Raw genomic sequence first — 57258 nt, forward strand, 5'->3', positions numbered from 1 at the left:
GTGGGGTCGGGTGGTTCGGGGGGTGGCGTTGTTGTCCACACCCACCCCCCCCCCCCACGACCCACTGGACCCACCCCTCACCGGAAGCCTCAAGACGCCACGTTTGCCTTACCCCCGATAACCCTCATCAGAAAGACTCCAGGCAGCACGGCTCCCGATCGGTGGCGAAGGCCGCCGTCGCCCGCGAAACCGCCCCGGCCGTCCGCTCCTTGATCCGCCCCGCCGCGGCCAGCGTGCTCGGCCGGGTCCCGCCGAGGAAGATCGCGCCGAGGTCGGTCACGTCCAGTTCGAGACCCGGCGCGTCGTCGACGCGGGTCACCTCGGCGTGGCCGTCGGTGTCGGTGACGAGCCGCCAGTTCCCGGTGTTCCACGGGCAGAACGCGTCGCGCACGCCGAGCACCAGGTCCACCGGAGCGTTGTAGCGGCGAGTGACCAGGGCGCGATCGACGTCGACGAGCCGGAACCACAGCGAGTCCCCGGCGGAGCGGGTCATGGCGCGCGGATTGGCCAGCAGATGGATGAGCGGTTCGTCGAGGGCTGCGAAGGTCTCCACCGTGACGACCAGGTCGTAGTCGAGCAGGAAGCGATAAAGCGCCGCGTACGCCTCCGGCGTGGTCGCGACCAGTTCCTGCACGGTCAGGATCCCTCGCGGGCCCTCTTCGTTCCAGTCGTTCTTCACGCGGTAAATGACGTAGCCGTCCGCCAGGACCGCGAACTTGAGCGCTGTCGCGCCGTGACGGCGGTACTCCGGGTCGTCGAGGATGAACTCCCACGTCGACTCCGGCCGGTCGAGCGCACCGACCCGCTGCGGCGCTTCCTTCTCGTAGAGCGCCTTGATCAGCGGGATCGCCTGCTCGCGCTTGATTTCGCGCACCGGTTCGGTGTCGAGTTCGACGCCGGGACGGAACACCGACTTCGCCCGCACCTTCGCCCGGTAGAACTGCGCCGCGAGACCGTAACCGAAGCGGGGGTAGATGACCGCTTCGGACGCCCACAGCGCGGCGATCGGTTCGCCGCCGTCCTCGTGCAGGCCGTGCAACTGCGCCCGCATGACGCGGGTGAGCGCGCCGCGCCTGCGGTGCCCCGGAGCGACGCCTACCGACGTGACCGCGGCGAGCGGCGTCTGCCCGGCGCCGGGAACGGTGATCTTCCGGGTGAGCAGTTCCCCGGTCCCGATGAGTTCGTCGCCGTCGAAGACGCCGTGCGCACGTTCCGGCTCGAACACCAGCGTTTCGCGGTGCTTCAACCCCTCCGTGAGATCAGTGAGAAAAGCGCCTGCGAGCAGCTCGGCGAACGCGGGCAGGTCGTCGGTGGTCAGGGTGCGGATGGTCAGGCTTTCATCGCTCACACCGTCGTCCTACGCCTGTTCACCGACGACCGCCACGCATTAAAGTGCGGATATCAGGGCCGAGGCCCGATCACCTTTCCGGCTTCCTTGACCTCGATGGCCATCGCGGGACAGGAATCGGCCGCGTCGAGCACGGTCTCGTCCGCGTCGACCTCGTCCGCGATCACCGTCGCCGTGGCGCCTTCGAGTTCGAAGACCTCCGGCATCAGCGAAGCACACATCCCCGAGCCGATGCACGTTCCGCCATCGACCTCGACTTTCCAGCTCATGGTCACCATCCGATCGGCATGGAGCGGGGCCCCCGCACCAGCATTTGCGTCTTCCACACGATATCGCCGTCGAGGCGCAATCCGGGAAGATCTCGGAGCAAGGCGCGCAGGGCTTCCTGCAGTTCCAACCGCGCCAGCGGGGCACCGAGGCAATGGTGCACGCCGTGGCCGAAACCGAGGTGGGGATTGGTTTCGCGGTCGAAGTCGAGGGTTTCCGCCGCACTGAACTGGAGTGCGTCCCGGTTGGCGGCGCCGATCGCGACCATCACCGGTTCGCCTTCCTTCACCAGCACGTCACCCACCTGGATGTTTTCGGTGGCGTAGCGAGCGAACCCGGCCCCGGCACCCAAGGGGATGAACCGGAGCAGTTCTTCCACCGCGGCCGGGATCAGGTCCAGGTCGGCGCGCAGCCGGGCCAGCTGGTCCGGCTGGTCGAGCAACGCGTAGACGAAGTTGGGGATCTGGCTCGCGGTGGTCTCGTGCCCGGCGATCAGGATGCCGATGCACATGTCGACCAGTTCCAGCTCGCTCAGCCTGTCGCGGACGTCGCGTGCCTCGATCAGCGCGGTCATCAGGTCGTCCTGAGGCTGGGCGCGGTGCTGCTCGACGAGCACGTGCATGTACGCCCGCAGCTCGTCCTGGTTGGCCATCATCTGTTCGGTGGTCAACGGGCTGGTCGACAGCGCGGCGTCACTCCAGACGCGGAACTTCGGCCGGTCTTCGACGGGGACACCGAGCAGTTCGCAGATCACCGCGACCGGGATCGGCAGCGCGTAATCCTCGACGAGGTCGGCGGGCTGCCCCTTGGCCTTCATGTCCTCGATCAGGCCAGCCGCCAGTTCCGCGACCCTCGGCCGCAGCAGTTCGACGCGGCGCATGGTGAACGCCTTCGCGACCAGCGTGCGCAGCCGCGTGTGGTCGGGCGGGTCCATGCTCAGGATCCCGCCGGGCCGCCTGCCCGGCGCCATCCGCGGCTCGTCCCTGTCGGTGGCCATCGCGCGGGAGAACCGCCGATCGCCCAGCACGAACCGCGCGTCGGCGTACCGCACGGCGAGCCAGGCGGGCTCACCGTGGGGCAGGCGGACACGGAGCATGCCTTCGGCCTCGCGGGCGGCGGCGTAGGCCTCGTTGAGTTCGAGTCCCGCGTCCTCGTTGAAGGGATAGGCGAAAATTTCGGTGTCAGTGGTGGTCATTTGTCCGGAAACCCCCCGGCTCGGCGGTTTGTAAGCAGCTGCTTACAACGCTAACCATGATCACGGACAGCGTCAATGCGCCTACCGTGCGACAGCCGGATAGCCTGTGCCCGATGACGGAAGAACCGCAGGTCCGCAAGCGTGACGCGGCCGCGACCAGGGCGGCCCTGCTCGACGCGGCAGCGGTTCTGTTCGGCGAGCGCGGTTTCGACCGGACGACGGTGCGCGACATCGCGAAGCTCGCCGGGGTCAACCAAGCTCTGCTGTTCCGCTACTTCGGTTCGAAGGATGCGCTCTTCGAAGAGGTACTGGCGCGCGGTGGCCGCGAGCAGATCGCCACCACCCCGCCGGGTGAACTCCTCGGGACGGCACTGCGCAGCATGCTGCAATCCGACACCGGCCGCGATCGCACCCTCGACGCCTATCTGCGCTCGACCGGGCACGACAGCGCCGCGGCCGCGGTCCGGCGGCAACTCGGCGAGGAATACGCGAAGGTACTGGCCACGCTGACCGACGCCGAAGACGCGGATCTGCGCGCCGACCTCATCCTGGCCTGGCTGCTCGGGATCGGGCTCGTCCGCGAGATCACCGGTAAGGAGCCTCTGGCCAGCGCGGATCCGGACGACGTCTGCCGCCTCGTGCTCGGCGCCGCGCGAACCCTGCTGGAACGCAGCGGGTAATTCGGTCGCCGCCGGAGGATCCGCTGCCCTACGGTCGCGTCCGTGACCTCGTTCCCACCTGCCGGCACCGAAGCCGAGTTCGACGCTCTGACCAGGCAGGACCTCCTTCCGGCGGTGACGTCACTGACCGGGTCCCTCGGCCTCGGCGACGTCGTCCCGTTCACCGAAGGCTCACTGCCGGTCTACGCCGTCGGCGAAGACCTGGTGCTCAAGCTGTTCCCGCCGGTGCACCGCGACGAACTCCCCACCGAACGGACGATGCTCGAGGTCCTGCACGGGAAACTGCCGATCCCGACCCCCGCGGTGCGGGACGCCGGCGAGCGGGACGGCTGGGGCTACGTGCTCATGGAGCGTCTTCGGGGCGAGACACTGAAAGACGCCTGGCCGAAACTGTCCACAGAGGACAAACACCGGCTCGCGCCCGAACTCGGCGAGGCGCTGGCCGCCCTGCATTCGCTGCACGACCCACGGCTGGACGTCCTTGCCCCGCGGGACTGGGCCGCCTTCATCGCCGAACAGCGCGCGAAGGCCGTCGAGCACCATCGCCGGACCGGCCTCGACGAGAGCTGGATCGGACAGATCCCGGCGTTCCTCGACTCCGTCGACCTGGGCAGCCCGCCCGTCGTTCCGCTGCACACCGAATTCATGCGCGACCACGTCATGGTCACCCACGACGGCGAACGCCCGAGGCTGAGCGGCCTCTTCGATTTCGAACCGGCGATGCGGGGCGCGGCCGAGTACGATTTCGTCGCCGTCGGCCTGTTCGTTTCCGGCGGGGACAAGAATTTCCTGCGGCGACTGCTCGCCGGGTACGGCGCCGACCCGGACGAGGACTTCGCGCGACGTTGCCTGGCGTACGCGCTTTTGCACGTCTACAGCAATTTCACCTGGTACTTCAAGATTCTTCCGGCGCCGGACGAACCGACACTGGAGAGCGTCAGCCGCGCTTGGTGGTAGCCCACGTCACCGGCACCGCTTCGGGACCGCGAATGGAAAGCGGCGGCCGCCAGACGATGGCCGACGCCGGAACCGCGAGATCCAGTCCCGGCAGTCCGTCGAGCAGGGTCCGGAACGCGATCTCCCCTTCGAGCCGGGCGAGCGCGGCGCCGAGACAGAAGTGAAGTCCGTGCCCGAAGCCGAGTTGTGGCGCGTTCCGGCGCCGGATGTCGAACCGCGACGCGCCGGGAAAGGCGCTCTCGTCGCGATTCGCCGCGCCGGTGTGCGCCAGCACGGCTTCACCGCGCCGAACCAGCCCCGCGCTCAATTCGACGTCCTCCAGCGCGACTCGCAGCAGCGACGCGTCGGCCGGCCCGTCGAATCGCAGGATCTCCTCGACGGCGCCCGCGGTCAGCCCGGGATCCGAGCGCAACGCGGCGAACTGCTCCGGATTCCCGGACAGCAGGACGATCCCGGTCGCGATCAGGCTGACCGTGGTCTCGTGTCCGGCCAGGAGAAGTTGGGTGGCCAGGTCGATCAGCTCTTCCTCGGTGAGCCGGTCACCGTCCTCGTCGCGGGCGTGCACGAGCACGCTTAGCAGGTCTTCACCCGGCGTCGCCCGCTTGACGGCGACGAGGGCGGCCATGTCCTCCGCCCCGTCCCGCCGGGCCTGCGCCACTTCCTCGGGGCTGTGCGCCACCGGTGTGACGATCACCCGCGACCACTGGCGGAACCGTTCCCTGCCTGCGAACGGGACGCCGAGGATCTCGCACATGACGGCGGTGGGCAGCGGGAAGGCGAACACCTCGACGAGATCCACCGGCGGCCCGTGTTCGGCCATCGCGTGCAGGAGACCGTCGGCGATCTCCTGGATCCGTGGCCGCAGCGCGGCGATCCGGCGGACGGTGAAGGCCTGCGCCGACAGCTTCCGCAACCGCGTGTGATCCGGCGGGTCCATGTTCAGGATGCTGTGCTCACCGGTGGAGAAGTCGCCCGGCTCGATGAGGCAGGGCGCGCCCGGAGCGAGCAGGTTCCGGGAGAACCGCTTGTCCGAGAAGATCAGCCGGACGTCTTCGTACCTGGTCACCAGCCAGCCTTCACAGCCGCTCGGGAAGACGACCTTGGACATCGGCGGATGGTCGGCGTAGATCGCGCCCATCGGGGTCGCGGGGTCGTCCTTGGCCGCCGGGTACGTGGCTGTCATGGGCCGATGATGAGCGGGCGACGCCGGGATCGGAAGTCTCCGGCCGATCACCCGCCCGAAGAGCCGAAGATCCTTCTCACCACGTGATAATCCCGCGCAGGAACTCCAGGCGGCTTCGACGAGCGCGTCCGGGTTCGCGAAAGCCAGGAGAAACTGCCTTTCGTCGTCGGTCGGGTGTCGTGAGTGGTAATGACGGTTAGAACCGTCATTACCACTCACGAGGATCGGCCCTAGGGAAGCGCGCGCCGGAGTAGTTCCGCGAGGTGCACGGCCCGGCGTCCGTCCAGTTGCCCGATCTGTGTCCGGCAGCTGAACCCGTCGGCGACCACTTCGGTCCCCTCGGCCGCGGCGCGGATCGCGGGCAGCATGCGATCCTCGGCGCAGGCGACGGAAACGTCGTAGTGCCCGCGTTCGAAACCGAAGTTGCCCGCCAACCCGCAGCAGCCGGAATCCATGGTGGAATTGTGGATACCCGCGGCGCGCATCGCGGCCTCGTCGGCGTCGAAACCGAGCACGGCGTGCTGATGACAGTGGACCTGGCTGAGCGCCTCGACGTCGAGCGCGCGGAATTCGAGCGGCGAGTCCTCGACGAGTTCGGCGAACGTCCTGGTGTGCCGGGCGAGCAGTTCCGCCATCGGCTCATCGGGCAGGAGCGCCGGAAGGTCACCGCGGAAGAGCGCCGTGCAACTCGGTTCCAGCCCGGCGACCTGATACCCCGCGCGCAGATACGGTTCGAGGACGGAAAGCGTGTTGCGCAACACCTTCTTCGCCATGTCGAGTTGTCCGGTGGACACCCAGGTGAGGCCGCAGCAGACACCGCGATCCGGCAGGACGACGTCGTAGCCCGCCGCGGTGAGCACTTCGGCCGCGGCGTCGAGGACGTCCGGGGTCAGGTAGTTGTTGAAGGAGTCGGGCCACAGCACCACGGGCCTCGAACCGGTCGCCCAGCGCTTGAGATCGCCACGGCGTCGCGTGAACGGCGCCGTGGCGAAGGTCGGCAGCTCCCGTTCCGGCGCGATCCCGCCGAGCCGTTTCAGCAGGCCGGAGAACCGGCGCGACATCGTGTTCGCCAGCCGCGGCGCCAGCGCGGCGGCGCGCAGCCACACCGGGAGCCAGCCCATCGAGTAGTGCGACGCCGGGCGCAGCCGCCCCTTGTGATGCTGGTGCAGGAATTCCGCCTTGTAGGTCGCCATGTCGACATCGACCGGGCAGTCGGACAGGCAGCCCTTGCACGACAGGCACAGGTCCAGCGCCTCGGCGACCTCCTTCGACCGCCAGCCGTCGGTGATCAGTTCGCCGTTCACCATCTCGGCGAGCAGATGCGCGCGGCCCCGCGTCGAGTGTTTTTCCTCGCGAGTGGCGCGGTAGCTCGGGCACATCACGCCCGCGCCGGTGGTGTTGCGGCACTTCCCGACGCCGACACAGCGCCGCATCGCCTGACCGAAGCTGCCCTGGTCCTCCGGGTACGCGAGCGCGGTGACGTCTTCGAGTTCCAGCGGCGCGCGTCGCACCCGGAGATCCGCGTCGACCGCCCTCGGGGCGACGAGGATGCCGGGGTTCATTTTTCCGCCCGGGTCGAAAATTCCCTTGAACCGCTCGAAAAGCGCGAGGATCTCAGGGCTGTACATCCGGGGCAGCAGTTCCGAGCGGGCCTGGCCGTCGCCGTGTTCCCCGGACAGCGAGCCGCCGTGCTTCGCGACCAGGTCGGCCGCCTCTTCGAGAAAGGACCGGAACCCGGCGATCCCTTGCGGGGAAAGCAGATCGAAGTCCAGCCGCAGATGGAGGCAGCCCTCACCGTAGTGGCCGTAGACGACGCTCTTGCGGCCGTGCGCGCGCATGAGTTCCTTGAACTCGCGCAGATACGCCCCCAGCCGCTCGGGAGGGACGGCGGCGTCCTCCCAGCCGGGCCAGGCCTCCTCGCCACCGGCGAGCCGCGTCGCCAGCCCGGCGCCCTCTTCCCGGATGCGCCACAGCCGCTTCTGCGCGGCCGCGTCGTCCAGCAGGGTGGCTCCGGTCAGCGCGCCGCTCAGTGCGGCGATCAGGTCGCGCGCCTTGTCCGGATCGGCCATCTCGACGAACAACCAGGCGCCACCGGGCGGCAGGCCGTCGGCGCGGCCGGGTTCCAGCAGCGCGACGAGGTCCGCGTCGACACCTTCGACGGTCAGCGGCGACCAGGGCAGGATCGCCGGGACGGCGTCGGCCGCGGCGATGTCGGACTCGAAACCGAGTACCGCGAGCACTTTGCGCTTCGGGACCTCGGCGAGTGAGACCTTCGCCTCCAGCACGGTGACGCAGGTGCCCTCGCTGCCGACCAGCGCCTTGGCGACGTCGAAACCGTTCTCCGGCAACAGGTGTTCCAGGCCGTATCCGGACACGCGCCTGCCGAAGGTGGACAGTTCGGTGCGCAGCAACGCCAGGTTGTCCCGGACGAGTGCGCGTAGTTCGGAGAAGACCCGGCCTTCCGTACCGGGCATGGCCGCACGGGTGTCCACTTCGGACGGTGAGGTCGGCCCGACGGTCAGCCGGGTGCCGTCGTAGAGCAGTACGTCGAGTTCGCGGACGACGTCGACCGTGCGCCCATAGGCGACCGAATGCGAGCCGCAAGCGTTGTTGCCGATCATCCCGCCGATCGTGCAGCGCGAATGCGTCGACGGATCGGGCCCGAACCGGAGCCCGTGCGGCGCGGCGAGCGCCTGGAGGTCGTCGAGGACGGTTCCGGGCGCCACCCTCGCCGTCCGCGCCCCGGGATCGAGGTCGAGGACGCCGCCGAGGTGTCGCGAAGTGTCGATCACGACGCCCGGCCCGCACGAGTTGCCCGCGACGCTGGTGCCGCCGCCGCGGGCGATGACCGGCAGCCCGGCCTCGCGGCAGGCGGCGACGGCCGCGACCACCTCGTCGACGCTCCGCGGCAGCACCACACCCAGGGGCACGTGCCGGTAATTGGAGGCGTCGGTCGTGTACAGGGCGAGTGTCGCGGCGTCGGCCAGAATCTCCACGGGTCCATTCAAGACAACCGCGGCCGAGAAAGCACCGGTGTACCTCTCCGGTCGGGTGTGTCGGAAACCACGTCCGTGTGCGATCGTGATCGCGTGACGGCGAAACGCCAGGTCGCGGAGGAACTCGCCGCCGAGCACAGCGCGGTGCTCGGCGGGCTCCTTCGCGAGCGTGAAGAGTTGCTCGCCACCCTCGACCGGGTCGCGGCGCTCAACGGGACGGCGCGGCTGATCCGCGAGTCCATCGGTACGCATTCCGGCTTCGTCGCCGAGCTGGCGGGCCCCGAACAGGCGGTGATCCGCTGGACGTCGGGCACCCGCACGGACGCGCTGCAGGATCTCGCCGTGCCGATCGGCCAGGGCATCGGCGGCCGGGTGCTCGCGCTGGGCAGGCCGGTCCGGGTCACCGACTACGTCAGCTCGCCAAGTATCACCCACCAGTTCGACGCGCAGGTCCGCGGCGAGGGGTTGGCCGCGATGATCGCCGTCCCGATCCTCAGCGAGTCCGGTGGGAAGACCGAGACCGTCGCCATCGCGTACGCCGCCATGCGCGAGCCCCGTGACTTCGGTGACGACGCGGTGCAGTCCCTCGAAGACATCGCCGGTGAGGCCGGCCGGGCGCTGAAACTGGCGTCGGTCGCCGAGGCCGACCGTGAGACGGCCTTGTCCGCCGAACGGCTTCGGATGCAGAGCGCGCTGCACGATTCGGTCGGCGCGCTGCTGTTCTCCATCGGCGTCCAGGTCCGGAACCTGCATGAGGACATCAGCGACAACCCGGCGCTGGAATCGCGGCTGCGGCGGCTCGAAGGCGACGTGTCGGCCGCGTCACGGGCGCTGCGGGAGTCGCTGCTGGCGCTGTCGGAGTCGAGTCCGGAACGCGCGCTGCCGGTGGAACTGGCCGAGCACTGCCGCTCGTTCCAGGCCCGCAGCGGCGTCCCGGCTCGGTTCGTCCAGCTCGCCCCGGTGCCACGGCTGGACGCCGAGCGCACCGGCCTGCTCGTGGCGGCCGTCCGGGAAGCCCTGCTCAACGTCGAGAAACACGCCGACGCGCTGTCGGTCGTGGTCAGCCTGCTGCCCAGCGAAGACGGCGTGCAGGTGGTCGTCGCCGACGACGGCGCCGGTCATCGCGACGAGGAACCCGCTCCCGGCACCGGGATGGGCCTGCGCGCGCTGGCCGAACGCGCCGCGCGGCTCGGCGGCCGGGTCAGCCTGGTCCGCGACGATGACGACGGGTGCACACTGCGCGCTTGGGTGCCGGAACCGTGCCGTCGCCGGTGACCGTGCTCGTCGTGGACGACCATCCGGTGGTCCGTGACGGGGTGAGCCTGCTGCTGCGCTACGACCCGTCGATGAGCGTCGTCGGGTCGGCCGAGACCGGACGGGCCGCGATCCAGCGGGCGGGTGAGCTGAAACCGGTGCTGATCCTGCTGGACCTGCGGCTGCCGGACATGCTCGCGCCCGAGGTCATCGCCGAACTCCGGCGGGTGCATCCGGCCGGGCGGATCGTGGTGTTCACCGCGCACGGCGACCATCAGGGGGTGCGGGCCGCGCTGGACTCCGGCGCGCACGGTTGCCTGCTCAAGGACGTCGCGGGGACGGATCTGGTGGCCGCGTTACGGCAGGTGCTGAAGGGCGAACACGTCGTCGATCCGCGCATCTTCCCCGACGACGGCCACCGGTCCGACGCGCTGGCCCGCAGCGGTCTGACGCGGCGTGAGTACGAGGTCCTGCGGCTGGCCGCGCAGGGCCAGACGAACCCGGAGATCGCGGAGTCGACCGGGCTGGCGCGGAACACGGTGAAGACCTACCTGCAGTCCGCGCTGCACAAGCTCGGTGCCCGCAACCGCGTCGAAGCCATCGGGAAGGCTTCCGAAGCCGGCCTCCTGTAACCCTGCGTTTCGTCCTCTCAATGCGGTAGTTGCGCGTGCATGTACCGCATTGAGAGGACTAAATGCGGCTGGTCGGCACCGTGTCCGTTTTGTAGCCGCGTGGGTCTCCAGGTGGGGGTAACGCGGCGGAGGGTGCCCACGCAGGATGACCGCCACCGATCGTGACTCGCGTCACACGAACGGAGGAGGCGGCTTGCTGAGTGTCCGTGATCTTCAGGTGCGGTACGGCCGATCGGTGGCCGCACTGCACGGGGTCGACCTCGACGTTTCCCCTGATGGCGTACTGGCCGTCCTCGGCAGCAACGGCGCCGGGAAGTCGACCCTGCTGCGCACCGTCTCCGGGACGCTGCGCATGCACCGCGGCTCGGTTTCCGCCGGCGAGGTCCGCTACGACGGCAAACCGCTGACCAGGCTCGATCCGGCCCGCATCGTCGGTCTCGGCGTGGTCGGCGTCCCCGAAGGCCGTCAGGTCTTCGCGCGGATGACGGTCGAAGAGAACCTGCGCGCGGGCGGGATCGGCGCCCGCTCCCCCGGCCAACGCGCCGCCGCCCGCAAACGCGTCGACGAGCTCTTCCCCGTCCTGTCCGAACGCGCCAACCAGCGCGCCGGTCTGCTTTCCGGCGGCGAGCAGCAGATGCTCGCGATCGGCCGCGCGCTGATGTCCGGCCCGCGGTTGCTGCTGCTCGACGAACCTTCGCTCGGGCTCGCACCGAAGATCGTGGAGCGGATCGGCGCCATCGTCCGCGAGATCCACGAGCAGGGCACGGCGGTCGTCCTGGTCGAGCAGAACGCCGTGATGGCGTTGCGGGTGGCCGATCACGCGATCGTCCTCGAGGTCGGCCGGGTCGCGCTGGCCGGGACGACGGCCGAACTCGTGGCGAGCGAGGACGTCCAGCGGCTCTACCTCGGCGGTCACGCCGAATCGCAGGCCACCGCCGAAGCCGAGGCCGAAGACGCCCGCGAGCACCGCGCGGGCCGGAGCCTGTCGAGGTGGGCCGGATGACGCCGCCGGAATTGCACGTCGAGAACGTGACCCTGCGCTTCGGCGGCATCCGGGCGCTGGACGACGTCTCGTTCACCGTCGGCTCCGGTGCGCTGCACGCGCTGATCGGCCCGAACGGCGCCGGGAAGTCCAGTTGCTTCAACGTGATCAGCGGGCTCTATCGGGCGGACAGCGGCAGCGTCCGGCTCGGCGACACCGTCCTTTCCGGACTCCCGCCGCATCGGCTGGCCGGACTCGGCGTGGGCCGCTCGTTCCAGAACGCCGCGCTCTCCCCCGGCTCGACCGTGCTCGACAACGTCATGCTCGGACGGCACGCGCTGACCAAGGGCGGCTTCCTCGCCTGTGGTCTCCGGCTGCCGTGGACGATCCGGGCGGAACGACGGCATTCCGCGCGGGTCAAGGAGATCTGCGAGTTCCTCGGGATCGGCGCGCTGGTGGACCTGCCGGTCGGCGCGCTGCCCTACGGCGCGGTGAAACGCGTCGACCTCGCCCGCGCGCTCGCCGTCGAACCGGTCCTGCTGCTGCTCGACGAACCAGCGGCCGGGATGAACGCGACCGAGACGGCCGAACTGGCCGGGACGATCCGCGACATCCGCGATGAGCTCGGCATTTCGATCCTGCTCGTCGAACACGACATGGGGCTGGTGATGGGCATCGCGGACCGGGTCACCGTCCTGGACTTCGGCAAGCGCATCGCCGACGGGACACCGGCCGATGTCCAGTCGGATCCGGACGTGATCAAGGCATACCTCGGCACGGAGGCCACGGCGTGAACACTTTCCTGCAACTCGTGGTGAACGGACTCGGCAAGGGCGCGGTGTTCGCGTTGCTGGCGCTGGGTTTCGTGATCATCTTCAAGGCCACCGAGGTGGTCAACTTCGCGCACGGCTCGCTCGTGCTGTTCGGCGGCTACCTGGTCGTCGTGACCAGGGAGGCGCTCGGCTGGGCGGGCGCGTCGCTGGTCGGCATCGTGTCGGCGGGGCTGCTCGCGCTGCTGCTGGAACGGTTTCTGCTGTCCCGCTCGCGGCACGCGGACGCGAACAGCCTGGCGTTGCTGACCATCGGCGTCGACGTGATCGTCACCGAGGAGATCGTCCGGCGCCTCGGCGTCACGTTGCCGTTCCTCGGCGACGCCTGGGACGCGCAGCCGTTCCGGATCGGCGGGATCACCCTGTTCCGCACGCATCTCGTGGCGCTGGTGGTCGCCGCCGTGCTGATCACCGCGTTCACCTTGGCCTTCAAGTACTCGAACTGGGGTGTCGCGATGCGGGCGCAGGCCGAGAACCGCGAGGCCGCCGCGCTGATGGGGATCCGCAGTTCCCGGGTGACGGCGACGGCGTGGGTGGTCGCCGGGGTGCTCGCCGGGGTCGCGGTGCTGTTCATCGCCACGCAGGACTTCTCGGGCGCGGGGCTGTCTCGCGGCACGCATTCCATCGCGCTCGCGGCGTTCCCCGCGGCCATCCTCGGCGGGCTGGACTCGACGGCGGGCGCGGTGGTGGGTGGCCTGGTCGTCGGACTCGTCGAGGCGCTTTCGGCGCAGTACGTGTCGTTCGACTTCTCCAAGAGCGCGGTCTTCCTGGTGATGCTCGTGGTCCTGGTGGTGCGGCCGTCCGGATTGTTCGGGACGAGGGAGAGCACACGTGTCTGACACCGCTGTGAAGACCTCGCCCGCGGCGCCGCCGACACCGCCGGTGAAACGCGATCGGAGGCGGCTGTTCAAGGCGTTGGCCTGGGTCGCGCTGCTCGTCGTCCTGCTCGCCATCCCGCTCTATCTCGACGCCGCCTGGCTGAAGGCCGGGCAGTACATGATGATCGGCGGGGTCGGCGCGATCGGGCTGACGCTGCTGGTCGGGCAGGCCGGGCAGTTGTCGCTGGCACACGCGTTCTTCCTGCTGGCCGGCGCGACCGGGTACACCGTCCTTTCCGGACCGGCCGACGACGAGCGCGTGTTCGGGCTCGGCGTCGATCCCGGGCTGGCGCTGGTCGGCGCGGTGGTGATCGCGGCTCTGCTCGGGCTGGCTTTCGCTCCGGTTTCGGGACGGCTGCGGGGAATCTACCTCGGTGTCGCGTCTCTTTCACTGGTGTTCCTGGGTCTCTACTTAGGACAGTCGGCCGAGACGCTGACCGGCGGGACGTCGACCGGGCGCACGCCCGAGCCGTTCTCCCTGTTCGGTTTCCCGTTCACCAACGGCGGCCCCGAAATCGAGCTGATGGGCGTCCCGATCCGGCAGGCGGAACGGATCTGGTACCTGTTCCTGCTGCTGACCGTGCTCGCGTTCGTGGTCGCCAAGGCGGCGGTGCGCAGCCGGGTCGGCCGGTCGTGGCGGGCGGTGCGGGACAACGAGGCGGTCGCGTCCGTGATGGGAGTCAGCGTCACGCACGCCAAGGCGGGCGCGTTCGCGGTCTCCTCGGCGTACGCGGGGCTCGCCGGCGCGATGACCGTGCTGTGGTTCGACATCCTCAAACCCGACGAGAGCGAATTCGGGACGTACGGGATCAACATCTCCATCGCCTTCCTGGCCATGGTGATCATCGGGGGACTCGGCTCGGTGCCGGGCGCGCTGGTGGGCGCGCTGATCGTCAACGGGCTGCCGCAGGTGCTTTCGCTGTACTCCGCCGATCTCGGCTGGTTCTCCGGAACCGGGGACGGCGCCTTGACCCCGATCCTGGTCAGCTCGTTCGTCTACGGCGCCGCGATCATCCTCGTGGTGCTCTTCGAACCGGGCGGGCTCGCCGCGATCGGCCGCCGCATCACCCCCGCCAAGAAACATCGTCTCCCGGAGGAGCAAGACAAATGAAGCGCACATATCCGGCCGTCGCGCTGGCGGCGGTCCTCGCCCTTGCGGCGTGCAGCACGAAAGCGGGCGACTCGGGGTCCTCGGGGGCGGACGGTTCGGGGGTCAAGACCGACAAAGGAGTGACCGCCTCGGAGATCACCCTCGGCGTGATGACCGACAAGACCGGGGTGTTCAAGAACCTCGGGCTCGGCATCACGCAGGGGAACGAGTTGTGGGCCAAGGACTTCAACGCCGCGGGCGGGGCGTGCGGGCGCCAGGTCGAACTGGAGACCGTCGACCACGGCTACAAGGCGGACACGGCCAAGACGCTGTATCCGCAGATCGAGCCGAAGGTGCTCGGGTTCGTCCAGCTGCTCGGCTCCCCGGTGGTCGCCGCGCTGAAACAGAACATCGCCTCGGACAAGACCGTCGCCGCGCCCGCGTCGTGGTCGTCGGAACTGCTCGACAACCAGTACGTGATGATCGTCGGGACGACCTACGACCTGGAGATCATCGACGGGCTGTCGTACTTCCAGGAACAGGGCCTCGTGAAGGACGGCGACACGATCGGGCACGTCTACATCGACGGCGAATACGGCAAGAACGGTTTGCGCGGCTCGCAGTTCTACGCCAAGAAGCACAACCTGACGATCAAAGAGGTCAAGGTGACCTCGACCGACAACGACCTCACCAACATCATCACCGGACTCAAGGGCGACGGCGTGAAATCCATCGTCCTGACCACCACCCCCGCGCAGACCGGTTCGGCGCTCGCGGCGAACAAGGCGCTCGGGCTGAACGTGCCGGTGCTCGGCAACAACCCGGTATTCGATCCCGTGCTGCTGAAGAGCCCGGCGGCTAACGCGCTGGACAAGCTGACGATCGTCGCCAGCAGCGTCCCGTTCTCCGCCGACATCCCCAAGGCCAAGGACGTCGCGACGAAGTACAAGGCAGCGTACAAGGAGACCCCGAACGGCGGGATCCCTTACGGCTACGCGGTCGGCGAGGTGTGGGGCACGGTGCTCACGAAGGCGTGCGAGAACAAGGACCTCACCCGGGACGGCATCGCCGCCGCACTGAAGCAGACGACGTCGGCGAGCACCGGGGATCTGGTGGCGGCGCTGGACTTCTCGAAGGCGGGCACCCCGGCGACGCGCCAGGTGTACGCGGCGACACCGGACGCGTCGGCCGAGGGCGGGGTCCGCTACGTCAAGCCGCTGTTCGAGGCTCCTGAGGCGAAGGAGTACGTGGCGCCGCACCAGAAGTGAGACGAGCTTCAGCGAGAGCGTTCGCTTCGGCCAGCGGTGTGGTGCCGTTGGCCGAGGCGGCGTCGAGGAGCTGTCGCGTGGTCGTCTCCAGGGTTTCGACGCGGGCGATTGCCTCCGCGTGGGTCAGCGCCTTGGCTTCGCGTCCGAGGGTGTAGAGGACTCCCCCGGCGCTCGCCACGAAGTCCGGGATCCACAGGATTCCCTTGGCGGCGAGGTCGTCCGCCACCGTGTCGTCGGTCAGCTGGTTGTTGGCGGGGCCGACGACGAGCGGTGCGGTGACCTCGGTTTCCGGCCCGAAGAGCCCGCCGACGGCAGCCGGGATCAGGACGTCGGCGGGGAAACCGAGCACTTGATCCGGCCGGATCACGCCCAGCCCCTGGTCCGCCGCGAGAGCCAGCCGTCGTTCGTCCACATCGGACACGGTCACCTCGGCGCCCCGCGCGGAAAGCTCGGTGGCCAGATACGCACCGACCGAGCCGTAGCCGCTGATGACCACTTTTCGTTCCTTCATCGAGGCGTCTCCGAAGGCCGTCCGTGCCCCGGCCTTCAGTGCCGCGAGCACGCCGACGGCGGTCGGCCCGCTCGAAGAACCGGTGCCACCGTGCTCTTCGGGGAGACAGAACACGTGCGGGGTCCGTTCACGCAGCACGAGCATGTCTTCCGGGCCCGTGCCGACGTCCGGACCGGCGAGATACGCCCCGCCGAGTGACGCGATGAGGTCGGCGTGGTCGAGCAGGATGTCACGCCGCTTCGCGGGCGTCGGCGTCCTCTGCAGCGCGACGACGCTCTTGCCGCCGCCGAAGTTTAGGCCCGCGACCGCGCATTTACGGGTCATGGCCTCGGACAACCTCAAGACGTCGTCGATCGCGTCGCGGATACCGGGATAGACCTTGAACCGGCAGCCGCCGACGGCCGGGCCGAGCGTGCTCGAATGCACGGCCACCATCGTGGTCACCCCGGATCGGCGGCCCCGCCGCACGACCAACTCCTGTACGGACATTTTCGCTTCCTTCCGCGCAATTAGTCGGCTGCTCTGAAGTTAGGCTGATCACCAGGCTTGCAGAGCCTCTGGCGAACGATATTCGGCAGACTCCGGGAAGGAAGCATCGTGGACGAACTTGATTCGGCGATCATCCGGGAACTCCAGGCGGATGCGCGGCAGTCGAACCGCGACATCGCGCGCAAGGTCGGCGTCGCGCCGTCGACCTGTCTCGAACGCACGCGGCTGTTACGGGAACGCGGTGTCATCCGCGGCTACCACGCGGACATCGACCTGCGCAGCCTCAACCGCGGTGTCCAGGCGATGGTCTCGGCCCAGGTGCGGCCGCTGAGCCGGGAGGTGATCGACTCCTTCCAGCGCTCGGTCGCGGAATTGCCGGAGGTCCTTTCCGTCTTCGTCACCGCCGGCAGCGATGATTTCCTGATCCACGTCGCCGCGCAGGACGTCGATCAGCTCCACTCCTTTCTGGTGGATCGCTTGTCGAAGCGCAAGGAGATCGTCGGCTTCCGGAGTTCGATCATTTTCCGGCATCTGCGCAAGACCGAGCTGGAACCGCTTCCGCGACGAATACCGGGTGAGGGTCCCTAGGGGCGCACCCTTGATTACGCGACACACCGCCCTTGAGTACGTCCGAAATCCGAGGAATCGCATCGGAGAAGACGGAAACTGTCGGGGGTTTGGGTTTAACTGTTCATCAGCGGACCAGAAAGGAGGCACGCCATGGACGTTCGGACCGAGCTGAATCATCGTGAGCGGGCCACCCTGAGAGCCGTGGCCGATGGCCACGCCGAGATCAGCTGCAGCTGCGAGCCGGACCTGTTCGTCGACGGTCTCGCCTGCTGCGACCAGCACACCGCGCACCGCCTCGCCCGTCTCGGCCTGGTGGCTGCCGCCAGGGGCGGGAGGTGGGGCGAACGCGTCCCCGCCCTGCTCACCCAGGCGGGGGCGGCGGCACTGGGGGTCGCGACACCGGAGCTGGCCGCGTAAAACGGGTTGCCCCGGCGGTTCCCCGGCGCGACGCTTTGCCCATGCGTGTCTTTCTGGAGACCGAACGGCTCCTCCTGCGGCAGTTCACCGACGCCGACGTCGACGGTCTGTTCGCGCTCTACGACGACCCCGAAGTCATGCGGTACCTCAATGGGGGCAAACCGGCCGACCGGGCGGAGATCGAAAAGCGCGACCTTCCCGCTTTTCTCGGTTACTACGAGCGTTCCCCCGGCTACGGGTTCTGGGCGGCGATCGAGAAAGCCGGCGGGGCTTTCCTGGGGTGGTTCCATTTCCGGCCGCTGCGCGGGCATCACACGGACGATCCCGAACTGGGTTACCGGCTGAACCGGTCGTCCTGGGGCAAGGGGTACGCCACCGAGGGATCGCTCGCGCTCCTGGAGAAGGGCTTCACCGAACTGGGGGTCCAGCGGGTCTGGGCGGGAACGATGGCGGTGAACCTCGGGTCGCGGCGCGTGATGGAGAAGATCGGGATGCGCCACATCCGGACCTATCACGAGGACTTCGACGACCCGATCCCCGGCACCGAGGAGGGCGAGGTCGAGTACGCCATCACCGTCGACGAGTGGCGCGCCCGCTCCCGGGAGCGGCGCATTTAGAGGACTAAACGCGGGAGATGGTAGGTACCTACTCGTGGCCTGCGGCGTTGTCCGAGTGAAGTACATGATGGCCCCCTTCCTTGCGCCTAGCGCAAGGAAGGGGGCCATCATGTACTGGGGAGGGGTTCTTCCCACGCCGCCGTTGTGACCGGTGGTGCTGCTGAGGCTCGTGATGTCCTTCACGGCACGGCCGCTACCGGACTCGCCCCGCAGGCACCTGAAACACTTTTGGCCCTAACCCGAATCGCCACTCACGACCAACCCAACCCACACCTCACCCGCCACCTCAGCCACACCAGCACCACCACCGATAACGCACATGCGGCGCAAAATACCCAAATCAGGCACTTCGCCGTGTAGATGATCCTGTATGGATGGCCGCGAGGGCGTGGGGTCGGTTGGACGGGTCCGCACTCGCCTTCAACTTCCGCACGCCATGTTCGCCCTACCGCCACCTCAGGTTCCAGCGGCGCATTTAGTCCTCTAAATGCGGGTCGTCGGGAGCCAGGTCTCGCCGATCTCCTCGGCGAGGGCCTCCCCGCCGGTCAGGTCCGCCAGCCAGGAGTTGAAGGCGTCGCCCTGGTCCGGCGCGAGGCCGACGTCGAAATGCGCGACGTCCTCGAACCGCGTCGCGTGCAGCAGGTACGGCGACGAGCGGAGGTCGTTCTCCAGCCGTCCGGCCCGGTCGTAGTCGACGACGACCTCCACCAGCCGCAGCCGCCGGTACTCCCGCACCCCGACGACGTCGACGGCTTCCGACACGGCCTGCCCGTACGCGCGGATCAAGCCGCCCGCGCCGAGCAGCACCCCGCCGAAGTACCGGGTCACCACCGCGACCGTGTCGGTCAGCTCCCGACGGCGGAGCACCTCGAGCATCGGGGTGCCCGCCGTGCCCGCCGGTTCACCATCGTCACTCGAACGCTGGGCGCGACCGTCGGCACCTAACACGAAGGCGTGACAGTGGTGCCGGGCCGCCGGATCGGCCTTCTTGCGGGCGGCGATCACCTCGCGGGCGGCCTCTTCCGAGGTGACCGGCGCGAGGGCGCACAGGAAGCGGGAACGCCGGATTTCGATCTCGTGGACCCCGGTGCCCGCCACGGTCAGGTAACGATCCGCCATCGGCCAAGCCTCTCAAACCAGCGGGACCACTCTGCCGTTCGGGCGATCCGACGGTCACGTCAGGTGACCGCAACACCCGCGATACGCACTCCATTGCGCGATCCAGATCACACTATCGAGTGACGTGAGCGACCGTTCATGCAGGTCAGCGCGCTGATGCACCACTCAGTGGACACATTATTCCAGCCAGTGGGCAGATGACGTGTGAAGTCAACGCCCGCGTGGCATTTCCCACCCCGACCAAGCGACGTATGTCGATAACAGCGATTTCACACTATCGTCATAAGACCGGCGAACCCGGGAGTAACACGTGTACCCGTCAGCCGCCCACCACAGTGGCCGGACGGCGCCCACGTGCACAGCAGTACCGATATGCGCATCGGCCGCCCAGTGCAGTGCGGCTCAACGAGGCCTGCCCCCGTTTCCGCGGGCGGGATCGTTCCCTCTCGACTGACCATCGCGGTCCCGGACCACTCCGTTAACTGGTTCACGCACGAACCACCCGAACGGAGTGGTACCGGTCGCGCCGACGCCTTGGGAGGCGGCCAGCCGTGACCCACCATGCCAGCAACAAGGGCAGCAAGGCCCCCGAAGGCCTGTACGACCCGGAGTTCGAACATGACGCCTGCGGTGTCGCGTTCGTCGCGGACCTCTCCGGCAAACGCGATCACGGCATCGTCGCCAAAGCACTGATCGCGCTGCGGAACCTGGAACATCGCGGGGCCCGTGGCGCCGACCCGGAGACCGGCGACGGCGCCGGGATCCTCATCCAGGTCCCCGACGAGTTCTATCGCGAGGTCGTCGACTTCGACCTGCCCGAGGCCGGCGCTTACGCCGTCGGCACGGCTTTCCTTCCGCAGGACGAAAACCGCCGTGGCCGGGCGATGGCGACCATCGATCGTGTCGCCGCCGAAGAAGGCATGCGCGTCCTCGGCTGGCGCGACCTTCCCGTCCACACGGAACACGTCGGGACGGGCGCGGCCGAGACCATGCCGCACTTCAGCCAGCTGTTCCTGGTGGGACAGGACGCGTTGGAGGGCCTGGCCCTGGAACGCGCCGCGTTCGTGGTGCGCAAACGGGCCGAGCACGAACTGGCCGAGGACGACGTCTACTTCCCGAGCCTGTCCTCGCGTACGATCGTCTACAAAGGAATGCTCACCGAGCCGCAGGTCGAGAAGTTCTTCGACGACCTCACCGACGAGCGCGTCACCAGCGCCATCGGCCTGGTGCACTCCCGCTTCTCCACCAACACCTTTCCGTCGTGGCCGCTGGCGCACCCGTACCGGTACGTCGCCCACAACGGCGAGATCAACACCCTGCGCGGCAACCGGAACTGGATGGACGCGCGCGAGGCGCTGCTCGAATCCGACCTGATCCCGGGTGACCTCAAGCGGATCTACCCCGTCATCACTCGCGGCGCGAGCGACTCGGCGTCCTTCGACGAGGTGCTGGAGCTGCTCCACCTCGGCGGCCGGTCGCTGCCGCACGCGGTGCTGATGATGATCCCGGAGGCCTGGGAGAACCACCAGGAGATGGACCCCGCGCGCCGCGCCTTCTACGAGTTCCACTCGACGCTGATGGAACCGTGGGACGGCCCCGCGCTCGTGTCCTTCACCGACGGCACCCAGATCGGCGCGGTGCTCGACCGCAACGGCCTGCGCCCGGCGCGGTACTGGGTCACCGAAGACGGCCTCGTCGTCCTTGCCAGCGAGGTCGGTGTCCTGGAACTGGAGCAGGCCACGATCGTCCGGAAAGGACGGTTGGAGCCGGGCCGCATGTTCCTCGTGGACACCGAGGCGGGCAGGATCGTCGAGGACGAGGAGATCAAGAACGGCCTCGCCACCGAGCATCCGTACGACGAGTGGGTCGAGGACGGGCTGCTCCCGCTCGACGGGCTTCCCGAGCGTGAGCGGGAGATCCCGCCACACGCCGCGCTCGTGCGCCGTCAGCAGGCCTTCGGCTACACCGAAGAGGAACTCGACGTCCTGCTCGAACCGATGGCCCGCACCGGCGCGGAACCGATCGGCTCGATGGGCAACGACTCCCCCATCGCGTCGCTGTCCAGCCGCCCCCGGCTGCTTTTCGACTACTTCATCCAGCTCTTCGCCCAGGTGACCAACCCGCCACTGGACGCGATCCGCGAGGAACTGGTCACCTCGCTGGGCACCCAGCTGGGCGCGGAGCCGAATCTCCTGCAGGCCGACGCCAAATCGTGCCGCCGGATCGTGCTGCCGTTCCCGGTACTGGACAACGACGAGTTCGCGAAACTCGTGCACGTCAACGACGACGGCGACCTGCCGGAGTTCCAGTCGGTCACCGTGCACGGCACCTACGACGTCCACGGCGGCGGCGAGGCGCTCGTGCGGCGGCTCGACGAGATCCGCGCCGAGGTGTCCGCGGCCATCGCCGAGGGCGCGCGGCTGATCGTGCTGTCCGACCGCGGAATCGACGAAGACCACGCGGGCATCCCGTCGCTGCTCCTCACCGGCGCGGTGCACCACCACCTGGTGCGTGAGAAGACCCGCACGCAGGTCGGCCTCATCGTCGAGGCGGGCGACGCGCGCGAGGTCCACCACATCGCGCTGCTGATCGGCTACGGCGTCGCCGCGGTGAACCCGTACCTGGCGATGGCGACCGTCGAGGAGATGGCCGATCAGGGCCTGATCCCCGGTGTCACCGCCAAACAGGCGACCGCGAACCTCATCAAGGCGCTGGGCAAGGGCGTCCGCAAGACGATGTCGAAGATGGGAGTGTCCACAGTGGCCTCCTACACCGGCGCGCAGATTTTCGAAGCGGTCGGTCTCGGCGACGAGGTGATCCAGAACTGCTTCACCGGCACCACCTCCCGGCTCGGCGGCGTCGGCTTCGACACGCTCGCGCTGGAGGTCGCCGAGCGGCACCGGCGGGCGTTCCCGCGCGACGGGTTCCGCGCGAACCATCGCGAGCTGGAGACCGGCTCGGACTACCAGTGGCGCCGCGAGGGCGAGCCGCATCTGTTCAACCCGCAGACGGTGTTCAAGCTGCAGCACTCCACCCGTGCCGGGAAGTACGAGGTCTTCAAGGAGTACACGAAGGCCGTCGACGACCAGGCGCAGAAGCTGTACACGCTGCGCGGCCTGTTCGACTTCAAGATCGGCCAGCGCCCCGCCGTGCCGATCGAGGAGGTCGAGCCGGTCTCCGAAATCGTCAAGCGGTTCGCCACCGGCGCGATCTCCTACGGGTCCATTTCGGCGGAGATGCACGAAACCCTGGCCATCGCGATGAACCGGCTCGGCGGCAAGTCGAACACCGGTGAGGGTGGCGAAGATCCGGACCGGCTCTACGACCCCGAACGCCGCAGCGCGGTCAAGCAGGTCGCGAGCGGCCGGTTCGGCGTCACGAGCGAGTACCTGGTCAACGCCGACGACATCCAGATCAAGATGGCGCAGGGCGCGAAGCCCGGCGAGGGCGGCCAGCTGCCCGGCGCGAAGGTGTACCCGTGGATCGCGAAGACGCGGCACTCCACGGCGGGCGTCGGGCTGATCTCGCCGCCGCCGCACCACGACATCTACTCGATCGAGGATCTCGCCCAGCTGATCCACGACCTCAAGAACGCCAATCCGGCCGCGCGCATCCACGTGAAGCTCGTGTCCGAGGTCGGCGTCGGCACGGTCGCGGCGGGCGTGTCCAAGGCGCACGCGGACGTCGTGCTCATCTCCGGGCACGACGGCGGCACCGGCGCCTCCCCGCTGTCGTCGATCAAGCACGCCGGCGGACCGTGGGAACTCGGACTCGCCGAGACGCAGCAGACGTTGCTGGCCAACCGGCTGCGCGACCGGATCGTGGTGCAGACCGACGGCCAGCTCAAGACCGGCCGCGACGTCGTCATCGCCGCGCTGCTCGGCGCGGAGGAGTTCGGCTTCGCGACCGCGCCGCTGGTGGTGTCCGGTTGCATCATGATGCGGGTCTGTCACCTCGACACCTGCCCGGTCGGCGTCGCGACGCAGAACCCCAAGCTGCGCGAGAAGTTCAGCGGCAAGGCCGAGTACGTGGTGAACTTCTTCGAGTTCATCGCCCAGGAGGTCCGGGAGTACCTGGCGGAGCTGGGTTTCCGGTCCATCGCCGAGGCCGTCGGGCACGCGGAGATGCTCGACAAGCGCAAGGCGATCGACCACTGGAAGGCCGCCGGGCTCGACCTGTCGCCCATCTTCCACGTGCCCGAGATGGCCCCGGCCGGACGGCGTCACCAGCAGACGGTGCAGGACCACGGACTGGAGAAGGCGCTCGACAACACGCTGATCCAGCTCGCCGAGGGCGCGCTGGCCTCCGGCGACAAGGTCCGGCTGGAACTGCCGGTGCGCAACGTGAACCGCACCGTCGGCACCATGCTGGGCCACGAGCTCACCAAGCGCTGGGGCGGGGAAGGCCTGCCGGACAACACGATCGACGTCACCTTCACCGGGACCGCCGGTCAGTCGTTCGGCGCGTTCGTGCCCAAGGGCATCACCCTGCGGCTCTACGGTGACGGCAACGACTACGTCGGCAAGGGCCTGTCCGGTGGACGGCTCATCGTGCGGCCGCCGAAGGTGGCGCGGTACAACGCCGAAGAGCACATCATCGCCGGCAACGTGATCGGCTACGGCGCGACCAGTGGCGAGATCTTCATCCGCGGCAAGGTCGGCGAGCGGTTCTGCGTGCGCAACTCGGGCGCGCTGGCCGTCGTCGAAGGCGTCGGCGACCACGGGTGCGAGTACATGACCGGCGGTCGGGTGGTCGTACTCGGGGGTGTGGGCCGCAACTTCGCGGCCGGTATGTCGGGCGGTGTCGCCTACGTGCTGGATCTGCCGGTGCACCGGGTCAACCCGGAGATGGTCGACGTCGACCCGCTGGATTCGTCCGATGTGGACTTCCTGCGCGAGGCGCTCGAGAAGCATTACGACGAAACGGAGTCCGCGGTCGCGCGCACGTTGCTCGCCGACTGGGAGGCCGCCGTCGAACGGTTCGGCAAGGTCATGCCGAAGGACTACAAGCGGGTGCTCGCGGCGCAGGCGAAGGCCGAGCGCGACGGGCGTGACGTGAACGAGGCGATCATGGAGGCCGCACATGGCTGACCCCAAGGGCTTTCTGACCACCACTCGCGAGACGCCGAAGAGCCGTCCCGTCGACCTGCGCCTGATGGACTGGCGCGAGGTGTACGACGACTTCGCGACGTCGAAGCTGCAGAAGCAGGCCGGGCGCTGCATGGACTGCGGCATCCCGTTCTGTCACCAGGGCTGCCCGCTCGGGAACCTCATTCCCGAGTGGAACACGCTGACCTGGCGCGACGATTGGCGCGACGCGGCCGAGCGGCTGCACGCGACCAACAATTTCCCGGAGTTCACCGGGACCCTATGCCCAGCGCCGTGCGAGACGGCGTGTGTGCTCGGGATCAACGACGATCCCGTCACCATCAAGCGGGTCGAGATCTCGATCATCGACCGGGCCTTCGAAGAAGGCTGGGTCACGCCGCAGCCGCCGGTGGCACTCACCGGCAAGAAGGTGGCGGTGGTCGGATCCGGGCCGTCGGGACTCGCCGCGGCGCAGCAGCTCACGCGCGCGGGCCACAGTGTCGTGGTCTTCGAGCGGGCCGACAAGATCGGCGGGCTGCTGCGCTACGGCATCCCCGAGTTCAAGATGGAGAAACGCCGGCTCGACCGCCGTCTCGAGCAGATGCGGGCGGAGGGCACGGAATTCCGGACGTCGGTGAACGTCGGCGTGGACCTCACCGTCGAGGAACTGAAGTCGTCGTACGACGCGGTGGTCCTCGCCGGTGGCGCGACCGCGTGGCGCGACCTGCCGATCCCTGGCCGCGAGCACCAGGGCATTCACCAGGCGATGGAGTTCCTGCCGCCGGCCAACCGCGTCGCGGCCGGTGAACTGGACGTCTCGCCGATCAGCGCCGAAGGCCTCGACGTCGTCGTCATCGGCGGCGGCGACACCGGCGCGGACTGTGTCGGGACCTCGCACCGGCAGGGCGCGAAGTCGGTGACGCAGCTGGAGATCATGCCGAAGCCGCCGCTTTCGCGGTCCGACGCGCATCCCTGGCCGACGTACCCGATGATCTACCGCGTCTCGTCCGCGCACGAAGAGGGCGGCGAGCGGCTGTACTCGGTCAACACCCAGGAGTTCCTGGCCGACGCCGACGGACGCGTCCGCGCGCTGAAGCTGGTCGAGGTGCGCAACGAGGGCGGCAAGTTCGTCCCCGTCCCGGGTACCGAGAAGGAACTCCCGGCGCAGCTGGTGCTGCTCGCGATGGGCTTCGTCGGCCCGGAGCGGGAAGGCCTGCTGGAAGCGCTCGACGTCGAATTGGACCAGCGCGGCAACGTCGCTCGCGACAAGGCGTTCAAGACCAGCGTCGACAACGTCTTCGTGGCCGGGGACATGGGCCGCGGCCAGTCGCTCATCGTGTGGGCGATCGCCGAAGGCCGCTCCGCCGCGGCGGGCGTCGACGCGTTCCTCACCGGGCGTGACGTCCTGCCCGCGCCGATCGCTCCCACCGACCGGCCGATCTCTTAAGGCCCTGAAGGCCCGCGTTCAGTCCTCTGCTTGCGGTAGTTCAACGGCGAACTATCGCAAGTAGAGGACTAAATGCAGGGTGTAGTCGCGCGTTGGTTCTTTCGGGTGGCAAAGCCGCCGGAAGAGGGCGAACGCGAGCGACGACCGCGAGCTTCCGGTATCGGTTGAATCAAGGGTACGACTCGCACGGCGGTGGGGGGTCCTTGGTATGACGATCGACTTGAGCACCACCCTGAAATGGAATACCGCATTCATTTCACGGCCCTTCTACGTTTTTCGCAGCCCAAGAGCGCGAAAACGTTCCTTTCTTCGCCTATTACGGCCAAGGACTGACTCCTCCTTCACGCCGTCCCTCGCCTTCCTGGCCGGGGAGGGCTGACCCCCGCACACCCGGCGGACGGTTCGGCGGGTATCCGCTAAACGTCACCGGAACGGACGCAAAGCGGATATCCGTCCGCGGTCAGCGGCACTAGCCTCCGATGCGGGCCGGTTCTGGGCGTACCGGCCACGGGGCGGGCGCCGGTCACACTGGGGGTGGCCGGCGCCCGCTTCCCCCGTTCTCCTCGTTTTCCCGAACCCGCCGCTTCTCTCCGCCCGTATCGCGACGCGTAGTACTTTGTCCGGTGCGGTAAGCGACATCGCGCTTCGGGGAGGGAGCTGGGGATGAATCGGCATGAACGGCTGACGGCCTTATTGGACATGGTGGGAGAGCGGGAAAAGGTCGACGTCGAAGTCTCGGCGGACGAACTCGGCGTCTCGCCCGCGACGATCCGGCGGGACCTCGATCACCTGGCGGGCCGCAATCTCGTGGTCCGCACCCGCGGCGGCGCCGTCGCGAGCAACGTCGCCTACGACCTTCCGTTACGGCACAAGGCCGCACGCAACGCACCGGAGCAGCAACGGATCTCGGCGGCCGCGGCGAGAATGGTCGACCCCGGCATGGTGGTCGGCCTCAACGGCGGCACCACTAGCACCGAAGTGGGGCGTGCGCTCGCCACCCGGCCGGACATGGGTGAGCCGAGCGGCGGCCCGTCCCTCACCGTGGTGACGAACGCGCTCAACATCGCCCACGAACTCGCCGTGCGGCCGAACATCAAGATCGTGGTGACCGGCGGCGTCGCGCGGCAGCAGTCGTTCGACCTGTCCGGGCCGCTGTCGCACCTGTTCCTCGACCAGATCTCGCTGGATCTGGTGTTCCTCGGGGTGGACGCGTTCGACCCAGTGCACGGCGCGCAGGCGCATCACGAGGGTGACGCGAGCACGAACCGGCTGATGGCGGCCCGCGCGCGGCAGGTCGTCGTCCTCGCCGACGCCGGGAAACTCGGCGGTCGCGCCTTCGCGAAGATCTGCGCGACCGCCGACGTCGACGTCCTCGTCACCGACGGCCGCGCGGATCCCGAGCGGGTGCACGCCTTCGAAGAGGAAGGCGTGCGGGTGGTCAAGGCTTAATGAGGGGTAAGTCGAATGTGGCGTCTGAGTCGCTGGTTCACCCTGCCGACGTCGATCGCGGACGCGGGTTCACCATCAGGCACTGAGTTGGTCCAACGCGAGTAGCGCCGCGCCGAGCCTGCCCGCCTCGTCGCCGAGTTCCGCGATCCGCAGTTCCGGCATCCGCTGGAACTGCAGGTTCGCCGTCAGCCAGGCGCGGACCGGGTCGAGGACGTAGTCGCCCGCGGTGAACAGGCCACCGCCGAGCACGACGACCTCGGGGGCGAGCAGCGTGACGAGGGTCTTGATGCCGTGGCCGAGTCCGTCGAGCGCGTCGTTGACGACCGAGATCGCGGCCTCGTCGCCGTGCCGGGCGGCGTCGACCACCTGCTCGGCGCCTTCCGCGGGGCGACCGGTGTGCTCGCTGTAGCGGCGGGCGATGGCCGACGCCGACGAGATCGCCTCGAGGCATCCTGTGGCGCCGCAGCCGCACGGCAGCCGGTGGCCGACATCGATGTGCCCGATCTCGCCGCCCTGCCCCCCTGCGGCGTACAGCTTCCCGTCGAGCTGGAGCGCGGCCGCGATCCCGGTGCCGACCGGGATGAAGGCGGCGTCAGCGCAGCCCTTGCCCGCGCCGACGCGGAACTCCGCGAGCCCGCCCGCGCGGACGTCGTGCCCGAACGCGAACGGCAACCCCAGCCTGCTGTCGAGCATCTCGCCGAACGGCACGTTCCGGAAATCGAGGTTCGCCGAGAACCGCGCCACCCGCTCGACCTCGTCGACGATGCCGGGGATGACCACGCCGACCGCGTCCGGGGTGCCGGTGCCCGCCTGCTTGCCCAGGGTTTCCACGATCCGCGCGACCTGGTCCGCGAGCGCCTCGCCGTCCGCTCCGCGCGCCGTCGGCTCGCGCAAACTGGCCAGATCCTTCAGGTCCGCGTCGTACAAGGCCGCCTTGATGGACGTGCCGCCGACATCGAGTGCCGCCACCGCAGGTGTCATACCCGCGATTGTCACATTGACCGGACGCTTTGCGGAGACCTACGCTCGACCGGCCAGACGACGGTATCCGGAACGCGGTGAGATTCCGCGCGGTCGCGCCACTGTGACCTCGGACCGGCAGGTTCGGGGAAGCCAGACCCGGCGCCGTCGTGTCACCCCTGAAGAGGCCGCGCTAGCCCGAGGAGGTCCCACCGCCATGTCGTCCCCAGCGGTAACCGCAATTCCCGCCCCGATCCGGATCCCCGTCCGCGAGATCCTGCCCTGGGCGGTGCTCGTCATCCTCCTTTCGCTGATCACGCTGTACTTCGTCAGCGCCGAGCAGGGTGCGGTGTCGGTGTTCGCGAATTCGTACGTCCACGAGTTCGTCCACGACGGCCGGCACCTGCTGGCCTTCCCCTGCCACTAGGCGGCACGCGCCCCATGATGAGGACCTTGCTGGTCCGCGGCATGCTCGCGGGCCTGGTCGCTGGTGTCTTGGCGACCCTTTTCGCTTATTTCTTCGGTGAGCCTTCGGTCGATACCGCCATCGGTCTCGAAGGCACCTCCGCGCACTCGCACAGTGCTCCCGGCGCCCACGAGCACGCCGCGCCGGAGGCGGCGGAGGAAGAACTCGTGACCCGTGGTGTGCAGAGCACCGTGGGCCTGCTGACCGGTGTCGGGCTTTACGGCGTCGCCGTCGGCGGGTTGTTCTCGCTGGCGTTCGCCTTCGTCTACGGACGGCTCGGCACCCTGCGGCCCCGGGTGACCGCCGCCCTGCTCACCGGCGGTGCCTTCGTGGTCGTGTTCCTGGTGCCGTTCCTGAAGTACCCGGCGAATCCGCCGGCCGTCGGGCAGGCGGGCACCATCGGGAGCCGGACTTCGCTGTACTTCGGCTTCGTGGCGCTTTCGCTGCTGATCGGGATCCTCGCCGCGGCGTTCGGCCGGAAGCTGGCCGACAAGATCGGTGCCTGGCGAGGCGGCTTGATCGCCTCGGGCGGGTACATCGTGCTGATCGCGGTGGCGGCGGCGCTGCTGCCGTCAATCGACGAGGTTCCCGCCGAGTTCCCCGGTTCCACGCTGTGGACCTTCCGGCTGGCCTCGGTCGGCACGCAGGTGGTGCTGTGGACCGCGCTCGGCCTGGTCTTCGGCGCGCTGGTCGAGAAGGCGTTGGCACGCAAGGAAGTCTCTAGCCCGCAGCCCGGCTGACCGATTCCCACGAGCGCCATTCCGCGACGCGGTCCTGGTGCAGGCCCACGATGACGTCGAAGTCCCCGTCGCCGAGCAGCAGTCGGCGGGGCGGCGCGTCACTGGCCACCAGTTCGAGGACGGCCTCGGCGACCTTCACCGGGTCGCCGGGGACACCTTCGGCGTACTTCGCCATCAGCGCCGCGCGTACCGGGTCGTAGGCCGGGTTCACCGGTGACATCTTCAGGCTGGCACCCAGGAAATCGGTCGCATAGATCCGCGGCTCGACCAGCGTCAGGTGGACGCCGAAGCCTTCGGCCTCCTGCGCGAGCGCGTCACTGAGGCCTTCGAGGGCGAACTTGCTCGCGTTGTAGAGGCCCATGGTCGGCACGCCCATCAGGCCGCTCACGCTCGACATCTGCAGGATCCGGCCCGCACCCTGCTTCCGCAGCACCGGGAGCACGGCCTGGCTGACCCACAGGGCGCCGAAGAAGTTCGTCTCCATGATGGCCCGCGCGTCGTCTTCACCGACCTCTTCGACCGCGCCCATCAGGCCGAATCCTGCGTTGTTGACGACGATATCGAGCCTTCCGAACGCTCCGGCCGCCTTCTCGACGGTGGCGAAGACCGCGGCTCTGTCCGTGACGTCAAGGGACAGGACGACCAGTCTGCCGTCGCTCGCTTCCACGAGATCGTCGAGGACCTCGGGGCGACGGGCGGTGCCGACGACGTTGTCCCCGGCCTTCAGCGCGTGCTCGGCGACGAGGCGGCCAAGGCCTCGGCCTGCTCCGGTGATGAACCAAGTGCGCATGTCCACTCCTTTGTTTAACGAGACGGTCCGTCTCGTCTCGTGGTGCTACCATACCGGCATGGCTGGAAACGTCAAGTCCCCGGACCCGACCCGGCGCAACGAACGCTCGCGGCAGGCGATCCTGACCGCGACCACCGAGCTGCTCGGCGAGGTCGGCTATCCGAAGCTGGCGGTGGAGGCGATCGCGTCACGGGCGGGAGTCGGGAAGCAGACGATCTACCGGTGGTGGCCGGACAAGGGCGCGCTGGTACTGGACGCGTACTTGACGCTGGTTCAGGGGGCGGGCGAGCTGGGCTTCCCGGACACCGGCGATCTGGAAGCGGATCTGCGCACGGCGCTCCGGTCCACTGTGGACCCCCTGGCGGACAGCGGCTTCGAGGCGTTCTACCGCGCGTTGCTGACCGCGATCCAGGGGGACGCGAAACTGTCGGCGGAGCTCGACGAGCGGCTGATGAGGCCGTGGCTGGAGGCGACCAGGGCTCGATTCCGGGCGGGCGCCGAGGCGGGACAGATCGACGGCGCCGACATCGACATCGCGGTGGACATGTACTACGGAGCGGTCTACTACCGGTGGCTGCTGCGGACCGGACCGCTCACCGAGGGGTTCGTCGAGTCGGTGGTCCGGCTGGTGCTGCGCGCGCTGCGGTTCCGCTCAGGCGCCGGGCGGGACGAAGGGCAGGTCGACGTCGACGCCCGTTTCGATCAGACGCAGGAGCCGCGCGGTGTCGACGTGTTCCTCGACGGCGTCGGCGAGCCGGTCGAGCATGCTCTCCCGGAGCGTGCCGAACCCCTGCGCCCCAGAAGCGGGTGACCAGTCCGCCACTTCGCCCAACCAGGCACGGCGGAAGCCGTCGTTTTCGAAGGCGCCGTGCCACATCGTGCCCCACACCGATCCCTGCCGATGTCCCTCCAAAAAGGACTCGGCGGGTCCGGTCGCCGAGACCACGCCATGGTGGATTTCGTACGCCTCCACCGGCTGGCCGCGCCATTCCCCCGATGGGCGGCCCAGCACCTTGTCGGCACTGAACGAGACCCTGGTCGGCAGCAGTCCGAGGCCGGGAACCGTGCCCGCGCCGGACTCGACGTCGTCCTCGATCTCGGCGGCCAGCATCTGGTAGCCACCGCAGATCCCCAGTACCGGACTGCCCGCGTCGGCGCGCTTTTCGACCGCGGCGGCGAGCCCGCGGGCCCGCAGCCATGCCAGATCGTCCACGGTGGCGCGGGAACCCGGCAGGATCACCACGTCGGCGGACAGGACCGTGTCCGGATCCGCGGTCAGCGTGACCGAAACCCCCGGCTCCGCGGCCAAGGCGTCCACATCGGTCGCGTTCGAAGCACGGGGAAACCGCACCACCGCGACGCGCAGGGAGCCACCGGTGGCTCCCCAGCCCGCGGCGGCTAAAGCGTCCTCGGAGTCAATCCACACTTGGTCGAGCCACGGCAGCACGCCGAAGACCTCGCGGCCGGTGAGTTTCTCCAGCGTCTCCAGCCCCGGCCGGAGCAGGCCGACGTCACCGCGGAACTTGTTGACCAGCCAACCCGAAACCAGTGCCTGGTCTTCGGCGGAGAGAAGCGCGAGGGTCCCGAACATCGCGGCCATGACGCCGCCGCGGTCGATGTCGCCGACGACCACCACCGGCAGGCCGAACCGCCGTGCCAGCCCCATGTTGACGTAATCGCCTTCGCGCAGGTTGATCTCGGCGGGACTGCCCGCGCCTTCGCACAGCACGACGTCGAAGCGCTGCTTCAAGGAATGAAACGTGTCGAAGGCGATCTCGGCGAGCCCCGCGCGGCCGGTCGCGTACTCCCCCGCTTCGAGCGTGCCGAACGGCTTCCCGAGCGCGACGACGTGGCTGCGGCGGTCGCTCCCGGGTTTCAGCAGGACCGGGTTCATCGCGGCCTCGGGTTCGACCCGGGCCGCCCGCGCCTGGAGCCATTGCGCGCGGCCGATCTCGGCGCCGTCCGCGCACACCATCGAGTTGTTCGACATGTTCTGCGACTTGAACGGCGCGACCCGCACCCCGCGGCGGGCGAGCCAGCGGCAGAGCGCGGCGGTGACCAGGCTCTTGCCCGCGTCCGACGTCGTCCCCGCGACGAGCAGGCCGCTCACCGCGTGACCGCCACCGCGACGGCCAGCGCGGCGAGACCGACCGCGCGCGACAACCGGACCGCGCGGCGCACGTCCACCGGTTCCGGTTCGCGGCCGTCGCCGAGGACGCCGCGGCGTTCGGTGCGGCCGCCGTAGCTGTTCGTCCCGCCGAGCCGGACTCCGAGCGCACCGGCGAAGGCGGCCTCGACCTGGCCGGCGTTGGGACTCGGATGGTGCTTCCCGTCGCGGCGCCAGGTCCGGAACGCCGGCTTGGCGAAGCCGCCCGCCAGCGGCGCCGACGCCACGGTCAGCGCCGCGCCGACGCGGGACGGGACCAGGTTGGCCAGATCGTCCGCGCGCGCCGAGGCCCAGCCGAAGTTCGCGTACTTCGGCGAGCGGTAGCCGACCATCGCGTCCAGGGTGTTGAGCGCGCGATACCCGAGCAGCCCCGGAATTCCGGCGACCGCGCCCCATAGCAGCGGCGCGACGACGGCGTCCGAGGTGTTCTCGGCGATGGACTCGGTGGTCGCGCGCGCGAGCTGCTCGGTGTCGAGCCCGGTGGCGTCGCGGGCGCAGAGGTGCGAGAGCCGCTGCCGCGCGCCGGGCAGATCGCCGTCGTCGAGCAGCCGCGCCATCCGCGTGCCCTCGGCCGCGAGCCCGCGTCCGCCCAGAACCACCCAGGTGGACGCCGCGGTGAGCGCGAACCGCGCGAACGGCCGATTCCGCGTCAGGAACCGGGCGGCGACCCCCAATCCGGTGACGGTCCCCGCGCAGGCGGCGGTGTACACGGCACCCCGGGCCTTCGAATCCGCCCAAACCCGCTGTTCAAGGGCTTGCGCGGCGCGGCCGAAGCCGGCGACCGGATGCCATCGCCGTGGATCTCCGAAGACGGCGTCGGCGACGTAACCGGTAACGAGTCCGGCTGCGGTGGCGGCTTGTCGGAGTGGCACGTGGCGAACCGTAGCGCGTGCACGAGAATGCGGGGTATGACCAAGCTGACGCATCGCCTCGCGGGGGTCCTGGAGACCCTCGCGCGGGCACTTCGCCGCTATTCGCGCGACGACGGCAAGGTGCTGATACTGGGCGGCGTCCGCTCGGGGAAGTCGCATCACGCCGAGCGGCTCGCGTCCCGCCACCCGCACCTGACCTACCTCGCGCCCGGACTGCCGCCGAGCGCCGAGAATCCCGAATGGGCCGCTCGCGTGGCCGCGCATCGCGCGCGGCGGCCGAGCACCTGGAAGACGATCGAGACCACCGACCTGGCCACGGTGCTGCGCACGGCGACGCATCCGCTGCTCATCGACTGCCTCGGCACCTGGATCAGCCGCGTGCTCGACGAGGTCGGCGCCTGGGAGCAGCGCGCGGGGTGGGAACGGCGGCTCGACGAGCGGCTCGAGGACTTCCTGGCGGCGTGGGCGCAGGCCGATGTGCCGGTGATCGCGGTCAGCAACGAGGTCGGCAGCGGTGTGGTGCCCGCGACGGTGTCGGGACGCGTGTTCCGTGATGTGCTTGGCGCGCTGAACAACCGGGTGTCCGCGATCTCCGACCGGACCGTGCTGGTCGTCGCCGGACGGACACTCGACCTGCCTTAGGGAGCCGCTATGCGTATCGCCACCCGGGACGCCGCCGCCGAAGCCGCCGCGCGCACCAGACTGGACGGCCTGGTCAAACCGCTGGGTTCGCTCGGACGGCTCGAAGACCTCGCCGCGTGGCTCAGCGCCGCGCACGGCGTCGTCCCGCCGCGCCCGCTGGACGACGTCCGGGTGGTCGTGTTCGCCGGGGACCACGGGGTCTCCGGTATGTCGGCGTATCCGCGCGAGGTCACCGCGGCGATGGTGCGGGTGTTCCTCGCCGGGAAGAGCGGCGTCGGTGTACTGGCCGACCTCGCCGGGGCGAAGGTGCGGGCGCTGGACGTCGCGGTGGACTGGGACGGCGCGGACGTGCCCGCCGAGGTCACCGCGCACAAGGTGCGGCGGGGTTCCGGCTCCATCGACGTCGAGGACGCGCTTTCCGAGGGCGAGGCGCGCACGGCGTTCGAGCACGGCCTCGCGATCGCGGACGAGGAGATCGACGGCGGCGCGGATCTGCTCATCCCCGGCGACATGGGGATCGGCAACACGACGGTCTGCGCGGCCGTGGTCGCTTCGGTGCTCGGCCTTGCCGCCGAAGAAGTCGTCGGCACGGGGACGGGCATCGACGAGGACGGGCGGGCCAGGAAGGTCGCGGTCGTCGAAGCCGCGTTGGCCCGCGCCGGAGCCATGAAGGACCCCTTCGCGGTGTTGACCGCCCTCGGCAGCGCCTGTCTCGCCGCGACGGCGGGCTTTCTCGTGCAGGCCGCGGTCCGCGGCGTACCGGTGCTGCTCGACGGCGTCTTCTCCGGCGCGGCAGCGCTCGTGGCCAGGGAGATCGCGCCGGGTGCGGAGCAGTGGTGGCTGGCGGGACATCGTTCGACCGAGCCCTCGCAAGCGTTTGCGTTGAAGGCGCTCGGCCTGGAGCCGATCCTCGACCTCGGGCTGCGGCTCGGTGAGGGCAGCGGCGCGGTGCAGGCGGTGCCGACGCTGAGGGCGGCGCGGGCGATCCTCGCGGACATGGGCCTGCTGGCGGACCTCGGTTGATCCTGGACGCGCTGAAGATGGCCGTCGGCACCCTGACCACGGTCCGGGTGCCCGCGCCGGGGGTGATCGACCGGCGGGTGGCCGGGGCCGCGATGGTGCTCGCCCCGCTGGCCGTCGTGCCACTCGCCGCCGTCGCCGCCGTGCTCGTCTACCTGGGTGAGCTGATCGGCCTGCCTTCCTTCGCGTCGGCGGCACTGGCCTTGGGCGCGGTCGCGCTGGGCAGCCGCGGACTCCATCTGGACGGGCTCGCCGACACGGCCGACGGGCTCGGCGCCTCGTACGACCGCGCGCGGGCGCTGGAGGTCATGCGGCGCGGGGATTCCGGGCCGACCGGGATCGCGACGCTGGTGCTGGTCCTGCTCGTGCAGGTCGGCGCGCTGTCCGGGGCGATCACGGCCGGGCACGGGATCGCGGCGGCCGCGATCGCGGTCGTCGCCGGACGTGCCGTGCTTTCCCTGTGCTGCGCGCGGGGTGTTCCCTCCGCGCGACCCGAGGGATTGGGCGCGACCGTCGCCGGTTCGGTGCCCGGATGGGCGACTGCGGCGGTGTTCGCCGTGCTCGCGGGTTCGGCGGCGCTGGTGTTCCCGTGGTGGCAGGGTCTGCTCGCGGTGGTGGTCGGCTATCTGGCCGCGTCGGCGTTGCTGGCGCGATGCGTTCAGCGGCTGGGCGGGGTCACCGGAGACGTACTCGGGGGCTGCGTCGAGGTCGCCGTCGCGGCGGTCTTGCTGGCGTCGTCGTTCTGAGGAGCCGTCAGCTTCTCGTCGATTTCCGGCAGCCAGAAGCACAGTTCGAGCGTCTTCATCCCGGCCCAGAGCCCGAGTTTGCGGCCCTGCGCAATCAGCGTGAGAGCCGCGAACAGCAGCAGCACCGCGATTCCGGCGGCGATGAACGGGTGCTTGCCGGTGAAGATCTCGACGATCGCCGCGATCGCCCCGAACAGCAGTGGCGGCGCACAGTTGCGCACCATGAGTCCGGACGCGCGCAACCGGGTGACATCGACCGCGACGTCCTTGTCGTGCAGTTGCAGCGCGCCCAGCAGGAGATGCGGGCTCTCCTTCAGGTACGGGCGATCCTGGGCCGACGGCATCCGGCGGAGGAACTCTTCGGCGGGGATCCGCTGCCGACGGCGCGGCACGATCCGTTCGATGGCATCACCGAGCGGATAGGCCAGATAGCCCAGCAGGAAGCTCAGCACCACGATCACGATGACCAGCACCACCGTGGGCACGCCGCCGATGGAGGCCGCCGTCAGGATGTGGAGCTTCGTCCCGAGGTAACCGAAGAACGCGACGTACAGCGCGCCGGGGATGGTGTAGGCGAAGAGATCGAAGACGCCGATCACGAAGTTCACCGGTTCATCCAATCATCTCTGCCCGGCGAGGTGGGCTGGATCCGGGGGGAAGTACATGATGGCCCCCTTCCTTGCGCCTAGCGCAAGGAAGGGGGCCATCATGTACTGGGGAAGGGACCTTCACGCGCGGCCAGTACCCGGATCGCCACTCACGACATCGTGCGCCACGCCGCCAGGAACGCGTCCACCGTCTCCCGGTCCCGCACCGCGATCCGCAGGTACCGCGCGTCCAGCCCCGGGAAGGTATCCCCGCGCCGCGCCGCGAACCCGGCCTCCCGCAACCGTTCACGGACACCGTCGGCGCCGGGAAGCCGCACGAGCACGAACGGACCTCGCGGCTCCCCCAGCACCTCGACGCCCAAGGCCGCCAAGCCCGAAACCAGGTACTCCCGGTCCGCTTCCGCCGCCACCGCGAGCTTTTCCGCTTCCTCCAACGCCGCCGGACGGCAGCAGGCCACCACGGCGACGGCGGCGAGCGACGAGACCGACCACGGCGGCTGGACCGCGCGCAGAGTGTCCACAAGGGACTTCTCCGCCAGCACGTAACCGGCGCGAAGACCGGCGATGCCCCACGTTTTGGTCAGGCTCCGGAGAACGGCGAAACCCGGCTGTCCCGCGACGCTTTCGGTCTCGCCGGGGACGGCGTCGAGGAAGGCCTCGTCGACGACGACCAAGCGGCCCGGGCGACCCAGCGCCAGCAGCTCCTCGGCCGGGTGCAGGACCGAAGTCGGATTGGTGGGGTTCCCGACGAACACCAGATCCGCTTCTTCGGGAACCGCACGCAGCCGGAAACCGTCATCGGGCGACAACAGAACGCGGTACACGGTATGACCGGCCGCGCGCAGAGCGGCTTCGGGCTCGGTGAACTGCGGGTGCACGACGACGGCGTGCGAAGGACGCAACGCCGTGGCCAGCAACGTGAAGGCCTCGGCCGCGCCGGCGGTCACCAAGACCTGCGACTCCGGCAAGGAGTGCCGGGCGGCCACCGCCGCGGTCGCCGCGGTGACGTCCGGATACGCGGCCAGGTCGTCCAGCGCCGCCGCCAGTTCGGCACGCAGCCAAGCCGGCGGGGCCGGAAGCCGGACATTGACCGCCAGATCGACGAGCCCCTCGCCGACCTCTCGATCACCGTGATGCCGGAGATCGTAGTCAGCCATGGGCGTGCACCGCGGCGGCGAACCGCTCGGCGAGTTCGGGATAGCCTGCCCAGTGGACGTGCAGGTACGAAGCGTGCAGTGACGCCGACGCGAAGCCGTCGGGCGTCCGGTCCCAGCCCCAGGCGGGCGTCGGCCCGCTGCCGGGTTCGACGATCGTGCGGTGGAACTCGTGGCCGGTGACGCGTTGCCCGGCGACGGTCAGCACGGTGTCCGCGGGCGAGAACGCCTTGCGGTAGCCGAGTTTCCCGCGTTTGGTCATGGTGGCCGACGCGTCGAGGACGCCGGTCATCGGCAGCCCGTCGATGTCCTGGCACAGATACAACAGTCCCGCGCATTCGGCCACGACAGGCATCCCGTCGTCGATCGCCCGCGCGACCGCCGTCCGTAGGCCGACGTTCGCCGACAGCTCTTCGGCGTGCACCTCGGGGAAGCCGCCGCCGAAGTACAGTCCGGCACAGCCTTCGGGAAGTTCCTTGTCCTGCAACGGATCCACATCGACGACGTCGACACCGGCGGCGGCGAGCAGTTCCACCGCCTCGGTGTAGCGGAAGGTGAACGCCGGGCCCGCGGCGGCGGCGACCACCGTGCGCGGTCCGTCGTGGGAAAGCGGCGGTCGCCAAGGCTCGCCCGAAAGCCGCGAAGCCGAACGCGCGACCTGGACGACGGCGCCGAGATCGACGCCTTCGCTGATCCACCCGGCCAGTTCCGGCAGCATCCGCTCGGACTCGCTCGCCCGCTCCGCCGCGGGCACGAGGCCGAGATGACGGCTGGGCGCGTGGATCTCTTCGTTGCGGTACAACGTTCCCAGTAGCGGGACCCCGGTCGCCTCCAGCGCGGTGACGATTTCGTCCGCGTGCCGCTGCGAGCCCAGCTTGTTGAGGATCACCCCGGCGAGCCGGACACGGGTGTCGTACTGCGCGAACCCGAGCACGGTGGCCGCGACACTGCGCGAAGCGGCCGAGGCGTCCACGACGAGCACGACCGGCGCGTCCAGCAGCCGCGCGACGTGCGCCGTCGAGGCGTACCCTTCGGTGCCGAGCGCCCCGTCGAAGAGGCCCATCACGCCTTCGATGACCGCGATGTCGGCACCGGCGGAACCGTGCAGCAGCAAGGGGATCAGCTGCTCCTCACCCTGCAGGAACGGGTCGAGGTTCCGCGCGGGCCGCCCGGTCGCGAGGGCGTGGTAGCTCGGGTCGATGAAGTCGGGGCCGACCTTGTGCCCGGACACCTTCAGTCCTCGCCCGCGCAACGCCGCCATCAGCCCCGCGGCGATCGTGGTCTTGCCGTGCCCCGAACCGGGCGCGGCGATGACCACACGGTTCACCATTCGATGCCTCGCTGGCCTTTTTGCCCGGCGTCCATCGGATGCTTCACCTTGGTCATCTCGGCGACCAGATCCGCGGCCTCGATCAGCTCCGGCGGCGCGTACCGGCCGGTGATCACCACATGCTGGTGACCAGGACGCGAAGTCAGCGTCGAGACGACGTCGTCGACTTCGAGCCAGCCCCATTTGAGCAGGTAGCTGAACTCGTCGAACACGTAGAAGTCGTGGGTCTCGGCGGCGAGACGGCGTTTGATCTCGGCCCAGCCTTCGCGGGCGTTGGCGGTGTGGTCCTCTTCGGACCCGGACTTGCGCGCCCAGCTCCAGCCTTCACCCATCTTGTGCCATTCGACCGGGCCGCCCTGGCCGGTGTCTTCGTGCAGCTTGCCGAGCGCGCGGAACGCGGCTTCCTCGCCGACGCGCCATTTCGCCGACTTGATGAACTGGAACACGCCGATCGACCAGCCCTGGTTCCACGCCCGCAACGCCATCCCGAAGGCGGCCGTGGATTTGCCCTTCATCTCGCCGGTGTGCACGGCCAGCAGCGGACGATTACGGCGCTGACGAGTGGTGAGGCCGTCGGCGGGCACGGTTTCCGGTTTGCCCTGTGGCATTACGCGGCCCTCCCCGAGATCTTGTTCCGGACGGCACCCGCGAGGGTGTCGGCGGCGACCTCGGCGACCGGAACATGTTCCGCGCCAAGGTGTTCCGCCAGTTCCGCGGCGAGCCCGAGGCGCATTTTGCCGCTCTCGCAGTCCATCACGATCGAAGTCACGTTCCCGGCCAGCAGCCCGGCCGCCTGCTTCGCGCGCTGGACGGCGTCGGCTCCGCTGGTCGCGCGGCCGTCGGTGACGACGACGAGCAGCGGACGGCGCAGTGGATCGCGCACCGCTTCGATTCGCAGAACCCGTGCCGCTTCAAGGAGTCCCTCGGCCAGTGGAGTCCGGCCACCGGTCGCGAGACCGGCCAAACGGGACGCCGCGGCGTCGACGCTGATCGTCGGCGGCAGCGCGAGTTCGGCACTGGAGGCACGGAAGGTCACCAGGCCCACCTTGTCGCGTCGCTGGTAGGCATCGAGCAGCAGGGACAGCACGGCGGTCTTGACCTCGCGCATGCGCTGCCGTGCGCCCATCGAGCCGGACGCGTCGACGCAGAACAGCACCAGGTTTCCCTCGCGCCCTTCCCGCCGCGCGAACCGCAGATCCTGGGGCCGCACCACGAGTCCGGCGCCGCTGCGGCCGCGAGACCGCTGATGCGGCGCGGCCGCGCGCACGGTCGCCAGGAGATGCGGATGCCCATCCTTGACCCCGGTCGGCTGGACGCCGATGGTGCGGCCGTTGTCGGTGATCGCGCGTGACCGCCGTCCGGCGGCGCCCTCACCGGTGCCCTTCACCTCGAAACGCCTGGCACGAAAGGCTTCGCCGGCTCCGACCGGCTTCTGCTCACCACCGCTCTGGCCGCTGCCAGAGGGCTCCTGGCCGCCTTCCGACGGCGGCGGACCCGAAGTCTCGCCACCCTCCGGAGGGGCACCGGAACCGGGGCCGTCATCGTCAGGACCGGGTCCTTCGGGCTCGGCGTCCTGCAACGCCTGCTCCAGCTGCTCCTCGGAGATTCCGGGCGCGTCGAAGGGATTGCGGCGACGGCGGTGCGGCAGCGCGAGCCGGGCCGCGACCCGCACGTCGTCGGTGGTCACCTCGGTGCGCCCGGCCCAGGCGGCGTGCGCGACGGCGGTCCGGGCGGTCACGATGTCCGCGCGCATGCCGTCGACCTCGAAGGACGCGCAGACCTCGGCGATCTGCCGCAGCGCGTCGTCCGGCAGCTTGACCGAGGGCAAAAGTCGTTGTGCCGCCTCGATGTCCGCGGCGAGTTCGGCGTCGGCCGCGGCGTACTGGCCGGCGAAACCGTCGGGATCCGCTTCGTAGGCGAGCCGCCGCCGGACGACCTCGACCCGCAGTTCCGGATCGCGGCTGGAGGCGACCTCGACGGTGAGGCCGAAGCGGTCCAGCAACTGCGGCCGCAGTTCGCCTTCCTCGGGGTTCATCGTGCCGATCAGGACGAACCTGGCGGCATGCGACACCGAGACGCCTTCGCGCTCGACGGTCGCGCGGCCCATGGCGGCGGCGTCGAGCAGCGTGTCGACCAAGTGATCGTGCAGGAGGTTGACCTCGTCGACGTACAACAGCCCGCGATGCGCGGCCGCGAGCAGGCCGGGCTGGAAGTCGGTGACGCCATCGGCCAGCGCGCGCTCCAGGTTCAGCGAGCCGATCACACGGTCTTCGGCCGCGCCGACCGGCAGTTCCACCAGGCGCGCGGGACGGCGGTGGGCGGGCGAGCCTTCGGCGTGCGGGCCGTCGGGGCAGGCCGGGTCAGGCTCGACGGGGTCGCAGGAGAACCGGCACGCGTCCACGACGTCGACACCGGGCAGCAGACCGGCCAGCGCGCGCACCATGGTCGACTTCGCCGTGCCCTTCTCGCCGCGCACCAGTACCCCGCCGACGGCGGGCGAGATGGCGGAAAGCACCAGCGCCAGGCGCAGATCCGGCATCCCCACAACGGCGGTGAACGGATACGGCTTCACAGCACTCCCTCATCGTCGGCGACCTCGGCCGATCATCGCACAGGAAAACCGTCATCTACGGTGACGGGCGTGCGCGAAAAATCACCCCTGACGGTCGTCGGGATCGGGGCCGACGGCTGGTCCGGTCTGTCCTCGCAGGCCAAGGAAGCGGTGGTGAACGCGGACGTGGTCGTAGGCGCTCCGCGTCAGCTCGCGTACCTGCCCGCCGGGACGAAAAGCGAACCCTGGCCCAGCCCGCTCCTGCCCGGGCTGGACGAGTTCCTCGCGGAACGCGAAGGCCGCGTTTGCGTGCTGGCCAGCGGCGATCCTCTGCTGTCCGGCATCGGCACGACGCTCATCCAGCGCGGCTACGACGTCGAGATCGTGCCGGCGCTCTCTTCGGTGACACTCGCCCGCGCGATGCTCGGCTGGTCGGCGGAGGAGACCGAGGTGGTCACCGTCGTCGGCCGCGCCATCGGCCGGGTGAGCCGGGCCTTGTCCCCCGGCCGGAAGATCCTCGTCCTCGGCGCGAACGCCGAAGACCTGCTTGACCTGCTCAAAGCCCGTGGTTACGGCAAGAGCCGCGTCACCGCGCTGTCCGACCTCGGTGGCCCCGACGAGCGGATCGGACCCGGCTCGCTGACCGTGTACGCCATCGAGGCCGACGGGCCCGCGCTGCCGCTGACCGGCCTGCCCGACGACGCGTTCGAGCACGACGGTCAGCTCACGAAACGCGACCTTCGCGCGTCCGCGCTGGCCAGGCTCGCGCCGTCACCCGGCGAACTGCTGTGGGACGTCGGCGCGGGAGCGGGCAGCGTCGGCATCGAGTGGTCCCGCGTGCATCCGCTGAACCGGGCGATCGCGATCGAGCGCTCGCCGGAGCGCGCCGCCAGAATCACCCGGAACGCGGACGCGCTCGGGGTCCCGGAACTCGACGTGGTGATCGGTACCGCGCCCGAAGCACTCGAAGGGCTGGCCAAGCCGCACGCGATCTTCGTCGGCGGCGGACTGACCGTGCCCGGTGTGCTCGACGCCTGCTTGGCGACCGGCGCCCGGATCGTGGCGCACGGCGTGACCCTCGAATCCGAACAGGCACTGGCCCGCGCGTACGGCGAACACGGCGGAGAGCTGATCCGCGTCGGCGTCGAACAGGCCGCGCCGCTGGGCGGTTTCACCGGCTGGACCCCGGCGCGGGTCGTCACACAGTGGAGCAAACCTTGACCGTGCACTTCATCGGCGCCGGTCCCGGCGCCGCCGATCTCATCACCGTGCGAGGCCGTGACCTGCTCGGCCGCTGCGGAACCTGCCTGTACCCCGGCAGCATGACGCCCACGGCGCTCTTGGCGTACTGCCCTCCGGAGGCAGTACTCATCGACACCGCGAACCTCGACCTGCCCGCGATCGTCGAGCGCATGGTCGAGGCCCACGAAAACGGTCACGAGATCGCGCGGCTGTGTTCCGGGGATCCGTCGATCTACAGCGCGGTCGCCGAACAGATGCGCCGCCTCGACGCGGCGGGTGTTCCCTACGACGTCACGCCCGGAGTGCCCGCGTTCGCCGCCGCCGCCGCGCTGCTCAACCGCGAACTGACCGTGCCGGAGGTCGGCCAGAGCCTGGTCATCACGCGGGCACAGGCCCGGTCCACCGCCATGCCACCGGGGGAAACGCTGGCGAACTTCGCGCGGACCGGCACCACCCTCGCGCTGCATCTCGCGATCAACCGCATCGAGCAGGTAGTCGACGAATTGCGGCCGTTCTACCCCGACGACTGCCCGGCAGCCGTGGTCGCACTGGCCAGCCAACCGGGTGAACAGGTGCTGCGTGGAACACTCGGCACCATCGCCGCGCAGTCCCGCGAGGCCGGGATCACCCGCGCGGCGATGATCTTCGTCGGGGAGGTCCTTGCCGCCGAAGGGTTTCCCGACAGTTTCCTGTACTCGGCCACCCGTGATCGCGCCGACCAACCCGAATCACTTTGAAGACGGAGTCTTTGTGAAGAACCTGCGCTGGGGCCTGCTGGCCGCCGGGACCATCGCCGCCGAGTTCGCGGCGGGCGTCGACGAAAGCAAGCACGGCGTGCTGGAGGCCGTCGCCGCGCGATCGGGTGACCGGGCGGCCGAGTTCGCGAGCCGCTTCGAGATCCCGAAGTACTACGGCGCCTACGAAGACCTGCTCGCCGATCCGGACGTCGACGCGGTCTACATCTCGACGCCGCATCCGCTGCACGGCGGATGGGCGATCCGCGCGGCCGAGGCGGGCAAGCACATCCTGTGCGAGAAGCCGCTGACCGTGTCCGTCGCCGAAGCCGAGAAGGTCATCGAAGCGGCCCGCGTCAACGACGTCTTCCTCATGGAAGCGTTCATGTACCGGCTGCATCCGCAGATCCGGCGGCTGGCTGAGCTGATCTCCTGCGGCGCCATCGGCGAGGTCCGCGCCGTGGACGTCGCCTTCAGCTACAACTTCGCCGTTCCCCGGCTCACCGATCCGGCGCTGGGCGGGGGCGGGATCTTCGACGTCGGCTGTTACTGCACCTCGCTCGCGCGGCTGGTCTCGCAGGCCGCGACCGGGCAGGACGTCGTCGAGCCCGACGAGGTGCTCGGGATGGCCAGGCTCGACGAGAACGGCATCGACGAGGTCGCGTTCGGGCTGCTGCGGCTGCCCGGCGGGATCCTCGCGCAGCTGGCGTGCGGTTTCCAGCTGACGCAGGACGACCACATCCGCGTCTACGGCTCGCAAGGACAGCTGTACGTGCCGAAACCGGCGTGGATCCACGAAATGCGCAAGCCGGAGACCTCGCAGATCATCCTCACGCCGGAAGGCGGCGAGCCCGAGGTGATCGAGGTCGAAGCGACTCAAGGCCTCTTCGCTCGCGAGGCCGACCACGTCGCCGCACACCTCGAACACCGTCAGGCGCCCGAACTCACCTGGGCGGAAACGCTCGCCAACCTGCGCACGCTGGAACGGTGGCGCGCCGCCGTGGCGCGATGACGCTGCTCGTCCTGGGCGGCACCGGCGAAGCCCGCGAGCTGGCGAAGGAACTCGTGGCGCGTGGTGAGCACGTCGTGTCGTCACTCGCGGGGCGTGTCGCGCGCCCGAAATTGCCCGACGGCGAAGTTCGCGTCGGTGGCTTCGGTGGCCCGGAAGGTCTCGCGCGCTGGCTGACCGAGAACGACGTCGCCGCGATGATCGACGCGACGCACCCGTTCGCGGAACGCATCGGCGCCAACGCGGCGAAAGCCGCACAGGTGACGAACACGCCACTGCTCAGGCTGGCCAGACCCGGCTGGACCGAGCAGCCGGGCGACACGTGGCACTGGGCGGACGACCTCGACCACGCCGCCCGCCTGCTCCCGGCTCTCGGCGAACGCGTGTTCCTCACCAGCGGGCGTCAGGGACTCGCCGCCTTCGCCGAACTCGATCTCTGGTTCCTGATCCGCTGCGTCGACCCGCCCGAGTCGCCGCTCCCCCGGCGGCACGAAGTCCTGCTGGACCGCGGCCCGTATACGGTGGAGAAGGAACGCGCGCTGATGGAACAGCACGGCGTCGAGGTGCTCGTCACGAAGGACAGCGGCGGCGCGATGACCGCGGCCAAGCTCACCGCCGCTCGCGAACTCGGCCTTCCCGTGGTCGTCGTCCGACGGCCGCGGCGACCCGAAACGGCCAGCGTGACGACCGTCCAGGACGCCCTCGCCTGGCTCGGGGCGCCGAGCAAGGGCAGCCCTGCGTAAGCCGTTCGGACCAGACCCGTTAGCGTTGCGCCGATGCGTCTGATCGCTGTCACGCTGGGGTTGCTGTCCGCCTTGTGCGCGTTGGCTTTCCCCTTCCTGCCGGTCGTGCAGGACACAGCGGAGGTCGTCTGGCCAACGGGCGGCGACACCCGCTCCGTCAACGCGCCCTTGACCGGGTACTGGGCACAAGACCTGCGCGTCGATCTGCCGTGCGCGACCATCCGTTCGCTGGACGCGCGGTCGCAGGGCCAGGCACTGTTGTTCTCCACCGTGCCCGACGGCCGCACCGACCCGCGCGCGGGCAAGGGCGTCGGCCTGCAGCTGCGCATCGACAACGGCGTACTGCTCGCCTCCAGTCAGGGCCAGCAGATCGTGCAGCAGCCGCTGCCTCCTGAGTCAGCGTCTCCTCAGCCAACCTCACAGAACAACTGCGACGTCGAACTGTCGACCGACGCGAACCAGATGACGGTGACCGTCGCCAAGACCGTGGTGTTCCACGCCGAGGGCGACGTCCGGCCGCGGCTGGTAGGGATCTACTCGTCGATCAACGCGGGCAAGGATCCGATCACCGGGCTGCACGTCTCGGTGGTCCCGGATACCCGCTACCAGACCTCGCCCACCGTGCTGAAGTGGATCATCGGGGTGATCGCGGCGCTGTCGTTCATCGGCTGCCTGATCGCGGTGTGGCGGATGGACTCCGGTTTCGCCCGGCGCGCGCCCCGGTGGGCACCGGTCGGCTGGTGGCGGCTGACCGCCCGCGACGCGACGGTGATCGTCGCGCTCGGCGCCTGGGTCTTCATCGGCCCGGTCACCTCGGACGACGGCTACATCCTCACGATGTCGAGAGTGGCCGAAGAGACCGGCTACCTCACCAACTATCACCGCTGGTTCGGCGTCGCCGAGGCGCCGTTCGGCTGGTTCTACCACGTGTATCAGCTGATGGCGCACGTCAGCACGGTGCCGCCGTGGATCCGGCTCCCGTCGTTCCTGCTCGGCGTGCTGAGCTGGCTGCTGATCAGCCGCGAGGTCATGCCGCGCCTGGGCACCCAGGTCCGGACGAGCCGCGCGGCGGGCTGGGCCGCCGCCGCGGTCTTCCTGGTCTGGTGGATGCCGTACAACAACGGCGTCCGGCCGGAACCGGTCGCCGCGCTCGGCTCGCTGCTGGCGATCTGCGCCGTGGAGCGCGCGCTGGTGACGCGCCGTCTGCTGCCGCTCGCCCTCGGGCTCACCGCGGCCGGGTTCACCCTGGCCGCGACGCCGACCGGGCTGATCGCGGTCGCGCCGTTCCTCGTCGCCGCCCGCCCGCTGTTCAAACTGGTCCGCCAGCGCGCCGAGAACGGCTGGCTGCCGGTGCTCGCGCCGGTGCTGGCCGCCGGGCTGCTGGTGCTGGTCGTGGTGTTCGCCGACCAGACCTTCGCCACCGTGCAGGAGGCGACCCGGATCCGCACCCAGGTCGGCCCGAACCTGTCGTGGTTCCAGGAACTCGCGCGCTACCAACTGCTCTTCGAAAGCCTGCCGGACGGCTCGATGCCACGCCGGTTCCCCGTGCTGCTCGTGCTGCTCTGCGTCGGAACCTGCCTGGTGGTACTGCTGCGCCGCGGCCGGATTCCCGGCGCCGCGCTCGGCCCCAGCCGCCGCCTGATCGGCACGGTCGCGCTCTTCTTCCTGCTGCTGGCCCTGACCCCGACCAAGTGGACACACCACTTCGGCGCGTTCGCCGCGGTCGGCGCGGCCATGGCGGCGCTGACCGCGCTGGCGACCAGCTCGACGGTGCTGCGGTCGCGACGGAACCGGGCGGCGTTCCTCGCCGGGCTGCTCGTGGTCGGCGCGCTGGCCGCGACCGGGCCGAACTCTTTCTGGTTCGTCTCGAAACTCGGCGTGCAGTGGACCGCGGTGGCGCCCTCGATCGGCGGGATCCCGCTGTCGACGATCCTGCTCATCGCGGCCGGGATCTCCGGTGTGTACGCGTTCGTGGAGAACGTCCGCGCGCATCGGCCAGGGCTGCAGGCCGTGCCACAGGAAGGGCGGGGCCGCTCGCTGCGGCTCGGGTCGCTTTCGCTGGTGGTCGTCTGCGGCCTGATGGCCACGGGCGAGTTCGTCAGCATGGCGTGGGCGATCCACAACCAGGCCGGTTCCTACAGCCTCGGCGCCGCGAACTTCGGGCATCTGTCCGGCAAGAGCTGCAACCTCTCCGACCACGTGATGGTGGAACGGGACGCCGCCACCAGCATCCTGCGGGCCCAGCCCGAACAGCGAACGGTGCCGGTGAAGAAGGAGGAGCCGCCCGCCGGGCAGACCCCGCCGCCGCTGCCCGATCCGGAACAGGACAACGGCCGCGTGCAGACCGGGTTCCACACCCGCGCGATCGACGACAAGGACCCGCTCGCCGAACCGCCGCACGGGTTCAAACCCGACGAAGTGCCGATGTGGAGCAGCTTCCTCGACCCCGAAACGCGGGCCGGACGGTTGCGCAGCGACTGGTACGCCCTCGCCGAAAAGCCCGCGGACGGGCAAATCGTGGTGGCCACCGCCGGGGCGTCACGACGGCCGACGTCGGTCAGCCTCGACTACGGCGTGAACACCGGCGAAGGCGTGAAGGTGCTCCGCAGCCAGTTCGCGCTCCCGCCGGGCGCGGGGACGAACGGCTGGAACGACACCCGCATCAACCTGCGTGATCTCCCCGCCGAGACGACGTCCGTGCGGATCAACATCGTCGACAACGACCTGACCGAGGACGGCTGGATCGCCGCGTCCGCGCCCCGCGTGCCGACGTTCACCACGCTGACCGAGAAGATCGCGGGCAAGCAGGTGTACGTCGACTGGCCGGCGTCGTTCGTCTACCCTTGCGTGCAGCCGGTGACCTCGCACGACGGCATCTCGAAGGTGCCCGACTACCGGATCACCGCCGGCGCCGTCGCCGACGAGGCGAACTGGGCGTCCAGCACCAACGGCGGCCCGATCGGCTGGCTCGAAGAGGTCGCGGCCGAACCCGAGGTGCCCAGCTACCTGATCGGCCAGCCGAGCCAGTCGTGGGGCCAGCTGCTGCAGGTGGAACCGTTCACCGAGGGGATCGCGCCGACGATCATCCACGGCGAGAAGGTCGTCCCCGGCTGGTGGTCGCCGGGTCCCGGACCGCGGCAGCCGAACGGCAAGGACCCGACGCGCTAAGCCTCACTCGCGTGCTTGAACCCGTAACTCACGTGATGGGAGACGGGTTCAAGCACGCCAATGCGGACGGCAGCGGGCCCTCGTGCAGGACGCCGAGCCGCTGCGTGGCGCGGGTGAGCGCGACGTAGAGCTCGGCCGCGCCGCGGGGGCCGTCGGCGAGGATCCGATCCGGGTACACGACCAGGACGGCGTCGAACTCGAGGCCCTTCGTCTCCGAGGCGGGCACGGTGCCCGGCACTCCCGGCGGCCCGATCACGACGCTGGTGCCTTCACGGCCGGTTTCGTCCTCGACGAACTCCGCGATGGCCGCGGCCAAGGTGTCGTCGGTGACAGCCCTCGCCCACGGCCGGACCCCGGTGGACCGGACCGAATCGGGCGCCCGGACGTCCGGCGCGAACCCGGCGAGCACCGAAGCGGCGACGGCCATGATCTCCGACGGCGTGCGGTAGTTCACCGTCAGCGACCGGTAGACCCAGCGGCCCGGCACGTACGGCTCCAGCATCGAGGCCCACGACCGCGCCCCGGCTTCGGACCGGCGCTGCGCGAGGTCGCCGACCACGGTGAAGGACCGGCTGGGACAGCGCCGCATCAGCACCCGCCAGTCCATTTCGGACAGTTCCTGCGCCTCGTCGACCACGACGTGCCGGTACGTCCAGTCCCGGTCCGCCGCGGCGCGTTCGACCAGGCTGCGTGTGTCGTGCTCGACGAACCGGTCGGCGAGTTCGTCGGCGAAGAGCAGGTTCTCCGCGGAGAGCATGACGTCCTCGTCCATCTCCTCGCGGTCCAGCTTCATCGTGTCGAGTACACCTTCGGCGTACTCGGCCTCGGCCTTCTTCTCCCGTGCCACGGCCTGCTCAGCCGCCTTCTCCACCGCCGTGTCCCGGCCGAGGAGGTCGACGAGTTCGTCGAGCAGCGGCATGTCCGACACCGTCCAGGCCTCGCCGTCGGCACGCAGCAACGCCTGGTCGGCCCCGGCCGCGCGCAGCCGTTCCTCCGACGAAAGGAGCGACCCCAGCAGGCTTTCGGGCGTCAGGATCGGCCAAAGCGTGTCGAGCGCGGCGGTGAACGCCTCGCTTTCCGCAAGCTCCTTGAGCAGGTCCTTGCGCAACCGTTCCCATTCGCCGCGGTCGTCCCGGCTGAGCCAGCCGCGGCCGATGCGCGCGATCGCCCGTTCGGTGAGCACGTAGGTGACGATGTCGAGGAACGCCGCGCGGGCCTCGTTGTGCGGCAGCTCGCTCTTGCGCCCCTCGTCCCTCGCCCATTCCGCGGTCTCGGCGTCGATCCGGACGGTGACGTCGGCCAGCTCGATCTCCAGCGGCTCCTCCGGAACCCGCTGACGGTCGGCGACGGCGGCTTTGAGGACGTCCAGCATCTTCAGCGAGCCCTTGAGCCGCGCCACCTCCGGCCCGTCCTCGGCGGTGACGTGCTTGCCGGGGACGAAGTCGCCGGTGGTCATGAACACGACGTCGGTCTCGCCCAGCGACGGCAGGACGCGGCCGATGTGGTGCAGGAACGCCGGATTCGGCCCGACCACGAGCACGCCGTGGCGTTCCATCCGCTCGCGCTGCGTGTAGAGCAGGTAGGCGACGCGGTGCAGGGCCACCACGGTCTTCCCGGTACCCGGCCCGCCTTCGATCACCAGTACGCCGGGGTGTTCGTGCCGGATGATCTCGTCCTGCTCGGCCTGGATCGTCGCGACGATGTCGCGCATCCCCTCCCCGCGCGGCGCGTTGACGGCCGCGAGCAGCGCCGCGTCACCCTCCGCGTCCTCGCCGGGACGGCCGAACACCTCGTCGGTGAATCCGCGCAGCTCACGCCCGTGCGTGTGGAACTGGCGGCGACGGCGCATCTTCTCCGGCGTCGCGGCGGTCGCGGTGTAGAACGGGCGGGCCGCCGGTGCCCGCCAGTCGAGCAGCACCGGTTCGTAATCCTTCTCCTCGTCGAAGAGACCGATGCGGCCGATGTAGGAGGTCTCCCCCGCGACGCTGTCCAGCCTGCCGAAGCACAGGCCGTTGTCCACGACGTTCAGCCGCCGTGACTCCCGGTCCAGCGCGCGCACCTCGACGTCCCGTTCCATGGCCGTCCCGCCGGTTCCCCCCAGCGCGGCCTGGAACTCCCCCTTCACCCGCGCGCGTTCGGCGTCCAGGCGCGTGTAGAGCCCGGCGACGTATTCGCGTTCGGATCGCAGTTCTTCTTCATGACCCTGAGTTGACACAGGCTCCCATTTCCGCAGGTTCCGGCTACGGCGAGTGAGTCTGCGGCATGACCGGGGGCTTGTGGCAAGTCCCCCTATGCGCTATATGTTTATTACGGAGGGAGTTAGCGAGCGGTAACGCACGCTACCGTGAAGCTCCCCTTACCCGGCCGCAGTCAGAACCTTCCGCTGCGACATGGCGCCTCCCTGACTGTCCACAAGGGATACCCCTGGCCGATTCCGTGTCCGATTGATGCCTACATGTACGGTTTTTGGACGTTGTGCGGGCGGGCGTCGGTACAGCTGCGATTCGGGTGGGATCGGACCCTCTCCCAAGTAACCTACGCGTGGCCTGCGGGCTTGCTCGCGGGCAGTACATGATGGCCCCCTTCCTTGCGCTAGGCGCAAGGAAGGGGGCCATCATGTACTGGCGTTACCGACGAACGCGACGCGCCCTCGCGCACCACCGCGCTGCGCCCGGACGTCCTGGCCCGGACCGCCGGTCCCGAAGACCTGCTCCGCGCCGTCCACGGGGTGGCGGCGGGTGGGGATCGCGACCAAGACCGTGCGCAACGCCGGGCTGGACCGTCACTCGTAGGTGCGAGGCGTCCAGACGATCCCGTTTTCGGCCCTGGTCTTCGACGAGCCCACGATCAGCAGGCAGCGCATGTCCACGCTCGCCGGATCGAGAGTGCCGAGGGTGACGACGCGGATGTCCTCCTCCGGACCGCCGACGTCGCGGGCGACGACCACCGGGGTCTCCGGCGCGCGGTGCCGGAGCAGCACTTCGCGGGCCTGCGCGAGCTGCGTGGTCCGCGTCCGCGACGCCGGGTTGTACAGCGCGAGCACGAGGTCCGCGGCACCCGCCGCGTCCAGCCGTCGTTCGATGATTTCCCACGGTTTGAGCCGGTCGGACAGCGAAAGCACGCAGTAGTCGTGCCCGAGCGGCGCGCCGACCCTGGACGCGGCCGCCTGCGCGGCGGTCACCCCCGGCACGATCCGCACCCGCGTGCCGACGCCGTGCCCGGCCGCGACCTGCTCCAGCACGGCCGACGCCATGGCGAACACGCCAGGGTCGCCCGAGGACACCACCGCGACCCTGGCCCCGTTCGAGGCCAGTTCCAGCGCTTCGACGGCGCGTTCGGCCTCGACCCGGTTGCCCGACGCGTGCCGCTGCTGGCCCGCGCGCTGCGGCACCCGCGCGACGTACGGGCCGTAGCCGACGATGTGCTCCGCCGCGGCCAGTTCCTCGGTCGCTTCGGGTGTCAGCCAGTCCGGTCCCGCCGGGCCGAGTCCGACGACCACGACTTCGCCACCGGTGTGCGTTTCCCGCTTCCGGGTGACTTCGGGTTCGTCGGCGAGCCGGGACGCGTAGGCCGGGCTGGGCAGCAACGCCAGCGAGAAGTACGGCACCGACTCCGGGTCGACGTCGGCGAACGGCTCGACGCGCTGCGCCTGCCAGGTCGCCCTTTCGACGTAGAAGGCGTCGTCGAGCTTCCCGGCCTCGGCCAGCGCTTCACGGACGTTGCCGAACGTACGGCCGAGTTTGAGCACCGCCGCGGCCTGCGTGTCGGCCAGCCGTCGCGCGAGTTCCGGCGCGGGCAGGGTGCCGGGCAGGATGGTGAGGACCTCGTCGCGCTGCACCAGCGGACGGCCGAGCACCGACGACGCCGCGCTCACCGACGTCACGCCGGGCACCACGGTCGCCTCGTAACGGTCCGCGAGCCGTTCGTGCATGTACATGTAGGAGCCGTAGAAGAACGGGTCGCCTTCGCAGAGCACGACCACGTCGCGTCCGGCGTCGAGATGCTCGGCGAGCCGTTTCGCGCTCAGCTCGTAGAAATCGGCGATCGCGCCCTCGTAGCCGCCGGGATGGTCGGTGGTCTCGGTGGTGACCGGGTAGACCAGCTTCTCCTCGATCTGGCCGTCCCGCAGATACGGCTCCGCGACCGAGCGCGCGATGCTCCGGCCGTGCCGCGCGCTGTGATAGGCGATGACATCGGCCTCGCCGATCAGCCGCGCGGCCTTGACCGTCATCAGTTCCGGGTCACCGGGTCCGAGCCCGACACCCCAGAGTTTCCCGAGCCCGCTCATTCGACCTCACTCGCCATCGCGTTGATCGCGGCGACGGCCATCGCGCTGCCGCCACGACGTCCGTGCACCACCAGATAAGGAGCGGGAGCGCGTTCGACGAGCTCCACTTTGGACTCGGCGGCACCGACGAAGCCCACTGGGACACCGATGACCGCCGCCGGGGCGCCGACGCCCTCGTCCAGCAGTTCCAGCAGCCGGAACAGCACGGTCGGCGCGTTGCCGATCGCCACCACGGATCCGGGCAGTTTGTCGCGCCACAGCTCCAGCGCGGCCGCGGAGCGGGTGGTGCCCATCCGCTCCGCCAGCCCCGGCACCTTCGGGTCGGACAGCGTGCACAGCACCTCGTTGGCGGCAGGCAACCGTTTGCGGGTCACGCCGGAGGCGATCATGTTGGCGTCACACAGGATCGGCGCGCCCGCTTCGAGGGCCGCGCGGCCGGACTCCACCACGTCGAGGCTGTAGCGGAGGTCGTCGACCAGGTCGACCATCCCGCAGGCGTGGATCATCCGCACGGCCAGTACCGCGACGTCGTCGGGGAGGATCGCGAGATCCGCCTCCTCGCGGATGGTGGCGAACGAATGCCGGTAGATCTCGGCCCCGTCCCGGAGGTAGTCGATCACTGCTGTCCCTTCACTTCGGCACTGTCCTTGTCCGCCAACACTGTCGCCAGCTCGCCGACCGGGACCCACGCCCCGTCGACCAGATATCCGTCCTCCGTCGCGAGCACGTCGACGTGCTCGTGCGCCGGTTTCCCGCAGCGCCGCTCACAGCCGGCGAAATGGACCCTCGGCGTCCAGCCGATCCGCGCGGCGTCGGCCCGGACGTCGGCGAGCGACTTCGCGCAGCCGGGGCGTCCGATACAGGCGCTGACGCCGAGCGGCGGCGCGCCCGGATCGCTGATCAGCCCGGTACCCGCTTCGAGGGTGCCGCGGACCAGGATCGACCGCCACGGGGTGACCACGGCGTCCCCGGCCTTCGCGATAGCCCGAGCCTGAGCCGAGGTCAGCCTGCCGAAGACGGGGGCGACCACGATCGCTTCGCCGATCGGTCCGATGGGGAGGCCGGGATTCGCCGCGAAGACCCGCGGTTCGACTCGCGTGCCGGAGAGGCCGCGGAGAAGAGGCAGCGTGCCGGGAAGTTCACTCACCCTCCAGGCCGTTCCCCGCTGGTCCTGGAACGCGCGGGCGACCGCCAGCAGGGCCTCGACGGCTTGCTCCGCAGGGACGCGCAGGCCGGTATCGGTGCCGTCGAGCAGCAGCGCGCCGTCGCGCCAGCAGACGTCGGCTCCCTCTCCGGCGACGTCACCCTGACCACCGTCGAAGGCGAAAAGGAAGCGTCCGGGGAGTTCGGCCAGCTCGGGTACGGCGCACAGGGCCTTGTCGAGCGCCTGGGCGAGATCTTGGGCGATGTCGCTCAGTGGCGACGCGAGGATGTTGCGTACGCGCTCATGCGACGGCGCGGGCAGCAGTCCGGCCGCGAAAAGCCTGGCGGCGAGACCGGGACGGGTGACGCCGCGCAGCTGGACGTTTCCGCGAGAAGTCAGGTGGAGGGCGCCGTCGCCGAGATCGTCGGCGGCCTCCGCGAGCGCCCTGAGCTGGGCTTGCGTGATGGCACCGCCGGGCAGCCGGACCCGGGCGAGCGGACCGTCGGCGGCGTCGTGCGTGGCGAAAACACCAGGGCACGCGTCGGCTCGGGCACGCGCGCTCGTGGACATTCGCTCACTGTAGATGCCTCTTTTCGGCGTTAGCACTGCTCGGATCATGTGTAGTAGGTGTGCTACATTTGATCGCAGCACTGAGATGGGGGTGACCAATGAGAGATCCACAGGACGTGATGATCGCCGTCAAAGATCTCCGCATGCGGTACGGGACGAACGACGTCCTCCACGGCGTCGACTTCACCGCGCACCGCGGCGAGGTGATCTGCCTGCTTGGCCCGAACGGCGCGGGCAAGACCACGACGATCGAAATCCTCGAAGGCTTCCGGATGCGCTCGGAGGGCGAAGTCGACGTGCTGGGCACCGACCCGGCACACGCGGACGAGAACTGGAGGGCGCGGCTGGGGGTCGTCCTCCAGGCCTGGCGCGACCACGCCAAATGGCGCGTGCGCGAGCTGCTGGAACACCTCGGCGGCTATTACGCGCCGTATTCCACCGACCGCATCAAGCGGCCGTGGGATCCGGACGAACTGGTCGCCGCGGTCGGCCTGACCGAACACAAGGACAAGAGGGTCCGGATGCTCTCCGGCGGGCAGCGGCGCCGTCTCGACGTCGCGATCGGCATCGTCGGCCGTCCGGAGCTGTTGTTCCTCGACGAGCCGACCGCCGGGCTGGACCCGGAGGCGCGGCGCGAGTTCCACGAACTCGTGCACCGGCTGACCGATGACGACGACACGACGATCCTGCTGACCACGCACGACCTCGACGAGGCCGAGAAACTGGCCGACCGGATCCTGATCTTGAACCACGGCCGGATCGTCGCCGACGGTTCGGCCGACGCGCTGAGCAGGCAGATCGCCGGCGAGGCCGAGGTGCGCTGGACGCTGGACGGCCAGCGGTTCGTGCACTCGACCACGGAATCGACGAAGTACGTGCACGAACTGTTCAAGCAGCACGGCGACGCCATCGCCGATCTGGAGGTCCGCCGGGCCTCACTGGAAGACACGTACATGACCCTGGTCCGCCAGGCCGAAGCCCCGCTCGTGGAGGTGAGCGCGCCATGAACGCGGTCCAGCACAGCGTCCGGATGGGCGTCCGGCGCGGTTGGCTCGAAAGCCGCCAGATGATGACCAACCGGGAAGACCTCTTCAACACCTTCCTGTTCCCGGCGATCTTCGTGGTCGTCATGTTCTTCATGCGCGACTCGAAACTGCCGGGCACGGAGTTCTCACTCGGCGCCGCCACCGTGCCGAGCGTGCTGGGCGCGTCGATCGTGTTCAGCGGCATGCTCGGGATGGCGGGTGTCCTCGCCGTCGAACGCGAGGACGGCACGCTGCTGCGCGCCAAGGCCACCCCGAACGGCATGCTCGGCTACCTCGTCGGCAAGGTCGTCACGGTGTCGCTGAGCACGATCATCGGGATGCTGCTGGTACTGATCCCCTGCCTGATCCTGTTCGACGGCATCGCGCCCGGCGGGCTGACGTCATGGCTGGGCCTGCTGTGGGTACTGGCGCTCGGCCTGCTCGCCACCATGCCGATCGGCGCGATCTTCGGCTCGCTGACCTCGAACGCGCGCAGCATCGGGCTGATCATGCTGCCGACACTGGGTATCGGCGCGATCTCCGGGATCTTCTACCCGATCACCGCGCTGCCGGAATGGCTGCAGGGAATCGGGCAGGCGTTCCCGATGTACTGGCTCGGCCTCGGCATGCGGTCGGCGCTGCTGCCGGACTCGACCGTGATGGTGGAGATCGGGCAGTCCTGGCGGCCATGGGAGACCCTCGGCGTACTGACCGCGTGGGCCGTGATCGGATTGACGCTGGCCCCGGTCGTCCTGCGGCGCATGGCGCGGCGTGAGTCCGGGTCCTCGGTGGCGGAACGACGGGAAAAGGCGATGCAGCGAATTGGCTAGTTCATGAGCGAGGTCGTTTACAACCGGATCGCGATGTTACGGGCGGAACGAGGCATCTCCCGCCGCGAGCTCGCCGATGCGCTGGGCGTCCATTACCAGACCATCGGCTACCTCGAACGCGGCGAGTACAGCCCGAGCCTCTATCTCGCCTTGCGGATCGCGGCGTTCTTCGAGGTGGCGGTGGAGATCATCTTCTCCACCGCGCCTTTCCCGCGGATCGGTGATTCCTCGGAGCGCTCGGCGTGACTTGCGGGAAACCACAATATTGAGAAGAAAGACGAACATGGCGTGTCGCGAGCGACGTCGGCTCGAGCCGCGGCCTGATGTCCCCACTCCCGATTTCCTGCTCACGCCGCCAGGGGTGACCAACGTCCCCCAGGCCCTCAAGGGAGGCGTTGCGAAAGCCGCTTTCGCAACATCAAGCTGACCCCAGGGCATGCCACCTTGGCCTTACCCCTCAAGAAAATGAGGGTTAGTGAGGGATGAGGCGCAGGTGTCGTGGTCGGCCACCTATGCGGTGCGCGTTCTCGCGAAGGCGGCGCCCGCCGCTCGTGTCGCGAAAGCCACTTTCGGGACATGTGGTGTCCCGAAAGTGGCTTTCGCGACACCTTCGGGACGCCACTGCCCAGTGCCGAAGCCTGATGACCAACGTCTCACAGGCCCTCCCGAACACGACAGCTTTGCCTTACCCCTCAATAAGTCCTGCCGTACCAGCCCGATCGGGGCCGGTGAGCGGCCTGGTACGAAGAGGGTGTGTGGAAATAGGGACACTCGACGTCCCCCTTTCCACACAGCCCTCACTCAGCGTCGCTCACGCCCCCAGGTGGGCCCGACGCTCTCACCGATCGTTCAGCTTGAATCTCGGTCGCCGGCTTCTCCTGGCCGGCCGCCCACGACGCCAAGAGGGCCAAACCGTCCGCGGTCGCCGTGCCGGCGGGCGCGGTGTAGACAGTCAGGAGCAGGCCGGGGTCGGCAGACAGCTCCATCGACTCGACGTCCAGGTCGAGCCGGCCCACTACCGGATGGTGCATACGTTTGCGTCCGGACCGGTGGAGCCGAACGTTCTGAGATGCCCACTGCTGCCGAAACAGTTCACTGCTTGTCGCCAATTCACCGACCAGGGTGACCAGCTCCTCGTCGTGCGGATTGCGGCCGGCTTCCATGCGTAGCTTCGCGGCCACATCACAGACGAT

General features: G+C 69.5%; 50 protein-coding genes and 1 pseudogene (1 of these 51 only partly in view). 29 read left to right on the plus strand and 22 right to left on the minus strand.

Features of this window, described 5'->3' with window-relative positions; translation table 11 throughout:
* Window positions 1-127 precede the first annotated feature (127 nt).
* From ACZ54P_RS25895 to ACZ54P_RS25905, 3 genes are read right to left on the minus strand one after another with little or no spacing between them, the layout of a single operon-like run.
* Window positions 128-1348, minus strand: coding sequence for a GNAT family N-acetyltransferase (locus tag ACZ54P_RS25895; protein ID WP_465464150.1), 1221 nt, complete (start codon window positions 1346-1348; stop codon window positions 128-130).
* A gap of 53 nt (window positions 1349-1401) precedes the next feature.
* Window positions 1402-1617, minus strand: coding sequence for a ferredoxin (locus tag ACZ54P_RS25900; protein WP_465464151.1), 216 nt, complete (start codon window positions 1615-1617; stop codon window positions 1402-1404).
* Window positions 1618-1619: 2 nt separating this feature from the next.
* Window positions 1620-2810 carry a cytochrome P450 gene (locus ACZ54P_RS25905; protein ID WP_465464152.1) on the minus strand — a complete coding sequence of 397 codons (1191 nt, stop codon included), beginning with the start codon at window positions 2808-2810 and terminating at the stop codon, window positions 1620-1622.
* A gap of 113 nt (window positions 2811-2923) precedes the next feature.
* Here ACZ54P_RS25905 and ACZ54P_RS25910 point away from each other — a divergent pair, with 113 nt between their 5' ends.
* Window positions 2924-3490, plus strand: coding sequence for a TetR/AcrR family transcriptional regulator (locus tag ACZ54P_RS25910; RefSeq protein ID WP_465464153.1), 567 nt, complete (start codon window positions 2924-2926; stop codon window positions 3488-3490).
* A 42-nt stretch (window positions 3491-3532) separates the two neighbouring features.
* Complete coding sequence (locus tag ACZ54P_RS25915) at window positions 3533-4447, plus strand: phosphotransferase family protein (protein ID WP_465464154.1); 915 nt, start codon at window positions 3533-3535, stop codon at window positions 4445-4447.
* Here the strand turns inward: ACZ54P_RS25915 and ACZ54P_RS25920 are convergent.
* Complete coding sequence (locus tag ACZ54P_RS25920) at window positions 4428-5630, minus strand: cytochrome P450 (RefSeq protein WP_465464155.1); 1203 nt, start codon at window positions 5628-5630, stop codon at window positions 4428-4430. The genes ACZ54P_RS25915 and ACZ54P_RS25920 overlap by 20 nt on opposite strands.
* A 230-nt stretch (window positions 5631-5860) precedes the next feature.
* Window positions 5861-8626: an FAD-binding and (Fe-S)-binding domain-containing protein gene (locus ACZ54P_RS25925; protein WP_465464156.1), complete on the minus strand. Its 2766-nt coding sequence runs from the start codon at window positions 8624-8626 to the stop codon at window positions 5861-5863.
* 93 nt (window positions 8627-8719) lie between these two features.
* Here ACZ54P_RS25925 and ACZ54P_RS25930 point away from each other — a divergent pair, with 93 nt between their 5' ends.
* From ACZ54P_RS25930 to ACZ54P_RS25960, 7 genes are all read left to right on the plus strand, one after another.
* Window positions 8720-9901: a GAF domain-containing sensor histidine kinase gene (locus ACZ54P_RS25930; protein WP_465464157.1), complete on the plus strand. Its 1182-nt coding sequence runs from the start codon at window positions 8720-8722 to the stop codon at window positions 9899-9901.
* Complete coding sequence (locus tag ACZ54P_RS25935) at window positions 9871-10512, plus strand: response regulator (protein ID WP_465464158.1); 642 nt, start codon at window positions 9871-9873, stop codon at window positions 10510-10512. Before ACZ54P_RS25930 ends, ACZ54P_RS25935 begins: the two co-directional genes overlap by 31 nt.
* Before the next feature lie 193 nt (window positions 10513-10705).
* The gene (locus tag ACZ54P_RS25940) at window positions 10706-11515 is read left to right on the plus strand and encodes an ABC transporter ATP-binding protein (protein ID WP_465464159.1); all 810 of its coding nucleotides are present in this window, start codon (window positions 10706-10708) and stop codon (window positions 11513-11515) included.
* On the plus strand, window positions 11512-12288 hold the full coding sequence (locus tag ACZ54P_RS25945; RefSeq protein ID WP_465464160.1) for an ABC transporter ATP-binding protein: 777 nt from the start codon (window positions 11512-11514) through the stop codon (window positions 12286-12288). Before ACZ54P_RS25940 ends, ACZ54P_RS25945 begins: the two co-directional genes overlap by 4 nt.
* Window positions 12285-13163, plus strand: a complete 879-nt coding sequence (locus ACZ54P_RS25950; RefSeq protein ID WP_465464161.1) for a branched-chain amino acid ABC transporter permease — start codon at window positions 12285-12287, stop codon at window positions 13161-13163. The genes ACZ54P_RS25945 and ACZ54P_RS25950 overlap by 4 nt, the downstream gene beginning before the upstream one ends.
* The gene (locus ACZ54P_RS25955; protein WP_465464162.1) at window positions 13156-14313 is read left to right on the plus strand and encodes a branched-chain amino acid ABC transporter permease; all 1158 of its coding nucleotides are present in this window, start codon (window positions 13156-13158) and stop codon (window positions 14311-14313) included. Before ACZ54P_RS25950 ends, ACZ54P_RS25955 begins: the two co-directional genes overlap by 8 nt.
* On the plus strand, window positions 14310-15560 hold the full coding sequence (locus ACZ54P_RS25960) for an ABC transporter substrate-binding protein (protein ID WP_465464163.1): 1251 nt from the start codon (window positions 14310-14312) through the stop codon (window positions 15558-15560). The genes ACZ54P_RS25955 and ACZ54P_RS25960 overlap by 4 nt, the downstream gene beginning before the upstream one ends.
* Here ACZ54P_RS25960 and ACZ54P_RS25965 read toward each other — a convergent pair.
* The gene (locus ACZ54P_RS25965) at window positions 15502-16560 is read right to left on the minus strand and encodes a Glu/Leu/Phe/Val dehydrogenase dimerization domain-containing protein (RefSeq protein ID WP_465464164.1); all 1059 of its coding nucleotides are present in this window, start codon (window positions 16558-16560) and stop codon (window positions 15502-15504) included. The genes ACZ54P_RS25960 and ACZ54P_RS25965 overlap by 59 nt on opposite strands.
* Before the next feature lie 108 nt (window positions 16561-16668).
* On the opposite strand from ACZ54P_RS25965, the gene ACZ54P_RS25970 reads away from it, so the two are divergent.
* From ACZ54P_RS25970 to ACZ54P_RS25980, 3 genes are all read left to right on the plus strand, one after another.
* The gene (locus ACZ54P_RS25970; protein ID WP_465464165.1) at window positions 16669-17148 is read left to right on the plus strand and encodes an Lrp/AsnC family transcriptional regulator; all 480 of its coding nucleotides are present in this window, start codon (window positions 16669-16671) and stop codon (window positions 17146-17148) included.
* Window positions 17149-17280: 132 nt separating this feature from the next.
* Window positions 17281-17547 (plus strand): hypothetical protein, encoded by a 267-nt coding sequence (locus ACZ54P_RS25975; protein WP_465464166.1) that lies wholly within the window; start codon window positions 17281-17283, stop codon window positions 17545-17547.
* 41 nt (window positions 17548-17588) lie between these two features.
* Entirely contained in the window at window positions 17589-18164 is a 576-nt protein-coding gene (locus ACZ54P_RS25980; protein WP_465464167.1) for a GNAT family N-acetyltransferase, read from the plus strand.
* Between the two features lie 483 nt (window positions 18165-18647).
* Here ACZ54P_RS25980 and ACZ54P_RS25985 read toward each other — a convergent pair whose 3' ends face one another.
* Entirely contained in the window at window positions 18648-19283 is a 636-nt protein-coding gene (locus tag ACZ54P_RS25985; RefSeq protein WP_465464168.1) for a YigZ family protein, read from the minus strand.
* Window positions 19284-19834: 551 nt separating this feature from the next.
* Here ACZ54P_RS25985 and gltB point away from each other — a divergent pair.
* The 3 genes from gltB to ACZ54P_RS26000 all read left to right on the plus strand — a co-directional run bounded on the left by gltB (window position 19835) and on the right by ACZ54P_RS26000 (window position 27266).
* The gene (gltB, locus tag ACZ54P_RS25990) at window positions 19835-24373 is read left to right on the plus strand and encodes a glutamate synthase large subunit (RefSeq protein WP_465464169.1); all 4539 of its coding nucleotides are present in this window, start codon (window positions 19835-19837) and stop codon (window positions 24371-24373) included.
* Window positions 24366-25817 carry a glutamate synthase subunit beta gene (locus ACZ54P_RS25995; protein ID WP_465464170.1) on the plus strand — a complete coding sequence of 484 codons (1452 nt, stop codon included), beginning with the start codon at window positions 24366-24368 and terminating at the stop codon, window positions 25815-25817. The genes gltB and ACZ54P_RS25995 overlap by 8 nt, the downstream gene beginning before the upstream one ends.
* A 663-nt stretch (window positions 25818-26480) precedes the next feature.
* Complete coding sequence (locus tag ACZ54P_RS26000; protein ID WP_465464171.1) at window positions 26481-27266, plus strand: DeoR/GlpR family DNA-binding transcription regulator; 786 nt, start codon at window positions 26481-26483, stop codon at window positions 27264-27266.
* A 75-nt stretch (window positions 27267-27341) separates the two neighbouring features.
* Here ACZ54P_RS26000 and ACZ54P_RS26005 read toward each other — a convergent pair whose 3' ends face one another.
* The gene (locus tag ACZ54P_RS26005; protein ID WP_465464264.1) at window positions 27342-28235 is read right to left on the minus strand and encodes an ROK family protein; all 894 of its coding nucleotides are present in this window, start codon (window positions 28233-28235) and stop codon (window positions 27342-27344) included.
* Between the two features lie 208 nt (window positions 28236-28443).
* On the opposite strand from ACZ54P_RS26005, the gene ACZ54P_RS26010 reads away from it, so the two are divergent.
* Together ACZ54P_RS26010 and ACZ54P_RS26015 are read left to right on the plus strand one after the other, a co-directional pair.
* Window positions 28444-28653, plus strand: a complete 210-nt coding sequence (locus ACZ54P_RS26010; protein ID WP_061981474.1) for a CbtB domain-containing protein — start codon at window positions 28444-28446, stop codon at window positions 28651-28653.
* Window positions 28654-28667: 14 nt separating this feature from the next.
* Entirely contained in the window at window positions 28668-29432 is a 765-nt protein-coding gene (locus ACZ54P_RS26015; protein ID WP_465464172.1) for a CbtA family protein, read from the plus strand.
* On the opposite strand, the gene ACZ54P_RS26020 is transcribed toward ACZ54P_RS26015, so the two are convergent.
* Window positions 29413-30222 (minus strand): SDR family NAD(P)-dependent oxidoreductase, encoded by an 810-nt coding sequence (locus ACZ54P_RS26020; protein ID WP_465464173.1) that lies wholly within the window; start codon window positions 30220-30222, stop codon window positions 29413-29415. The two genes, ACZ54P_RS26015 and ACZ54P_RS26020, sit on opposite strands and share 20 nt — an antisense overlap.
* A gap of 58 nt (window positions 30223-30280) precedes the next feature.
* Between ACZ54P_RS26020 and ACZ54P_RS26025 the strand changes: the two are divergent.
* A pseudogene (locus tag ACZ54P_RS26025) lies at window positions 30281-30841 on the plus strand (TetR/AcrR family transcriptional regulator); the annotation flags it as partial.
* A gap of 33 nt (window positions 30842-30874) precedes the next feature.
* On the opposite strand, the gene ACZ54P_RS26030 reads toward ACZ54P_RS26025, so the two are convergent.
* Together ACZ54P_RS26030 and ACZ54P_RS26035 are read right to left on the minus strand one after the other, a co-directional pair.
* Window positions 30875-32332, minus strand: a complete 1458-nt coding sequence (locus tag ACZ54P_RS26030) for a cobyric acid synthase (RefSeq protein WP_465464174.1) — start codon at window positions 32330-32332, stop codon at window positions 30875-30877.
* Complete coding sequence (locus tag ACZ54P_RS26035; RefSeq protein WP_465464175.1) at window positions 32329-33261, minus strand: cobalamin biosynthesis protein; 933 nt, start codon at window positions 33259-33261, stop codon at window positions 32329-32331. Before ACZ54P_RS26035 ends, ACZ54P_RS26030 begins: the two co-directional genes overlap by 4 nt.
* A gap of 36 nt (window positions 33262-33297) precedes the next feature.
* On the opposite strand from ACZ54P_RS26035, the gene ACZ54P_RS26040 reads away from it, so the two are divergent.
* Genes ACZ54P_RS26040 through ACZ54P_RS26050 form a run of 3 tightly spaced genes read left to right on the plus strand, consistent with a single transcriptional unit; the run spans window position 33298 to window position 35669 of the window.
* Window positions 33298-33903 (plus strand): bifunctional adenosylcobinamide kinase/adenosylcobinamide-phosphate guanylyltransferase, encoded by a 606-nt coding sequence (locus tag ACZ54P_RS26040; protein WP_465464176.1) that lies wholly within the window; start codon window positions 33298-33300, stop codon window positions 33901-33903.
* Between the two features lie 9 nt (window positions 33904-33912).
* Window positions 33913-34926, plus strand: coding sequence for a nicotinate-nucleotide--dimethylbenzimidazole phosphoribosyltransferase (gene cobT, locus ACZ54P_RS26045; protein WP_465464177.1), 1014 nt, complete (start codon window positions 33913-33915; stop codon window positions 34924-34926).
* On the plus strand, window positions 34923-35669 hold the full coding sequence (locus ACZ54P_RS26050; protein ID WP_465464178.1) for an adenosylcobinamide-GDP ribazoletransferase: 747 nt from the start codon (window positions 34923-34925) through the stop codon (window positions 35667-35669). Before cobT ends, ACZ54P_RS26050 begins: the two co-directional genes overlap by 4 nt.
* Here the strand turns inward: ACZ54P_RS26050 and ACZ54P_RS26055 are convergent.
* The 5 genes from ACZ54P_RS26055 to ACZ54P_RS26075 all read right to left on the minus strand — a co-directional run bounded on the left by ACZ54P_RS26055 (window position 35582) and on the right by ACZ54P_RS26075 (window position 41333).
* Window positions 35582-36277 (minus strand): hypothetical protein, encoded by a 696-nt coding sequence (locus ACZ54P_RS26055; protein ID WP_465464179.1) that lies wholly within the window; start codon window positions 36275-36277, stop codon window positions 35582-35584. The two genes, ACZ54P_RS26050 and ACZ54P_RS26055, sit on opposite strands and share 88 nt — an antisense overlap.
* 149 nt (window positions 36278-36426) lie before the next feature.
* Complete coding sequence (gene cobC / locus ACZ54P_RS26060) at window positions 36427-37434, minus strand: Rv2231c family pyridoxal phosphate-dependent protein CobC (RefSeq protein WP_465464180.1); 1008 nt, start codon at window positions 37432-37434, stop codon at window positions 36427-36429.
* A complete protein-coding gene (locus ACZ54P_RS26065; protein ID WP_465464181.1) occupies window positions 37427-38761 on the minus strand; it encodes a cobyrinate a,c-diamide synthase in 1335 nt (444 codons plus the stop codon). The genes cobC and ACZ54P_RS26065 overlap by 8 nt, the downstream gene beginning before the upstream one ends.
* Window positions 38755-39369, minus strand: a complete 615-nt coding sequence (cobO, locus tag ACZ54P_RS26070) for a cob(I)yrinic acid a,c-diamide adenosyltransferase (protein WP_465464182.1) — start codon at window positions 39367-39369, stop codon at window positions 38755-38757. Before cobO ends, ACZ54P_RS26065 begins: the two co-directional genes overlap by 7 nt.
* Window positions 39369-41333, minus strand: a complete 1965-nt coding sequence (locus ACZ54P_RS26075) for a putative cobaltochelatase (protein WP_465464183.1) — start codon at window positions 41331-41333, stop codon at window positions 39369-39371. Before ACZ54P_RS26075 ends, cobO begins: the two co-directional genes overlap by 1 nt.
* 60 nt (window positions 41334-41393) lie before the next feature.
* Between ACZ54P_RS26075 and cbiE the strand changes: the two genes are divergently transcribed.
* From cbiE to ACZ54P_RS26100, 5 genes are read left to right on the plus strand one after another with little or no spacing between them, the layout of a single operon-like run.
* The gene (gene cbiE / locus ACZ54P_RS26080; protein WP_465464184.1) at window positions 41394-42533 is read left to right on the plus strand and encodes a precorrin-6y C5,15-methyltransferase (decarboxylating) subunit CbiE; all 1140 of its coding nucleotides are present in this window, start codon (window positions 41394-41396) and stop codon (window positions 42531-42533) included.
* A complete protein-coding gene (gene cobM, locus ACZ54P_RS26085; RefSeq protein WP_465464185.1) occupies window positions 42530-43291 on the plus strand; it encodes a precorrin-4 C(11)-methyltransferase in 762 nt (253 codons plus the stop codon). The genes cbiE and cobM overlap by 4 nt, the downstream gene beginning before the upstream one ends.
* A gap of 13 nt (window positions 43292-43304) precedes the next feature.
* Complete coding sequence (locus ACZ54P_RS26090) at window positions 43305-44300, plus strand: Gfo/Idh/MocA family protein (RefSeq protein ID WP_465464186.1); 996 nt, start codon at window positions 43305-43307, stop codon at window positions 44298-44300.
* A complete protein-coding gene (locus ACZ54P_RS26095) occupies window positions 44297-45040 on the plus strand; it encodes a cobalt-precorrin-6A reductase (RefSeq protein ID WP_465464265.1) in 744 nt (247 codons plus the stop codon). Before ACZ54P_RS26090 ends, ACZ54P_RS26095 begins: the two co-directional genes overlap by 4 nt.
* A gap of 33 nt (window positions 45041-45073) precedes the next feature.
* The gene (locus ACZ54P_RS26100) at window positions 45074-48208 is read left to right on the plus strand and encodes an arabinosyltransferase domain-containing protein (protein WP_465464187.1); all 3135 of its coding nucleotides are present in this window, start codon (window positions 45074-45076) and stop codon (window positions 48206-48208) included.
* Between the two features lie 28 nt (window positions 48209-48236).
* On the opposite strand, the gene helR is transcribed toward ACZ54P_RS26100, so the two are convergent.
* The 5 genes from helR to ACZ54P_RS26125 form a co-directional block, all read right to left on the minus strand.
* Window positions 48237-50423, minus strand: a complete 2187-nt coding sequence (gene helR / locus ACZ54P_RS26105; protein ID WP_465464188.1) for an RNA polymerase recycling motor ATPase HelR — start codon at window positions 50421-50423, stop codon at window positions 48237-48239.
* Between the two features lie 399 nt (window positions 50424-50822).
* Window positions 50823-50975 (minus strand): hypothetical protein, encoded by a 153-nt coding sequence (locus tag ACZ54P_RS26110; protein WP_465464189.1) that lies wholly within the window; start codon window positions 50973-50975, stop codon window positions 50823-50825.
* Window positions 50976-50990: 15 nt separating this feature from the next.
* Window positions 50991-52496: a precorrin-2 C(20)-methyltransferase gene (locus ACZ54P_RS26115; protein WP_465464190.1), complete on the minus strand. Its 1506-nt coding sequence runs from the start codon at window positions 52494-52496 to the stop codon at window positions 50991-50993.
* On the minus strand, window positions 52493-53116 hold the full coding sequence (locus ACZ54P_RS26120; RefSeq protein WP_465464191.1) for a precorrin-8X methylmutase: 624 nt from the start codon (window positions 53114-53116) through the stop codon (window positions 52493-52495). The genes ACZ54P_RS26115 and ACZ54P_RS26120 overlap by 4 nt, the downstream gene beginning before the upstream one ends.
* Window positions 53113-54210 carry a precorrin-3B synthase gene (locus ACZ54P_RS26125; protein ID WP_465464192.1) on the minus strand — a complete coding sequence of 366 codons (1098 nt, stop codon included), beginning with the start codon at window positions 54208-54210 and terminating at the stop codon, window positions 53113-53115. The genes ACZ54P_RS26120 and ACZ54P_RS26125 overlap by 4 nt, the downstream gene beginning before the upstream one ends.
* Window positions 54211-54308: 98 nt before the next feature.
* On the opposite strand from ACZ54P_RS26125, the gene ACZ54P_RS26130 reads away from it, so the two are divergent.
* Genes ACZ54P_RS26130 through ACZ54P_RS26140 form a run of 3 tightly spaced genes read left to right on the plus strand, consistent with a single transcriptional unit; the run spans window position 54309 to window position 56311 of the window.
* Window positions 54309-55217, plus strand: a complete 909-nt coding sequence (locus tag ACZ54P_RS26130; RefSeq protein WP_465464193.1) for an ABC transporter ATP-binding protein — start codon at window positions 54309-54311, stop codon at window positions 55215-55217.
* Entirely contained in the window at window positions 55214-56065 is an 852-nt protein-coding gene (locus ACZ54P_RS26135; RefSeq protein ID WP_465464194.1) for an ABC transporter permease, read from the plus strand. Before ACZ54P_RS26130 ends, ACZ54P_RS26135 begins: the two co-directional genes overlap by 4 nt.
* A gap of 3 nt (window positions 56066-56068) precedes the next feature.
* Window positions 56069-56311 (plus strand): helix-turn-helix transcriptional regulator, encoded by a 243-nt coding sequence (locus ACZ54P_RS26140; RefSeq protein ID WP_465464195.1) that lies wholly within the window; start codon window positions 56069-56071, stop codon window positions 56309-56311.
* 551 nt (window positions 56312-56862) lie between these two features.
* Here ACZ54P_RS26140 and ACZ54P_RS26145 read toward each other — a convergent pair.
* Window positions 56863-57258: the end of a helix-turn-helix transcriptional regulator gene (locus ACZ54P_RS26145; protein WP_465464196.1), read on the minus strand. The gene runs 540 nt beyond the window's last position; only the last 396 of its 936 coding nucleotides appear in the window; its start codon lies beyond the right edge, outside the window; it ends in the stop codon at window positions 56863-56865.

The sequence above is a fragment of the Amycolatopsis sp. NPDC034160 genome (assembly GCF_055575355.1).

What these genes read in the sequence shown, in the direction of transcription:
- ACZ54P_RS25995 (WP_465464170.1), top strand. Translation starts at nt 24,366, where the DNA reads ATGGCTGACCCCAAGGGCTTTCTGACCACCACTCGCGAGACGCCGAAG.
- ACZ54P_RS25980 (WP_465464167.1), top strand. Translation starts at nt 17,589, where the DNA reads ATGCGTGTCTTTCTGGAGACCGAACGGCTCCTCCTGCGGCAGTTCACC.
- ACZ54P_RS25905 (WP_465464152.1), bottom strand. Translation starts at nt 2,810, where the DNA reads ATGACCACCACTGACACCGAAATTTTCGCCTATCCCTTCAACGAGGAC.
- ACZ54P_RS25985 (WP_465464168.1), bottom strand. Translation starts at nt 19,283, where the DNA reads ATGGCGGATCGTTACCTGACCGTGGCGGGCACCGGGGTCCACGAGATC.
- ACZ54P_RS26100 (WP_465464187.1), top strand. Translation starts at nt 45,074, where the DNA reads ATGCGTCTGATCGCTGTCACGCTGGGGTTGCTGTCCGCCTTGTGCGCG.
- ACZ54P_RS26000 (WP_465464171.1), top strand. Translation starts at nt 26,481, where the DNA reads ATGAATCGGCATGAACGGCTGACGGCCTTATTGGACATGGTGGGAGAG.
- ACZ54P_RS25975 (WP_465464166.1), top strand. Translation starts at nt 17,281, where the DNA reads ATGGACGTTCGGACCGAGCTGAATCATCGTGAGCGGGCCACCCTGAGA.
- ACZ54P_RS25920 (WP_465464155.1), bottom strand. Translation starts at nt 5,630, where the DNA reads ATGACAGCCACGTACCCGGCGGCCAAGGACGACCCCGCGACCCCGATG.
- ACZ54P_RS26115 (WP_465464190.1), bottom strand. Translation starts at nt 52,496, where the DNA reads ATGAGCGGGCTCGGGAAACTCTGGGGTGTCGGGCTCGGACCCGGTGAC.
- cobT (WP_465464177.1), top strand. Translation starts at nt 33,913, where the DNA reads ATGCGTATCGCCACCCGGGACGCCGCCGCCGAAGCCGCCGCGCGCACC.
- ACZ54P_RS26125 (WP_465464192.1), bottom strand. Translation starts at nt 54,210, where the DNA reads ATGTCCACGAGCGCGCGTGCCCGAGCCGACGCGTGCCCTGGTGTTTTC.
- ACZ54P_RS25910 (WP_465464153.1), top strand. Translation starts at nt 2,924, where the DNA reads ATGACGGAAGAACCGCAGGTCCGCAAGCGTGACGCGGCCGCGACCAGG.
- ACZ54P_RS25965 (WP_465464164.1), bottom strand. Translation starts at nt 16,560, where the DNA reads ATGTCCGTACAGGAGTTGGTCGTGCGGCGGGGCCGCCGATCCGGGGTG.
- ACZ54P_RS26095 (WP_465464265.1), top strand. Translation starts at nt 44,297, where the DNA reads ATGACGCTGCTCGTCCTGGGCGGCACCGGCGAAGCCCGCGAGCTGGCG.
- ACZ54P_RS26020 (WP_465464173.1), bottom strand. Translation starts at nt 30,222, where the DNA reads ATGCGCACTTGGTTCATCACCGGAGCAGGCCGAGGCCTTGGCCGCCTC.
- ACZ54P_RS26130 (WP_465464193.1), top strand. Translation starts at nt 54,309, where the DNA reads ATGAGAGATCCACAGGACGTGATGATCGCCGTCAAAGATCTCCGCATG.
- ACZ54P_RS26065 (WP_465464181.1), bottom strand. Translation starts at nt 38,761, where the DNA reads ATGGTGAACCGTGTGGTCATCGCCGCGCCCGGTTCGGGGCACGGCAAG.
- ACZ54P_RS25960 (WP_465464163.1), top strand. Translation starts at nt 14,310, where the DNA reads ATGAAGCGCACATATCCGGCCGTCGCGCTGGCGGCGGTCCTCGCCCTT.
- cobO (WP_465464182.1), bottom strand. Translation starts at nt 39,369, where the DNA reads ATGCCACAGGGCAAACCGGAAACCGTGCCCGCCGACGGCCTCACCACT.
- ACZ54P_RS26135 (WP_465464194.1), top strand. Translation starts at nt 55,214, where the DNA reads ATGAACGCGGTCCAGCACAGCGTCCGGATGGGCGTCCGGCGCGGTTGG.
- ACZ54P_RS26040 (WP_465464176.1), top strand. Translation starts at nt 33,298, where the DNA reads ATGACCAAGCTGACGCATCGCCTCGCGGGGGTCCTGGAGACCCTCGCG.
- cobC (WP_465464180.1), bottom strand. Translation starts at nt 37,434, where the DNA reads ATGGCTGACTACGATCTCCGGCATCACGGTGATCGAGAGGTCGGCGAG.
- ACZ54P_RS26140 (WP_465464195.1), top strand. Translation starts at nt 56,069, where the DNA reads ATGAGCGAGGTCGTTTACAACCGGATCGCGATGTTACGGGCGGAACGA.
- ACZ54P_RS25945 (WP_465464160.1), top strand. Translation starts at nt 11,512, where the DNA reads ATGACGCCGCCGGAATTGCACGTCGAGAACGTGACCCTGCGCTTCGGC.
- ACZ54P_RS26010 (WP_061981474.1), top strand. Translation starts at nt 28,444, where the DNA reads ATGTCGTCCCCAGCGGTAACCGCAATTCCCGCCCCGATCCGGATCCCC.
- ACZ54P_RS26015 (WP_465464172.1), top strand. Translation starts at nt 28,668, where the DNA reads ATGATGAGGACCTTGCTGGTCCGCGGCATGCTCGCGGGCCTGGTCGCT.
- ACZ54P_RS25900 (WP_465464151.1), bottom strand. Translation starts at nt 1,617, where the DNA reads ATGAGCTGGAAAGTCGAGGTCGATGGCGGAACGTGCATCGGCTCGGGG.